We start from the raw sequence: 57,671 nt of genomic DNA on the forward strand, positions 1-57,671 counted from the left end.
GCCCCACGCCCCGCAGCCGGTCCTCGGCGGTGTCCACCTCAGTCATGCGAACTAGACTACGCCCGATTTTGGAATGATTCCAGGGTCAGTCGCCGGGTGTGAGCAGTCCGGCCACGCGGCCGCGCCACTGCCGTTTCCCCAGATGGGGCGTCCCCAGGAAGTCCTCGATCACCGGGGCCAGCTGGTCCGCCCGCGCGACGAGATCGACGTGGCCGCCGTCGTGCGCGTACAGCGTGGCCCGCGGCATCAGCTTCTTGAAGATCTTCCCGTTGATCATGGGGATGATCGGGTCGTCCTCGCCGAACACGAGCAGGGTCTTCTGCCGGATCGCCGGCAGCGCGAAGATCGACGTCCACACCGCGCCCGCCAGCAGCTGGTGCAGGTACCCCATCTTCGAGCCCGCGTGCAGCTGCCGGATGAAGAGGTCCGCCACCTCCTGGCCGTCCTCGCGCACGCTGCCCCCGTACAGTTCGCCCGCGATCTGCGCCCCGTACTCCGGATCCTTGAACCGGCGAGGAGTGACCATCTTGGCCAGGACCAGCGGATTGCCCGGCACCATGATCGCGCCGGTTCCCGTGGACACCAGGATCAGGCGACGGCAGCGCATCGGGTTCTGGAAGGCGAACTGCTGTGCCAGCGCGCCGCCCCAGGACAGGCCCAGGACGTCGACGACGCCGATGTCCAGCTCGTCCAGCACCCGGCCCAGCACCCACGCGAGGTACGGAAAGCCGTACGGCAGGATCGATGTGGGCGATTCACCCGTGCCGGGCACGTCGAAGCGCAGCACCGGGCGCTGCGGATCGAGGGCGTCGACGAACGGGTCCAGCACCTCGAGGCTCGCGCCGATCCCGTTGCACAGCACCAGCGGAACGCCCACTCCGGGCCGGTAGCGCACCCGGATCCGCTGGCCGCCGGTGGCGATCAGCTCGTCGGGCAGCTCGACCTCCGTGGTCGTCGTCTCGTCGCTCATCGGTACAACACCACCGTCTCGGCGATGCACGCCGGGCGGTCGGCACCGTCGACCTCGTAGGTCAGCCGGATGACGGCCTCGATCCCGGCCGGCTTCTCCTGCGCCCCTGCCAGTTCCACGGCGGCACGCACGCGCGCTCCGACGGGGACCGGCGCGGGGAAGCGCACCTTGTTGAGGCCGTAGTTGACGCCGGCCTGGACCTTCTCGATCACCAGCGCCTCGGCGATGAACAGCGGCGCCAGCGAGAGGGTGAGGTAACCGTGGGCGATCGTGCGTCCGTACGGCCCCGCGGCCGCCTTCTCCGGATCGACGTGGATCCACTGGTGATCACCGGTGGCGTCGGCGAAGAGGTTGACCCGCTCCTGATCGATCGTCATCCACTCGGTGGTGCCGAGCGGCTGCCCGACGAGGCCGAGCAGGTCCTGGGGGGTGGAGATCGTGGTGGTCATGGGTGTCCTCACTTCTCGTGCACGAAGGTGCCGGGTGCGGGCGCCAGCGGCTCGTAGCCGGGGGCGCCGAGCTGGGTGGGCGCGTCGATCTCAGCGCCGTTGCGCTCGTTCAGCCAGGCCAGGTGGTGCGGCCACCACGAGCCGGCCTGCTTCTCGGCCGCCTCGAACCACTCCTCGGGGGTCTGGTCCTGCAGCACCGGGCCGGTGCGGAACGACGACTTCGGGTTGCCGGGCGGGTTGACCAGCGCGGCGATGTGGCCGGCGGTGGACAGCACGTAGGTGTTGTTCTTGCTGCCCAGCAGGGCGGCGCTGCGCTCGGTGGCCTGCCACGGGCAGATGTGGTCCGAGATGCCGCCCAGCACATAGGCGTCGCACTCGACCTTCGACAGATCGACGGGGGTCCCCATCATCATCTGCTCGCCGGGCGTCACCAGGGTGTTGTGCAGGCCCATGGTGACCATGTCCTTGTGCAGGTTCGCCGACATCCGGGTGGTGTCGGCGTTCCAGAAGAGCACGTCGAAGGGCGAGGGCGACTTGCCCTGGATGTAGTTGTTCACCCAGTAGCGCCACACCAGGTCCGTCGGGCGGAGCCAGGCGAACATCTCGGCCATCGCGGCACCGTCGAGGTAGCCCTTGCTCGCGGACGAGCGGATGGCCGCCTCGGCGCCGCGCTCGCTGGCCAGGGCCGAGCCGAGGCCGGCGTGGCTCTGATCGAGGACGGTGACGCCGAGGGTGAGCCCGGCGATCCGATCGCCGTGGCCCGTCGCGAACAGGTGGGAGATCATCATCGAGGTGAGGATGCCGCCGGAGCAGGTGGCGAAGATGTTCGCCTTGTCGGCGCCGGTGATCACCTCGAGCGCGTCCAGCGCCTTGACGATGGATTCGCCGTACTCGTCGAAGCCCCAGTCCCGGTGCCGCGCCGACGGATTGCGCCAGGAGATCGCGAAGACCTGCTGGCCGCCCTTGACGTAGTACTCGATCAGGCTGCGACCGGGCGCGATGTCCATGATGTAGAACTTGTTGATCACCGGCGGCACCAGCAGGATCGGCACCTCGCGCACCTGCTTGGTCTGCGGGGCGTAGTGGATCAGCTCGAACATCCGGGTGCGCAGGACGACGGTGCCCTTCGTCGTGGCCAGCGTCTCGCCCACCGTGTACGCGTCGGGGTCGATCATAGACGGGATCCGGGGCGTGCTCGCCATGTCGCGGGCGAAGTTCTTCGCGCCGCGCAGCGCCGACAGGCCGCCGGTGTCGATGAGCGCCTTCCAGCCCAGGGGGTTGAGCAGCGGGCTGTTGGTCGGCGAGAGGCCCTCGATCGCGTTGTCGAGGACGAACCGCATCTTCTCGGCGTCCTTCCAGTCGAGCTCGGCGTCCTCGTACAGCTGGTCGGCGGTGTCGGACGCCGCGAGGTAAGCCTGCTCGACGCGACGCAGAAGCGGGTTCTCCTTCCACGCCGGGTCCGAGAAGCGGAAGTCGCCCTTCTTCGGGGCGCGCTGGCTCTTGCCCGCGGCGATGAGCCCGAGCTCCTTGACCAGACCCGCGCCGCGCTCGGCGACGGTGACGGGCTTGCCGGCCAGGGACTGCGCCATGCGCGCCCACGCGGCGTTGGGCATCATGCGGGAGGCGAAGGACTTCGTCGAGTTGACGAGCAGCATGTCGAGCGGGGCGCCGAACTCGTCCTCAGGTGTGCGATCGGTGTCGGTGGTGGTCATGGCAGTGCCTCGACTCTCTGGAGGTTCGGATTCAGGCGGAGTACTCGGACGGGATGCTGATGTCGCGCTTCTGGACCTTGCCGGTGGCGCCCTTGGGCAGCTCCGTCAGCACCCAGACGTGGCGCGGGTACTTGTAGGAGGCGACGCGCTCCTTGACGAAATCGCGGACGGCCTCGGCGGTGAGGGTGCTGCCGGCCTTGAGCGCGACGGCGGCGCCCACCTCCTCGCCGAGCGAGGAGTGCGGGATGCCGACGACCGCGGCCTCCGCGATCTCGGGGTGGCTGTAGAGCACCTCTTCGAGCTCGCGCGGGTAGACGTTGAGGCCGCCGCGGATGATCATCTCCTTCTTGCGGTCGACGATCGAGAAGTAGCCCTCCTCGTCGACGATGCCGATGTCGCCGGTGGAGAACCAGCCGTCGGCGTCGATCGAGGCGGCGGTGGCCTCGGGGAGGTTCCAGTAGCCCTTCATGATGTTGTGGCCGCGCACCTGCACCTCGCCGCGCTCGCCCTGCGGGACCTCGTTGCCGGCGTCGTCGACGACGCGCATGAAGACGCCCTCGATCGGGGTGCCGATGGTGCCGGGCTTGCGGGGCTTGTCCGGGTGGTTGAAGCAGGCCACGGGCGAGGTCTCGGAGAGGCCGTAGCCCTCCATGATGATCGCGTTGAAGGCCTTCTCGAAGTCGGCGATCACCTGCAGCGGCAGCGCCGCGCCGCCGGAGCCGCAGGCCCGCAGCGAGGAGACGTCGTCGCCCGGCTGCAGCGCGGCGACCAGCGCGGCGTACATGGTGGGCACGCCCAGGAAGACGGTCACGCGATCGCGCCCGATGACCTCGATGGCCTTGCGCGGATCGAAGCGCGGGATCAGTGTGAGCGTCGAGGCGAAGCGCACCGCGGCGTTGAGGCCGCAGGTGAGGCCGAAGACGTGGAACAGGGGCAGGCAGCCCATCACCACGTCGTCGGTGGTCAGGTGCAGCAGCGTACGGCCCGAGATCTCGCAGTTCATGCCGAGCCCCTGATGGGTCAGCTCGGCGCCCTTGGGCTTACCGGTGGTGCCGGAGGTGTGCAGGATGACCGCCGTGTCCGACGGATCGCGGGGCTCGACCGCCGTGGTCGGCTCGTACTTCGCGAGGAGAGTGGCGAGGGCGGCGTCGTCGCCGAAGTGGCACGCCGCGCCGGCGGCCTTCGCGCCGGCCTCAGCGTCGTCCGCGAAGACCGGGGTGGCGAACAGCGCCTTCGCGGAGGTGTTCGCGAGGTAGTACTCGACCTCGGCGGCCTTGAGCAGAGGGTTCATCGGGACCGCGACGGCGCCGCGGCGCATGATGCCGTAGAAGACGATGGCGAACGCCGGGGTGTTCGGGAGCATGATCCCGACGCGGTCGCCGGGCTCGATCCCCTGCTCGGCGAGGTAGGTGGCGAACCGGGCGGACGCGTCGTCGAACTGCGCGTAGGTGAACTGGAGATCGTCGCACTTCAGGGCGACGGTGTCGGCGTGCGAAGCAGCGGCGGCGGTGAGGTTCTCGGCGAGGTTCGTCATCGGAGGTCCTTCGTGGGCGGGTGTCGGATTCGTCCTTTACAGAGTGACCCGGAACACCCTGTCGCGTCGATGGTGACGCAAACACCGTTCCGCCCGCTGGGGTGTCACGAAACACAATCACCACAGCTTGGTATTGCAGTCTTGCGACTACGTGCCTTTGTCAGCCTTTATTCCTGAACGGGCCCGGAGGCGGTGAGCGACGGCCGGCGCCGGTGGAAGTCGGTGACGCCCTGGTAGGCGTGCCCCGCCTGCAGGACCAGCTGCTCGGCGAACTCCCCGCCGACGAACTGGAAGCCGAGCGGGGTGCCCCGATCGGTGAAGCCGCCGGGGAGGGTCAACGACGGCAGCCCGGCGATGTCCAGGGGCGCGGTGGGAACGAGGAGACCGGCGAGGAGGTCCTCGTCACTGCCCAGGTTCGCCATCTGCGCGAGGGTCGGCGAGGCGATGCCCGTGCCGGGGAGCAGCAGCAGATCGACGGTGGCGAACAGCCTGCGGCAGCGACCGATGAAGTCGCGCCGCCACTCCAGCATCCCCTGGTACTCGACGCCGCCGATGCCCTGCCCGAGGGTGATCAGGTCCCGGAGGTCGGGCCCGTACTCGGACTCCCGCCCGGGGAAGGTCGCGCGGTGCTCGTAGGCGGTCTCCACGGCGCACAGCGGCGCCCAGTGCTGCGCCGCCGCGGGGAAGTCCGGGGTCTCGACCTCGACCACGAGGAAACCGAGGTCGCGCACCGTCTCGACGACCCCCTCGAGCATGGCGCGCGTGGGCGCGTCGAAGGTCTCGTTGAGCCGGGGGTCGACGCCGAATCGCGGGGCGCGGCGCAGGGTGATGTCGCGCAGGTAATCGGGGACGGGGAGCAGCGAGGCCGTGGGGTCGTTGACGTCCTGGCCGGCGATGACGCCGAGGATGGCGGCGCAGTCCCGCGCGCTGCGCGCCATCGGACCGACGTGATCCATGCTCGCGGCCAGCGCCGTGCTGCCGTAGCGGCTCACCCGCCCCCAGGTGGGCTTGAGGCCGGTCGTGCCGTTCGCGCTCGACGGCAGCCGGATCGATCCGCCGGTGTCGGTCCCCAGCGCGCCGAAACACAGCCCGGCGACGGGCGCCACGCCCGAGCCGCTGGACGAGGCGCCGGACCAGGTGTCCGCGTCCCAGGGGTTCACCGGCGTCGGCAGGTCGGGATGGTGACTCGTGTAGGCGCCCTCGGTCATCGTGAGCTTGCCCAGGATCACGGCGCCCGCCGCACGCAGGCGCGCGACGACGGTGGCGTCGTGGTCGGAGCGGTGTCCCGCGTGCACCGTGCTGCCCGACGCGGTCGGGGCGTCGGTGGTGTAGAACAGGTCCTTCACCGCGACGGGGACGCCGTGCAGCGGCCCGCGCCACCGGCCCCGCGCGAGTTCGGCGTCCGCCCGCGCGGCGGCCTCGAGCGCCGCCTCCCGACCCACGTGCGCGTAGCTGTGCAGGGCCGGATCGAGGGCGTCGATCCGTGCCAGGAGCGCCTCGGTCACCGCGGTGGAGGTGATACGTCCCGAGCGGAGCAGCTCCGCCACGTCGGTCAGGTCGAGGTGGGCGAGATCGTCCGTGTCGGGCATGGAGGCTCCTCCGGTCGCTGTGGCGCACGTCACCGTGCCGCGATCTCAGGTTGTCACATCGCGCGAAGCCCCCACCTGGAAACGGACACGGGCGTCGACCTCGAACGCGAGGCACAGCTCCGCGACCTCACGGGGCGAGCCCACCGAGCGGCCCGTCAGCTGTTCCACCCGCCGCAGGCGATGCCGGACGGTGTTGGGGTGCACGAACAGTGCGGCCGCGGCGTCCTTGACGTTGCCGTCGTGCGCGACCCACGAGCGGAACGTGGCGAACAGCGGCTCGCGGTCGTCGTCGGGCAGGTCGTAGAGGCCGCGGAGCACGCCCCGCGCCAGGTCGACGGTGGTCTCGGGCGCCGCGATCGCGGCCGTGCCGAGCACGGAACCGTCGAACACCGAGACGCCGATGCCCGGCCCGACCAGCTCGCGGCGTGCGAACGTCAGTCCCTGCGGGGTGTCGCGCAGGTCTCCGAAGGGCGCGCTCACGCCGACACGGGCGACGGCCACGCGGCGCAGCAGGTCGATCACCGCGGTGCGCACCGCGGGCGTCGGGGCGTGGATGATCCCGATCTGCTGGTCCGGCAACAGTCTCCACGCCGAGTAGGCGTCGATCGCGCGCAGCCGATCGGCGATGCCCGGCAGCGGCGCCCGCCCCACCTCGACGGTGGCCGCCGCCACCGCGAGATACGGGCCCGTCGTGGGGATGCGGAGGATCGTCGCGATCTCCCACAGACTCTGATCGCTCGGGATACGCCCCTGCAGAAGGTATTCCGCGAGGGCCGCGCGCTCGGCGGCGTCGTCCAGCGCCTGCTCGGTGGTCCGGTCCCGGTGCGCCCCGGCCATGGCGTCGACGAACTGGTCCTGCGCCTCCCACATGTGCTGCGTCGCGGAGAGCAGGGCCTGCCGGCTCAGCCCGGGCCGCGCCTCCGCGATCGCGTGCACCTCCTGCCAGACGCGGTGCACCCCGATCCGGTAGGCGTGCATGACGGCTGCCAGCGGCACCCCGATCTCGGCGCGGGTGCGGCCGGTCTCCGCGGCCGGGGCGGTGTCGAAGGACGTGGCGGTGAGCGCCCGGACCATGTAGGTCAGGTTGTCCCGCACCGCCTCGGTGACCATCTCCTCCGAGACGGCGCCCGCGTCGGCGTAGAAGGGGATCTGGCGCCGGATCGACGCGACGACGGAGACGGTGATCTCGCCCATCCGCGCGGTCAGGGCGTCCCGGATCTGCGCGATCTCGGCGTCGACGGCATCACTCACGCCTGTCGATTGTGCTGCTTCCCGTCGCGGCGCGGGCGCGATTGGGCTGGCTAGACTCCGGCGCATGGATCTCATCCGGCACCTGCGCTTCTTCGTAGCGGTCGCCGAGGAGCAGCACTTCGGCCGCGCCGCCGACCGGCTCGGGATCACGCAGCCCCCGGTCTCGGCGGGCCTGCGCCGGCTCGAGGAGGCGCTGGGCGTCACCCTCATCGACCGGAGCCGACGGGGCGCCGACCTCACCCCGGCCGGGCGCGAGCTGCTTCCCCGGGCCCGGGTCATGGTCCGCGACGCCGACCGGTTCGTGGCCGAGGCGGCGCGCCTCGGCGCCGGGGCCGGGGAACGCCGGGTCGCCCTCTGCGATGCGCTCGGCGGAGCGGTGGCCGCCGCCTGCGCCGCCGCCCTGGCCCCCGGGGTCGACGGTGCGCCGCTGACCCTCTCGGCCGGCGCGTCGCCCCAGCTCGCGCGGGCCGTTGCCGAGGACCTGCTGGACGTCGCGGTGGTCGAGCACCCCGTGCTGGGGGACGGCGCACCGTCGGGGCCCGTGATCGCTCTGCCGCGGGACTTCCTGGTGCCCGAGGGATTCCGGTCGCCGCGCCTGCGCGACCTGTCCGCGCTGGCGGTGGCGCTGCCGCCGCGCGCGGCGAATCCGCCCGCGGCGGACCTGCTGCTGGACCGGCTCACGGCGCGGGGCATCACGTCGACGGTGCTCATCACCGAGACCGAGGCCGCCGCGCACGCCGCCGTGGCCGCGGGGCTCGCGTTCACGCCCGTCGCCGCCGGGGACGACGTCCCGGCCGGTACCGCGCGCCGCGCTGCGACCGACTTCCCGTTGCGGGTCAAGGTCCTCGGCCGCCGCGACCACCCGGACGCGGCGCGGCTGGAGTCGGTGCTGTGGCGGCTCGCGCGGTGACCCCGGCCGAGCGGATCGACGCCGTCTTCGCCGACGCGGGATGCAACGGCTGGCTGCACGCGCGCGTCGTGGGGTCGCCGTTCGGCCCCGCGGCCGTGCTGTCGCTCGGCGGCGAGCAGCCGGTCGTCCCCGCGTCGGTCTACAAGGTGGTGCTCCTGGTCGCGGCGGCGCGCGCCGTCGACGCCGGGCGGCTCGATCCCCGCGCGCGGGTCGTCGTCGACCCCGCGGCCGCGACGCCCGGGCCGACGGGGATCGCGACGCTGTCGGATCCGGTCGAGCTGACCGTGCGCGACCTGCTGCGCTCGATGGTCGCGGTCTCCGACAACGCGGCGGCGGGCGTGCTGATGGAGCTGGTGGGGCTGGACGCGGTGCAGCGGACGGCCGACGACCTGGGACTGCGCGGCACGCGGATCGTGGGTGGCGACGCCGAGATCCAGGCCGCGATGATGGCCGAGACCGACACGCACACCGTCGCCGAGGCCTTCGCGGCGCTCGCGGACGACGACCTCGCGCGCCCCGTGCGCGCCTACGATCCGACCTTCGGCAGCGCGACCACCGCCGCGGACATGACCGCGCTGCTCGCCGCGATCTGGTCGGACACCGCGGCGTCCGCGGAGCAGTGCGCCTTCGCCCGCTCGGCGCTCGCGGGGCAGGTCTTCCGGCACCGCGTCGCCTCGGGCTTCGGCTCGGCACCGTCGATCGCGGGTAAGACGGGGACCCTCGGCGCGCTCCGCAACGAGGTGGCGGTGGTCGCGTACCCGGGCGAGCACCCCGTCGCGGTGGCGGTGTTCACGCACGCGGCGCGCAACGATCCGAGCCTGCCGCGCGTGGACGCGGCCATCGGCACGGTTGCGGCGATCGCCGTCGACGCGCTTCGCATGCCGCTCGACCTGCACTGATAGCGAATGACTATCGTCGGCGCCGGTTTCGCTCTTTGGCGGGTATCGCCGCTCGCGGGTTGACTGGGCGCATGCGCTCCACCCTGCACCGGCCCGCCCGCCCCGCCCGCGGCGGCGCGGCGATCCTCGCGATAGCCGCCCTCGCGGCCTCGCTCGTCGCCTGTTCCGAGGACGACGTGGTGACCAAGTTCGCGACCGCCCTGTCGGGTCGGGACGCCTCGCAGGCCGCGGGCCTCACCTCCGATCCCGAGTCCGCCACGACCGCGCTGCAGGCCACGTTCGACGGCATGGGTGATGCGAAGCCGACCGTCACCGCCGGCAAGGACGGGGAGGAGCGGACGCTCACCTGGTCGTGGGCGCTCCCCCGCAAGCACGGCGTGCGGTTCACCACCAAGGTCGCCGCCGGGGGCGGCAAGGTCACCTGGAAGCCGACGGTCGTGCATCCCGACGCGACGTCCGAGGGCGCGCGGCTGCTCTACGCCGACGAGAAGCCGTACAGCACACCGGTCGTGGACCGGAAGAACGCGCCGTTCCTGACCTGGCAGACGGTCACCGTCGTGAACCTGGACCCGGCGAAGGCGACCTCCGCGGCGGACGCCCTCGCCACGCGGCTCGCCGCCGCCGACCCGACGGTGACCGCCGCCGGCCTGCGGAAGACGGTGGAGGGCAAGGACTCCCCCACCGCCGTGATCTCGCTGCGCGCCGCCGACGCGAAGAAGGTCGGCAGGCTCACCGGGATCGACGGGGTGACGGTCCGCGAGGAGGGCCGCCTGCTGACCGCCGCGCCGGTGCTGCGGTCGCCCGTCGTCGCGGGCCTGGAGGAGAAGTGGCGCAGCGCCGTCGACGCCGCGGCGGGCTCCTCGGTCACCGTCGTCGACGGGGAGGGCAAGCCCCTGCGCCTCGTCGACTCCTTCCCCGCCGCGCCGGTGCAACCGGTACGCACCACGCTCGACGCCGGACTGCAGCGCGCCGCGAACGCCGCCGTCGCGGGTGAGAAGCGCGCGACGATGCTCGTCGCGATCCGTCCGTCCACGGGCGGCATCCTCGCGGTCGCGCAGAACGCGGCCGCCGACAAGCAGGGCCCCGTCGCCCTGACCGGCCTCTACGCGCCCGGCTCGACCTTCAAGACCATCACCACGGCCGCAGCGCTGGACGCGAAGATCACCACCCCCGACGCGCAGCTGGCCTGCCCGGGGCGCGCCACCTTCGGCGACCGCACGATCCCCAACGAGAACGAGTTCGCGCTCGGCACCGTGCCGTTGCACACCGCCTTCGCGAAGTCCTGCAACACCACGATGGCGGGCCTGGGCACGAAGCTCGGCGACACAGCCCTCACCGACACGGCGAAGCGGTTCGGGCTCGGCGTGGACTTCACGATCCCCGGGATCACGACGGTGACCGGCTCGGTCCCCGCCGCCCGCACCCCCGCCGAGCGCGTCGAGGAGTCGATCGGGCAGGGCAGGGTCACCGCGTCGCCCTTCGGCCTGGCCGTCGTCGAGGCCTCGCTCGCGGCCCGCACCATGGTCCGGCCCTCGCTGTTCGACGGTGAGCCCGCCCCTGCGAACGCGCAGCCCCAGCCGATCGACCCGGGCGTCGCGGACGCGCTCCGCACCGCGATGCGCGAGACCGTGACCTCGGGCACCGCGACGGCGCTGCGCGACATCGAGGGGCTGGGCGGCAAGACCGGGACCGCCGAGTTCGGCGACAACACCCACGCGCACGGCTGGTTCGCCGGGATCGTCGGCGACCTCGCCTTCGCGACCCTCGTGGTCTCCGGCGAGAGCTCGGGCCCCGCCGTCGCCGTGAGCGGCGCCTTCCTCCGCGGCGCGGGCGGCGACCTTCCCTGACCCGGAACAGCGATTGCCTTTTGTCCGTTTCCTAGGGCAGCATCGCCGGGTGACGAATCGATTGAGAGGCCCGGCGAGCGCACTCGCACTCCTCGTGCTCGCCCTGCTCGCCTGGGGAGCGATCGCAGCGGTCGCCCCGCCGGCACCGGCGCCCGCCACCGCGCCGGCGGACACCTTCAGCGCCGAGCGCGCGCGGGTCCACCAGGAGCGGGTCAGCGAGAAGCCCCACCCCACGGGGTCGCCCGCCGCCGCTGACGTCCGTCGGTACATCGTCGATCAACTCGGGTCCGCGGGGATCGACACCCGGATCCAGGACGCGGTCGGCTCGACCACGGCGTTGGGCGGCGCGTCCTCCGCACGAGTGCAGAACGTGATCGCGACTCTCCCGGGCTCCGATTCGTCAGGAACGCTCTTCCTGGTCGCTCACTACGATTCGGCGACGATCTCGCACGGCGCGGGCGACGACGGAGCCGGCGTGGCCACGCTCCTCGAGACCGCGCGCGCCGTCCGCGCGGGGGCCGCGCTGCGCAACGACGTGGTGTTGCTGTTCACCGACGCCGAGGAGGCGTGCCTCTGCGGAGCAGAGGCGTTCGTCACCCAGGACGGCCTGGCCGCGAAGGGCGGCGTCGTGCTGAACTTCGAATCGCGGGGGTCGTCGGGGCCGTCGATCATGTTCGAGACCAACCGGGGCAACTCCGACCTCATGTCGCTGTACGGAGCAGCGGTCCCGAGTCCTGTGGCCACCAGTTTCGCGGTCGAGGTCTACCGCAAGTTGCCGAACGACACGGACTTCTCGCCCTTCCGCGATGCGGGCGGGTTCACCGGGCTCAACTCGGCGTACATCGACGGCTCCGCCACCTACCACCAGCCGCAGGACGACGCCGCGCACCAGTCACCGGCGTCGCTCCAGCACATGGGCGCCAATGCGCTCGCCATGACGCGGGCGTTCGGCGCCGCGGACATCGCGACCCTCAAGGAACCGACGGGCGCGGACGCCACCTACTTCCCGGTTCTGGGCCGGTTGGTCCGGTACCCCGGTGGATTCGTCTGGCCGATCGCGCTGCTCGCCCTCCTCGCCGTCGGCGCCGCCGCCGTGGTCCTCCGCCGCGAGCGCACGACCACGCCGCGCCTGGTCGGCTGCGTCGCGTGGGGCGTCGTGCCCTTCGTCGGAGCCGCCGCGGTCTCCCTGGCGCTCTGGAAGGGGCTGGTCCTCGTGCAGCCGGAGTACGGACGGTTCGCCGACCCGTGGTCGCCGGGATGGTTCCGAGTGGCGGTCGTCGCGCTCGTGCTCACCGTGGTTCTGGCATGGATCATGCTGCTCCGCGGGCGATTCGGCGTAGGGGAATTGACCGTGGGAGCACTCTTCTGGCTCGCCGCCCTCGGTGTGGTCCTGGCCGCACTCGCGCCCGGCGGTTCCTATCTCGCCGCTCTGCCCGCCCTGGCGGGAGCGCTGGCGGTGATCGTCGACGTCCGCACGCGGTGGGGTCTCCCGGCTCATCTGGCCGCGGGCGCCGCGACCGTGGCGGTCCTGGCACCGACGGTCGCGCTGTTCTTCCCCGCGATGGGCCTGCGGATGGCGGCTCCGTCGGCACTGCTCACCGCCGTCATCGCCGTGGTGCTGCTGCCGCTGGTGGACGGCCTGTTCCCGGCGGCGACGGACGGGCCGCGCGCGACGGTTCGCGCGATCCCGGCGCTGTCCGCCGCGCTGGTGGCGGTGGTCGCCGTGAGCGCGGGCGTTGCGGCGAACCACCCGACCGCGGCGCATCCGACACCGGTGAACATGCAGTACGCGCTCGACGCCGACGCGGGGAGGGCGTACTGGGTGCGATCGGGCGACGATCCGACGGGGTGGAGCGACGCTCTCGTCCGCACCCGCGCGGACCTGTCGGCGGAGTTCCCGATGCTCGACGAGGAGACGACGGTCGGTGACGCTCCCGTCGCCGCACTCACCCCCGCGGACGTCCAGGTGGTGTCCGAGCGGGTCGAGAACGGCGACCGGGTGCTGCAGGTGCGCATCCACTCCACCCGTGGAGCGCGGGTACTCCAGCTGACGCAGCAGGAAGGGGTCGTGCGGGCGGCGTCCGTTCGGGGGCGCGACGTCCCGGTCGGCGACCGCTTCTCGCTGCTGTTCCACGGCCTCCCCGAGGAAGGACTGGATCTGTCGCTCACCGTCCGGGGAACGACGAAGCTCCGTCTGCGCGTGGAGGACGCGAGCGACGGGATCGACGCAGTGCCGGGCTTCCTCCGCCGCCCGGACGGGGTCGATGCGCAGGGGGACCACACCGCGGAGATGGCGATCGTCTCGCGCACGGTGACGATCTGAGCTCCGGGCGCGCCGCCCTCGCCTAGGATCGACGGGTGTTCGTCAAGGTGTGTGGACTGCGGACGCCCGAGACCGTGGACGCCGCGGTCGAGGCGGGCGCCGACGCGGTCGGCTTCGTCTTCGCCCCCGGCAGCGTCCGGCTGATCGAGCCCGCGGACGCCGCGGCGCTCGTCGCACGGGTCCCGGACGGAGTCGAGGCGGTCGGCGTGTTCCGCGGCCAGCCGATCGAGGAGGTGCTGCGCCTCGCCCGCGACGCCGGCGTCGAGACGATCCAGCTGCACGGCGACGAACCCGACGATCACTTCGCGCGCGCCGCCGGCGCCGGCTTCCGCACGATCCGCGCGATCTCCGCCTCCCGGTTCACCGAGTCCGGCCACGCGGGCGACGAACGCCTGCTCATCGATGCGACGGTGCCCGGGTCCGGCGCGACCTTCGCCCCCGCGGACCTGCCGGTACCGCCCGCCGTCGACTGGCTGCTCGCCGGCGGCCTGCGCCCGGACAACGTCGCCGCGCTGATCGCCGCCTTCGGGCCGTCGGGCGTGGACGTCTCCAGCGGTGTCGAGTCGGCACCCGGGGTGAAGGATCCCGCGCTGATCCGCGCGTTCGTCGCCGCCACCCGGTCCTGACCTGCGGTTCCCGCTCCGGCACCGTCCCCTACGGGGAGTAGTATTCCGCCTGTGTTCCGACCCGCCCACCCCGAAGCCGCGCTCCGTGGCGCCGCGGTGGGCGCGGTCTCCTTCGCGGCGAGCCTGACCGCGCACGCGTTCGCCATGCGCGGTGCCGGTTCCGCGATGTCGGGCCATTCGATGCCCGGCCACGACATGAGCGCCATGGCGGGACACGACATGTCGACGATGACCGGGCACGCCATGGCCGGGCACGCGATGCACTCGATGCCGGCCATGGACGCCCCCTCCGTTGCTACGGCACCGGCGATCCCGGCGACCTCGGTGCTGCTCCTCGCCGCCGTGTGCACGCTCCTCGGCGTGCTCGCCGCGCGGCCGCGCACGGCCGGGCCGCGGGCCGCCACCGCACTGCTGCTGCTCGGCCAGGGCGCCGGCCACCTCGCACTCGGCCTGACGATGGGCCACCTCGCGCTGAGCCCGACCATGGCCGCCGCGCACCTCGTGGCGGCGGTCGTGGCCGGCGCCGTGATCGCCGGAGCCGAGCACGCGCTGCGCGTCGCACTGGCGACGCTCACCCCGCTGACCCCGACCTGGCGGGCACGGTCGCGCACCGTCGTCACCCCGGTCTGGACCTTCCGCGCCGTCCCGCTCCCCGTGCTCGCGCGGCACGGGGCGCTGCGCGCGCCGCCCGCCTGACACCCCACGCCCCCTTCATCACCCGCCCGGATCGGCCTTCGCCGCCCGGGCTCCCCGCGCGTACGCGCACTACCTCGTGAGGTGTCCCCATGTCAGTGACCGATTCGGCGGCCGAGAACGCGCCGCCGACCGAACCGACTCCACCCGCCGCCCCGCCCGCCCGGGCGCGGCCCGGGTGGCGCGCCGCGATCCTGCGGCTGCACTTCTACGCGGGCCTGCTCGTCGGCCCGTTCCTGCTCATCGCGGCGATCAGCGGCGGCCTGTACGCCGCCGCGCCCACCGTCGAGAAGTTCGTCTACGCCGACCAGCTCGAGGCGCGGACGGACGGCCCCGCCCGGCCGCTGGCCGAGCAGGTCGCCGCGGCGCAGGCCTCCCGTCCCGGCCTGCCGGTCGCGGCGGTGCGGACCGGCGACGGCCCCGGGCTCACCACCCGCGTGCTGTTCGACGATCCGGCGCTCACGGCCGACGGCCGCCAGCTCGCCGTCTACGTCGACCCCGCGTCGGCGCAGGTCCAGGGCGCGCTGCCCGTCTACGGCTCCGTCGAGGCGCTGCCGATCCGGTTCTGGATCGACCGGCTGCACGTCGACCTGCACCTCGGCGACGTGGGTCGCTTCTACAGCGAGCTCGCGGCGTCGTGGCTGTGGGTCGTCGCGCTCGGCGGCTTCTACCTGTGGTGGCGGCACCGTCGGGGGAACCCGCGGCGGATGCTGGCCTACGACCGCAAGGCCAAGGGCCGGGGCGGCCGGATGAGCCGGCACGCCTCCATCGGCACCTGGCTGCTCCTCGGGCTGCTGTTCTTCTCCGCGACGGGCTTGACCTGGTCGAAGTACGCGGGCGAGAACATCGGCCAGTTGCGGACGGAGCTGGGCTGGACCAAGCCCGCCCTGTCCACGTCGCTGACGCCGGGCGGCGAGCACGGTGGCGGCGGTGAACACGCCGATCACCAGATGCCCGCCGCTGCCCCTGCGGTGGCGCCGGAGGTCGCGGAGCAGACCAGGGCCCGCAACATCGCGGTCCTGGACCGGGCCGTCACGGAGGCCGCCGCCCGCGGGGTCGACGGTGCCGTCCAGGTCTCCATCCCGACGGATCCGGCCGTCGCGATCACGGTGGCCCAGACCCGGCAGCCGTGGCGGATGGGGATCGACTCCGCCACCGTCGATCCGAACACGGGGCAGGTGATCACCGTGCTCGCCTTCGCGTCGTGGCCGCTGCTGGCGAAGGCGACGGAGCTGCTCATCAACACCCACATGGGCTGGCAGTTCGGTCTGCTCAACCAGATCGCATTGGTTGCGTTCGCAGCGCTTCTCGTCACCGTGATCGTGCGCGGCTACCTCATGTGGTGGCAGCGACGGCCGAAACGCGGCGGGCTCCCGAAGCCGCCGGCGCGGGGCGCGATCCGGAAGGTCGAACCGTCGCACGCGATTCCGGCGATTCTGGGCATCGCGTTCCTCGGGTGGTTCCTGCCGGTGTTCGGCGTTTCGCTGCTGGCGTTCGTGGTCCTCGATCTTGCGATAGGCGTGGCTAAGAGGGGTAGGGCTAACCTAAGAAACAGCCCCTGACCTGCAGAAAGGGTCGCCTTGCCTGCGTTGCGCGGTGGCTGGAACGGTTCTAGAGTTGCTCTCATGAAGCTCACGGATGCACTCGAAGAGAAGTTCAACGACCAGATCACCCTGGAGTTCGAGGCCTCGCTGGTGTACCGCCAGCTGGCCATCGAGATGGAGATCCGGGACCTCCCGGGCATCGCGGCATGGCTGCGCCACCAGGCCGACGAGGAGATCGTCCACGCCAACAAGTGGATCGATCACCTCTCGGACCGCGACAACCACCCGAAGATCGGCGCCTCGGCAGCCCCGAAGGTGGACGTGCAGACCGTCCTCGACGTCTTCAACGTCGCGCTCGAGCACGAGCGTCGCGTGTCGGACTCGATCCGCGACCTGTACCGGGCCGCGAACGAGGACATCGACTCCAAGAGCCTCATCCAGTGGTTCGTCAACGAGCAGGTCGAGGAGGAGGCCACGGTCAGTGAGATCGTCGGTCGCCTCAAGCTGATCGACGGTGACGGCCCCGGCCTCCTGCGCCTCGACGAGGAGCTGGGTTCGCGCCCGACGCGCACCACCGAGGCCTGATCAAGCCACCTATTGCAGCCCGGGAAACGGGGTCCTCCATCACGGAGGGCCCCGTTTTTCGTTCGCAACCCTTCCCTTCCTGTGGCCGGTCGTGCTAATTTCTGACCATGCGGCCAGAAAATGAATCGAGCGGCCAGAGGTCGTTCATCGAGGAGGCCCGCCGCCGGCAGATCATCGCGGCGGCGGTCGAGGTCCTCGCCGACGAGGGCTACGGCCGCGCCACCCTGGCCCGGATCGCGCGCCAGGCCGGCATCTCGAAGGGCGTGATCTCCTACCACTTCGACGGCAAGGACGACCTCATGCGACAGGTGGTCATCCACCTGTTCGTGGCCGGCGCGGAGTTCATGGGCCCCCGACTCGCCGAACAGCACACGGCGACCGACATTCTGCGCACCTACATCGCGACCAACCTCGAATACATCGAGTCGGAGCGCCGGTTCCTGGGCGCGATGGTCGAGGTGGTCCTGAACCTGCGCAACCCGGACGGCACACCCGTGTTCGGCCCGAGCGACGGCGAGAAGGAGATGCTCGCGCCGCTCGCCGAGATCCTGCAGGGCGGCCAGGAATCCGGCGAGTTCTCCTCCGACTTCGATCCGATGATCATGGCCCGCCTCATCCGCGACGCGATCGACGGTGCCGCGGGCCGCGCCGCACGCGATCCGGACCTCGACCTCGACACCCATGCGGAGCAGATGGTCCGCGTCTTCCTCGCCGCGGTGCAGCCCTCGCCGCACGAGCACTCTCCCCTCGCACCGTCGGAGGACACCGATGACTGAGACCACGCCCGCCCCCGCCGACCGCCTCGACACCGCGCCCGCGCCCGTCGCGTGGGTCGCCCTCGTGCCCATCCTGCTGCTGAGCGGGATCGCCGCCGCGTTCGGCGCGAGCAAGTACCACCTGTTCGGCGACGAGCTGTACTTCATCGCCGCCGGACACCACCTGTCGGTGAGCTACGCCGACCAGGGGCCGATCCTGCCCCTGCTGGCACTCCTCGGCGATGCGATGCCCGGCGACTCCCTGGTGCTGTTCCGACTGCCGTCGGTCCTCATCACGCTCGCGGGGATCCTGGTGTCGGCGTTGATCGCCCGCGAGCTCGGCGGCGGGCGGTTCGCGCAGGCACTGACGGCCGGCGCGTACGCCACGTCGACCTTCCTCCTGCTGCAGTCCTCGCTGCTGGCCACCAACGCGATCGACACCCCGCTGTGGGTGGCGATCACCTGGCTGCTGGTGCGCTGGGTGCGCACCCGGCAGGACTGGCTGCTGTTCGCGGCGGGCGTCGTGACCGCGATCGACATGCAGGTCAAATGGCTGATCCCCGTGTTCTGGGTGTGCGCGATCGTGGCCTCACTCATTTGGGGCCCGAAGGATCTCGTGCGCCGCCCCGCGTTGTGGGCGGGCGGCGTGTTCACCGTGCTCACGATGGTCCCCGCGCTGCTGTGGCAGGCGAACCGAAGCTGGCCGTACCTCCAGCTCACCGATCAGGTCGCCGAGGAGAGCCAGTACGCCGGCGGCCGCATCGGCTTCATCCCGATCATGCTGCTCACCGCGGGCGTGCTCGGAGCGCTGCTCCTGCTCTACGGCCTCTACGCCCTGATGCGCTCGGAAAGCCTGCGGCCCTATCGCTTCCTGGCGCCCGCGTTCGTCCTGCTGGTGATCGTCTTCATCATCACCGCGGGCCGACCGTACTACCCGGGCGGGATGCTGCCGGTGATCATCGCCGCCGGCGCCGTCGCCTTCGAAGCGTTGCCGAAGCCGAAACTGAAGCTGGCACTGACGGCGCCGCTGTCGCTCCTCGCGGTCGCGTCCATCGTCGTGAGCCTGCCCTTCACCCCCGAATCCGAGATCGCGGAGCCGAAGTCGCTGATGGAGGCGGGCATGCAGATCTCCGTCTACGGGCAGTTCGGCTGGCCCGAGCTGACCCTGGCGGTCGAGGAGTCGATCGCGGAGCTTCCGGAAGATGAACGGCCGCAGGCGATCGTCGCCAGTTCCTACTGGCAGGCGTCGGCTCTGCAGTACTACGGGCACAGCCTGCCTCCCGTCTACAGCCCGAACCGCGGCTTCGGATACTTCGGTGCGCCTGCGGATTCGGCGACGACGGTGCTCCGCGTCATCAGCTCGGAGGCCGAGCTGCAGGACGACATGTGCGACCGGGCGCGCACCCTGCGGCGGTTCGACCACCGGATCGGCATGCCGACCGCCTCCACCGGCGTGGACATCCGGCTCTGCCACCCGCGGGCGCCGTGGTCCGCGCTGTGGCCGGAGCTGCGCCGCATGTGAGACGCCGGACCGGGCCCTGGGCCCGGTCCGGTCTCGTCAGACGAGCTGGTCCAGCGCGATCTCGAAGGCTGTGGCCGCCACCAGCGTCGAGCCCGCGGAGCGCGCGCGGCAGCGCTCGATGGCGGTGCCGATCGTGCGCGAGACGTCGCCGAAGATCGCCTCGTCGGACACCTCGACCTCGCCCTCCATGAGCATCGCGAACGCGCGCGCCATGCCGCAGTTGGCGATGAAGTCGGGAATCACGGCGACCTGCCGGTCCGCGTGCTCGTACACCGGGCCGTAGAAGATCTCGGGGTCGGCGAAGGGGACATTGGCCCCCGAGGCGACCACCTCGAGGCCGGCGCCGATCATCGCGTCGACCTGGTCGCGCGTGACGAGGCGCGAGGCGGCGCAGGGCAGGAACACCTCGGCGCCGATGGACCAGATCCGTTCCGCGGCCTCGTCGAAGGGGAGGAGTTCGTCCGCGACCAGCTGATTGCCCCGCTTCGCCAGGAACAGGTCGGTCACCTCGTCGGCGCTGATCCCCTCGCGCCGGACGAGGCCGCCGTCGCGGTCCAGGATCCCGACGACGAGCGCCCCTGCCTGCGCGGCGTAGAAGGCCGCGGCCGCGCCGACGTTGCCCCAGCCCTGCACGATCACCCGCTTGCCCGCGAGCGAGCCGCCGTACACCCGGTAGAAGTGCCGCACCGATTCCGCGACGCCCCAGCCCGTGATGAGGTCGGAGACGCTGTACCGGCGCCCGTGGTCCGGCGTGAACCGCGGGTCCTCGACGATCTTCGCGACGCCCAGCCGGAGCTGGCCGACCCGCTGCACGCGATCGCGGCCGTCCGCGGCGAAGTGGCCGTTCACCACGCCCTCCTGCGGGTGCCACAGGCCGTGGCTCTCCGTGATCGGGACGACCTCGGACTTCTCGTCGACGTTGAGGTCGCCGCCGGTGCCGTAGTAGGCCCTGAGCAGCGGCGAGACCGCCTTGAACCAGCGCCGCAGCACCTCGTCCTTCCGCGGGTCCGTGGGGTCGAAGTCGATGCCCGACTTGGCGCCGCCGATCGCCGGCCCGGCGACGGTGAACTTGACCTCCATCGTCTTGGCGAGCGATTCGACCTCGCGGCGGTCGAGGCCCCGGCGCATGCGGGTACCGCCGCCGGCCGCGCCGCCGCGCAGGGAGTTGATCACGGCCCAGCCGCGGGCGGAGGTCTCGGAATCGTGCCATTCGAAGACCACCTCGGGCGCCTTCGCTTCGAACCGGGTGAGCAGCTGCTTCATGTCGCTCCTGTGGACTGCGGGATGCCGATGTGAACGGCATCACTGTGGAACCCACAGCGCCCCGCGGGCAACGATCCGCCGGGCGATCACACAGAGTGCGCACCGAATGCGCAGCTCCGCGATGTGGAGCTGTGCAATCTGATCAGCCGCGGTACCGCGGCGAGCGGGACACCGGCCGTGCGTCCAGCGTCCGCAGCAGCGGCATCGCCCGGAAGGGAACGATCTCGGACAGCACGACGATGCTGATCGACCGTGCGACCAGCGGGGAACGCCCGATCCGGAGCAGAGTCTCCTGCAGGCCCGCATGCGATTCGGCCGCCACCCGGCACAGCACGTCGCTCCCGCCGGTGGTCGCGAAGGCCTCGAGGACGTTCGGGATGGCGGCGAGCGCCTCGGCGACGGCGCTGAGCTCGCCCTGCGCCGTCTCGAGCTGGACGAAGCACTGCACGCCGAAGCCGGCGGCCGCGACGTCGAGGTGCGGCTGATAGCCCGCGATGACGCCCGCGCCCTCCAGCTTCTTCAGCCGCGCCTGGACCGTCGCGCGGGCGACCCCGACGCGGCGCGAGGTCTCGAGCACCCCGATCTGCGGGTCGCGGTGCAGCGAGTCGAGGAGCGCGAAGTCGACGTCGTCCAGTTTCACGGGTTCCAGCATGGCACGGTCTTCCTAGTCGATCTGCCTACCTCTTCCGCCGCGGAGGCGGCAATTCGGGGCAGTTTGGGCAGCCGGAGCTGTCGCTGTTGTCACCGGCTCCGCACGGGCCGATGGTAGTGATGCACGTTACATCCGGCCCGGAAGGTGAGACGACCATGACGACGAAGACCGCGCCCGAGCAGACCTCCCTCGAGCAGACCCTGACCGACGAGGAGAAGCTCGCCGGCCTCGGCGCCGAGCAGTTGCACCAGCTCGTCGGGCTCGTCTCCTACGACGCCACGCGGGACGCCTTCCCGGTCAACGGCTGGGACGCGATCGTCTTCGTCGTGGGCAACGCGACCCAGACCGCGCACTACTACCAGTCCGTCTGGGGCATGGAGCTGGTCGCCTACCGCGGCCCGGAGCAGGGCGCCCGCGACCACAAGTCGTTCGTGCTTCGGTCGGGGTCGATCCGGTTCGTCGTCCAGGGCGCCGTCAGCCCGGACAGCCCCCTCGTCGGGCATCACGCCCGGCACGGCGACGGCGTCGTCGACATCGCGCTCGAGGTGCCCGATGTGGACCGGTGCATCGCGCACGCCCGGGCCTCCGGCGCGACCGTGCTCGCGGAGCCCCACGACGTGACCGACGAGCACGGCACCGTGCGTATCGGCGCCATCGCGACGTACGGCGAGACCCGGCACACCCTGGTGCAACGCGTCGTCGACGGTGCCCGGTACGACGGGCCCTACCTCCCGGGCTACGTGCCCGCCACCAGCACCTTCCGAAAGCGCGACGGTGCGCCCAAGCGCATCTTCCAGGCCCTCGACCACATCGTCGGCAACGTCGAGCTCGGCCGGATGGACGAGTGGGTCGGCTTCTACAACCGCGTCATGGGCTTCACCAACATGGCGGAGTTCATCGGCGACGACATCGCCACCGACTACTCCGCCCTCATGTCCAAGGTCGTCGCGAACGGCAACCACCGCGTGAAGTTCCCGCTCAACGAGCCGGCGATCGCCGCGAAGCGCTCGCAGATCGACGAGTACCTCGAGTACTACGGCGGCCCCGGCGCGCAGCACCTCGCCGTCGCGACGAACGACATCCTCGCCGCCGTGGACGCGCTGCGCGCCGAGGGCGTGGAGTTCCTGAACACCCCCGACGCCTACTACGACGATCCGGAGCTGCGGGCGCGGATCGGTCAGGTCCGCGTCCCCGTCGAGGAGCTGCGCTCGCGGGGCATCCTGGTCGACCGCGACGAGGACGGCTACCTGCTGCAGATCTTCACCAAGCCGCTGGGCGACCGGCCCACCGTGTTCTTCGAGATCATCGAGCGCCACGGCTCGCTCGGCTTCGGCAAGGGGAACTTCAAGGCCCTGTTCGAGGCCATCGAGCGCGAGCAGGACCGGCGCGGCAACCTCTGACGAGACCGGATCCAGGAGGACTCCCATGGCCTACTACCGCAGCGTCGGGACGATCCCGCCCAAGCGCCACACCCAGTTCCGGCGCGACAGTGGGGAGCTCCACTACGAGGAGCTGGTCGGCGAGGAGGGCTTCTCGTCCGACTCGTCCCTGCTCTACCACCGCGGAATCCCGTCGGCGATCACCTCTGCCGAGCCGTGGGAGCCCGGCGACCTCAGCCTGACACCCAACGCGCCGCTGCTGCCGCGGCACCTGCGCCTGCACGACCTGTTCGACGGCGCAGCCTCAGCGGACCCGGTCACCGGGCGGCGCCTGGTGCTGGGCAACGCGGACGTGCGGATCTCCTACGTGGTCGCCTCGAATCCGTCGCCGCTGTACCGCAACGCGATCGGCGACGAGTGCGTGTACGTCGAGGAGGGTTCCGGCGTCGTCGAGACCGTGTTCGGCGCCCTCGAATTCCGCACCGGCGACTACGTCCTGATGCCCCGCGCGACCACCCACCGCTGGGTTCCCGCCGCGGGGACGACGTTGCGCGCCTACGTGATCGAGGCGTGCGGCGGGGGCGGCGGGCACATCGCCCCGCCGAAGCGGTACCTCTCGCGATACGGCCAGCTGCTGGAGCACGCACCGTACTGCGAGCGGGACCTGCACGGCCCTTCGGAGCCCCTGCTGCGCGAGGGTGTCGACGTGGAGCTTCTGGTCAAGCACCGCGGCGCCGCCGGCGCGACGGGAACGCGCTACGTGCTGCCGACGCACCCCTTCGACGTCGTCGGATGGGACGGCTGCCTGTACCCCTACACCTTCAACGTCGCGGACTTCGAGCCGATCACGGGCAGGGTGCACCAGCCGCCTCCCGTGCACCAGGTGTTCGAGGGGCCGGGCTTCGTTGTCTGCAACTTCGTCCCGCGCAAGGTCGACTACCACCCCCTGTCGATCCCGGTGCCGTACTACCACTCGAACGTGGATTCCGACGAGGTGATGTTCTACGTCGCGGGCGACTACGAGGCGCGCAAGGGCACCGGCATCGGCCCGGGCTCGATCTCGCTGCATCCCGGCGGCCACGCGCACGGCCCGCAGCCGGGCGCGATGGAGGGCAGCATCGGCATGGAGCGGTTCGACGAGCTCGCCGTCATGGTCGACACCTTCGCCCCGCTGCAGCTGGGCGAGGGCGCGCGGGCCGTGGACGACGGTGTGTACTACCGCAGTTGGTCACGATGAGCCCGCTCCAGGCGGCGCTCGTGGACGACGCGGGCCTGTTCCCGCCGACGGCGCTGCCGATGCGCGAGGCGCTCGTCCGACACCGACACGACCTCGCCGGCGGCGACCCGATGCTCACCCACCGGTTCCTCTGCCCCGTCGATCGGATCGACGAGCTGCGCACCGGGCTCGCCGACGACGATCGGATCGCGCTGGGCCTCATCGCCTCCGCAGGCATTTCCGATACAGCACTCGCGGCCGCTGCGGCGAGGGTCGACGCCGACCCGCGCCTGCGGCTCGCCCTCGTGGAGATCGCGTGCGAGCCCTCTGATCTGGACGCGGCGCTCCCGGCCGCGATGGCCCTGGGCACGCCGGTCTTCGTCGAGTCGCCCGACCGCGCGGACACCCCGCGCCTCGCCACAGTCCTCGCGGGACGCGGCGCGGGGCTGAAGATCCGGTGCGGCGGAGTCCGCGCCGCCCTGTTCCCCCACCCCGACGAGGTCGCAGCCGCGCTCGTCACGGCGGCCGCAGGCGACGTGCCGGTCAAGGCGACGGCCGGCCTGCATCACGCTGTCCGGCAACGTGATTCGGCGACCGGTTTCGCCCACCACGGATTCCTCAACCTGGTGCTGGCCGCCGCGCGCGCCGCGGCCGGCGGCGGGCCCGGAGCCGTGACCGCCGCTCTCGCGAGCACGGACGGCCCGGCGCTCGCGGCCGAGGCCCTGCGCCTCCCGCCCGACGGGGCCGCGCGGACCCGCCGGCTCCTGCGCGCCTACGGCTCGTGCAGCACCGCGACCCCGCCCGCCGAGGCCGCCGCGTTCGGCCTCGCCCCCGCATACCCGACCGAAGGACAGAGATCGTGACCACCACCTGGGCGCCCGTGCCCGCCGGCTCCGGGTTCGGCGTCGAGAACCTTCCCTACGGCGTCTTCCGTCCCGCAGGCGGCGCACCCCGCGTGGGCGTACGCATCGGCGACCACGTTCTCGATCTCGCCGCGGCGCTCGCCGATCCGGTCTTCGCGGCGCCGTCGTTGAACGGCTTCCTGGGCCGCGGCCGCGCCGACTGGCGCCGGGTGCGCGCCGAGATCGTCGCGCTGCTCACCGATCCCGCACGGGCGGCCGAGGGCACCGTCGCCCTGCACCCGCTCACGGAGGTGACGCTGCAGCTGCCCTTCGAGGTCGCCGACTACGTGGACTTCTACGCCAGCGAGCACCACGCCACCAACCTGGGCCGCTTGTTCCGCCCGGACTCCGCTGCGCTGCTGCCGAACTGGAAGCACCTCCCGGTCGGCTACCACGGGCGCGCGGGCACCGTCGTCGCCTCGGGAACGCCGATCGTGCGGCCCGCCGGACAGCGGAAGGCACCGTCGGACGAGGCCCCCGTCTTCGGCCCGTCCGTGCGCCTGGACATCGAGGCGGAGCTCGGCTTCGTCGTCGGCACGGGCAGCGACGCCGGGAAGCCCGTCGGCACCGGGGGTTTCGCCGAGCACGTCTTCGGCGTCTGCATCGTCAACGACTGGTCGGCCCGCGACATCCAGGCCTGGGAGTACGTGCCCCTCGGCCCCTTCCTCGGCAAGAGCTTCGCGACCTCGATCTCGCCGTGGATCGTGCCGCTGGAGGCTTTGGCGGCCGCGCGCATCGCGACGCCCCCGCAGTCGCCCGAGCCGCTCCCCCACCTCCGCGACGCCGAGGACTGGGGCCTGGACATCGATCTCGTGGTCGAGCTCAACGGCGAGATCGTCTCACGCCCGCCCTACGCGCCGATGTACTGGTCGCCCGCGCAGATGCTGGCGCACATGACGTCGAACGGCGCGCGGCTGCGCACCGGCGACCTGTTCGCCTCCGGCACCGTCTCCGGCCCCGAGCGCGACCAGCGCGGCTCGCTCATCGAGCTCACGTGGAACGGCGCCGAGCCGCTGCGCCTGGCCGACGGCTCCGAGCGCACCTTCCTGGCGGACGGCGACGTCGTCACCCTCCGCGCCACCGCGCCGGCACCGGGCGGCGGCCGCATCGACCTCGGCGAGGTGACGGGGCGGATCGCCCCGACGCCCGCCTGACCCGGGGGAACGACGAACGGCCCACGGATTCCTCCGTGGGCCGTTCGGTCCGTTCCGTCGAGAAGAGCTGCTAGACCAGCAGCTCCGCGATCTGCACCGTGTTCAGCGCGGCGCCCTTGCGCAGGTTGTCGCCGCTGATGAACAGCGCCAGGCCGCGGCCCTCGGGCACGCCCGGATCCTGGCGGATGCGGCCGACGAGCGAGTCATCGGCGCCCGCGGCGGCGAGTGGCGTCGGCACGTCGACCAGCCGGACCCCAGCAGCAGAACCGAGCAGCTCCTGCGCCCGCGCCACCGACAGCGGCTTCGCGAACTCGGCGTTGATCGACAGCGAGTGGCCGGTGAGCACCGGCACGCGCACGCACGTGCCGCTCACCAGCAGCTCGGGCAGGCCGAGGATCTTGCGCGACTCGTTGCGCAGCTTCTGATCCTCGTCCGTCTCACCCGAGCCGTCGTCCACGAGCGCGCCGGCGAGCGGCAGCACGTTGAAGGCGATCGGCGCGACGTACTTGTTCGGCGCGGGGAACTCCACGGCCGAGCCGTCGTGCACCAGCTTCTCGGCCTCGGGCTCCACGGCGCGGACCTGGGAGACGAGCTCCTCCACGCCGGCCAGGCCGGAGCCGGAGACGGCCTGGTACGACGAGACGATCAGCCGCTGCAGGCCCGCCTCGTCGTGCAGCACCTTGAGCACCGGCATCGCGGCCATCGTGGTGCAGTTGGGGTTGGCGATGATGCCCTTCTTCAGGTCGCGGACCTGCTCCGGGTTGACCTCCGAGACCACCAGCGGCACGTCCGGGTCCTTGCGGAAGGCGCTCGAGTTGTCGATCACCGTGACGCCGGCGGCGGCGAATCGCGGCGCCTGCACGCGCGACATCGTCGCGCCCGCGCTGAACAGCGCGATGTCGAGCCCCGTCGGATCAGCGGTCTCGGCGTCCTCGACGACGATCTCGCGGTCCCCGAAGGGCAGCTTCTTGCCCGCGGACCGCGAGGACGCGAAGAAGCGCACCTCGTCGGCCGGGAAGTTCCGGTCCAGCAGCAGCTGCCGCATGACGGCGCCCACCTGGCCGGTGGCGCCGACGACTCCTACGCGTACGCCCATGACTATCGCCCCGTCCCGCCGTAGACGACGGCGTCCTCGTCGGCACCCAGGCCGAAGGCCTCGTGCAGGGCCTTGACGGCCTCGTCGAGCTCGGTGTCGCGGATGAGAACCGAGATGCGGATCTCCGAGGTGGAGATCAGCTCGATGTTGATCCCGGCCGTGGACAGCGCCTCGCAGAAGGTGGCGGTGACGCCGGGGTGGCTCTTCATGCCGGCGCCGACGAGCGAGACCTTGCCGACGTGGTCGTCGTAGACCACCGAGTCGAAGCCGATCTCCTTGCGCAGGATCTCGAGCTTCTCGACGCCCAGCGGGCCGAGCTCGCGTGGCAGCGTGAAGGTGATGTCGGTGCGGCCCGTGTCCACCTTGGACACGTTCTGCAGCACCATGTCGATGTTGATCTCGGCATCGGCGATCGCGCGGAAGACGCGGGCGGCGTAGCCCGGCTTGTCCTCGAGGCCGACGACGGTGATCTTCGCCTCGCTGCGGTCGTGGGCGACGCCGGTGAGAATTGCCTCTTCCACGGGGATGTCCTCCATAGATCCGTTGACGATGGTGCCGGGCTTGGTCGAGTACGACGAGCGCACGTGGACCGGGACGTTGTAGCGGCGCGCGTACTCCACGCACCGGAGCATGAGCACCTTCGCGCCGCACGCCGCCATCTCGAGCATCTCCTCGAAGGAGACGGTCTTGAGGTGCTTGGCGTTGGGCACGATGCGCGGGTCGGCGGTGTAGATGCCGTCGACGTCGGTGTAGATCTCGCAGACGTCGGCGTTGAGCGCGGCGGCGAGGGCGACGGCGGTCGTGTCGGAGCCGCCGCGGCCGAGCGTGGTGACGTCCTTGGTGTCCTGCGAGACGCCCTGGAAGCCGGCGACGAGGACGATCTTGCCGTCGTCGATGGCGGCCTGGACGCGCCCGGGCGTGACGTCGATGATCTTCGCCGCGCCGTGCTTGCTGGTGGTGATCACGCCGGCCTGCGAGCCCGTGAAGGACTGCGCCTCGGCACCGAGCGAGTGGATGGCCATCGCGACGAGCGCGTTGGAGATGCGCTCGCCCGAGGTGAGCAGCATGTCCATCTCGCGGGCGGGCGGCGCGGGGCACACCTGGTTGGCGAGATCGAGCAGCTCATCGGTGGTGTCACCCATCGCGGAGACGACGACGACGACGTCGTTGCCCGCGCGCTTGGTCTCCACGATCCGTTCGGCCACGCGCCGGATGCGCTCGGCGGAGGAGACGGAGCTGCCTCCGTACTTCTGGACGACGAGTGCCACGTGGAACCTCTCCGTTGCGGGCTTCGATGTGCGCCTCGATCCTACCGACCTGGGTTCTTGGGCCCGGAGGGCACCGCTCCAAGCGGTGCGCAACCCACCGTTCAGCCGGATCGCGGATAATCGGTGGGAACGCGAACACAGGAGATCCCCATGAATCCCTACGGCGGCCAGAACCCCGGCCAGAACGCCGGCGGCGCCCCCGCCGGGCAGCCGGGCGGTCAGCCCGGCGCCCAGCCCGGACAGTGGCAGGGCGGCTACCCGCAGCCGGGCCGTCCGCAGGCCCCCCAGCAGGGCGGCTACTCCGTCCCCCAGGGCGGTCCCGCGGGCCCGCAGGGCACGCAGCGCTTCGGCCAGCCGGGGCAGCCCGGCCAGCCGCAGGGCGGTTTCCCCGCCGGCCCCCCGCCGTACGGGGGCGGCCCCGTCGGCGGCAACGGCGGGAACAACGGCGGCGGGGGCAACAAGGGTCTGATCATCGCGCTGGTCTCGATCGTCGCCGTGGTCCTCGTCGCCGGCGCGGTGGCCCTGGGGGTGAGCCTGCGCAGTGACGACACCTCGACGACGTCGCCCGTCACCTTCTCGGCGGGCGCCACCACGACGACGGCGGGCGCCCCGACGTCGGGCGCGGTCGTCCCGCCGAGCGAACCCGCCACCCAGTCCGACGGCTTCCTCACCACCGCCCCGAAGACCACCACCGGCACGTCCACAGGACAGACGGTGCGCCTCAAGCTGTCGGCGACCGGCACGGGCGCGGGCGCGGTGCTCGTCGTCGGCGTGCAGGGCAACACCATCCCGAAGGCGTCGACGCTGCCGTGGGAGTGGCAGGGCACCGCGACGATCGGCGACCGGATGTCGCTGCTCGTCACCGGCACCGGCCCGGTGACCTGCACCATCGTCGTCAACGAGCAGGAGTTCACCCAGTCCGGGACGAACACCGTCGACTGCACGATCACCCGGGTCGCCGCGCCGTGACGGCGGTCGGCGCGCGCGGGGGCGCCGTGCCCGACACCGTCGGTACGATGCAAGCCGTGCCGACCGCCCCCGACCTCGCCGACTCCGGAGCCGCGACGGCACCGTCGTCCCTGCTCGACCGCACCCGCGACGTGTGGCTGCCGGTCGTCCTCTACCTCGCGATCCGCGGCATCGGCCTCGCGGTGCTCGCCCGGTTCGCGCAGCTCCGCAACCAGAACCTCGCCGATCTCCTGACGGCCTGGGACGGCAAGTGGATGATCGGCCTGGCCACCTACGGCTACAACGACATGCCGTGGCGGTTCGTGGACGCGCGGGGCGAGCACACTGCGGACACCGCCTACGCCTTCTTCCCCGGCTTCCCCATGCTGGTGCGGGCCGTGGCGCAGCTGCCCGGCTTCGACGCCTACCGCGCCGCCCTCACCGTCAACGTGATCCTGGGCTGCGTGGCCGCCGTCGCGGCCTACCGGCTGGGCCGGCTGTGCGTCGAGCACATGCCGAAGGTGCCCGTCCACCTCGCCGACCGGGCAGGACTCCTCACCACGGTGCTGTTCGCCGCGGCCCCGATGTCCATCGTGCTCACGATGGCGTACACGGAGGCGCTGTACTGCGCGCTGGCCGGCTGGGCCCTGGTGGGCGTGATGGAGCGCAAGTGGATCCTCGCCGGGATCTGCACGGCCCTGGCCGGCTTCTGCCGCCCCACGTCGGTGGTCCTGATCGGGGTGGTGGCGCTCGCGGCGCTCCTCGCGGTCCTCTCGTCCGGCGGTGCCGAACGCGTCAAGGCGGCGATCTGCGTGCTGCTCACGCCGCTGGGCTGGCTGACGTACCTGCTGGTCGTGGCGCACCACACCGGCAGCCTGACCGGCTGGTTCCGGATCCAGACGGAGGGCTGGGGCACCACCTTCGACCTGGGCGTGCAGACGTGGCAGTTCGTCAACTACACGCTGATCAACGGCTCGGACATCGCGGACCTGTCGGTCGTCGCGCTGCTCGCGGCGTCGATCGTGCTGATCGCGCTCGCGGTCCGCTCGAAGATGCCGTGGCCGATCACCCTGTACGGCGCCCTCGTCGTGATCTCGCTGCTCGGCTCGGGCGGCCTCATGATGTCGCGCCCGCGCCTGCTGCTGCCCGCCTTCGTGCTGCTGATCCCGATCGCCATCGCTCTGGCGAAGGCCTCGAAGCCGGCGCAGGTGTGGACCTGCGTCGGCGTCATCACCGTCACCTGCTGGTACGGCGCGCACATGGTGAGCGTGTACCCGCACGCCATGTAGGACGACGGGGCGGACGGCGCACCGTCGAACGCGACGGGGCCGGCCTCACGGCCGGGCGTACACCGCGGGCCGGCAGGGCCGAGCCCTGCCGGCGGCGGTGGAGGAAGAGGTCAGGCGCGCAGGCTGAGCGGACGGATGTCCGACCACGCCGACTCGATGTACTCGAGGCACTCCGCCCGGGAACGGCCGCCCTCGCCGAAGGCGACGGTCCAGCCGCGCGGGGCGTCGCGGAACGTGGGCCACAGCGAATGCTGGCCCTCGTCGTTCACCAGCACGAGGAACTCGCCGGACTCGTTGTCGAAGGGGTTGTTCATATTCGTTTCTCCTTGTTGGAGGGATGGTGGGTCGGTCGGTCTGTGGGCCGTCAGTGCTTCATGTACGCACGGGCGGCGAGGGGCACGATGATCACGATCATCGCGAGGGAGACGAGGGCCGAGTACGCGGTCGCGTGCTGCGCGGCCCAGTTGATGGGCTCGTCGACGACGGGCTTCGGGCTCAGGGGATTTCCGAAGGCCTCGCGCAGCGAGCGCGCCATCGAGGTCACGGGGTTCCAGGAGGCGATCGTGCGGAGCGGGCCCGGCAGGTCGCCGGAGGCGATGAACGCCGACGAGATGAAGGCCATCGGGAACATGACGATCATGCACAGCGCCTGCGCGGACTCCGGCGTCGAGACGGACAGGCCGATGAGGGCGCCCAGCCAGGACATCGCGAAACCGAAGAGGAACAGCACGGCCAGGGACACCACCGCGTCGACCCAGCTGCCCCGCATGCGCCAGCCGACCGCGAGGCCGACCAGCAGCATCACGGCCACGCTGATCACGTTGACCACGAGGTCGGACGTGGTGCGCCCCACCATGACCGCGAGGCGCGACATGGGCAGCGAGCTGAACCTGTCGATGATGCCGTTCTTCATGTCCGAGGCCACGCCGATCGCGGTGGGGCCCGAGCTGAACGCGACCGTCTGCACCAGGATGCCGGCGAGCAGGAACTCGCGGTACCGGTCGCCGCCCACCTCGCCGCCGAGCGCGGAGCCGAAGACGTAGCTGAACAGCAGCACGAACATGATCGGCTGCACCGTCGCGCCCAGCAGCAGCTGCGGGATCCGGACCAGCGTCGTCAGGTTGCGGCGGGTCATCACCGCGCAGTCGCTGAGGAATCCGCCCAGCGACGGCTCCCGCTCCCGCGGGAAGATGATCGCGGTCATGCGTTGTTCTCCTCGGTCTTGTTCGCGTCCTCGCCGGTGAGGGCGAAGAAGACGTCGTCCAGGGTGGCCTCGCGCAGCATCGCCGATTCGACGTAGACGCCGGCCTCCCGCAGGTCGTTGAGCACGGCGACGAGCTTGTGCTGGCCGTCGGCCACGCGGATCGCGCTGAGCCCGGAGGCCTCTCGGATCGCGGTGCCGTCGATGGCGTGCCGGGCCAGGATCGGCCAGGCGGTCACGCGGTCGCGCTCGCGCAGGCCGATCTGGATCAGGTCCGCCGCGGCGGCCGACTTCAGCTCCGGCACCGTGCCGGACCGGATGATCCGGCCCTGGTCGATGATCGTGACCAGGTCGGCCAGGATCTCGGCCTCGTCCAGGTACTGCGTGGTGAGCAGCACCGAGATGCCGTCCTCCTTGCTGAGCCGGGCGATCACGTCCCACACGTCCTTGCGGCTGCGCGGGTCGAGGCCGGTGGTCGGCTCGTCGAGCACCACCAGGCGCGGCCGGGCGATGATCGCCCCGGCCAGGTCGAGGCGCCGGCGCATGCCGCCCGAGTACGTGCCCGAGGCGCGATCGGCCGCGGCGGTGAGCCGGAACTGCTTGAGCAGCTCGTTCGCCCGGGCTTTCGCCGAGATCTTGTCGAAACCGTAGAGGCGGGCGAACATCTCGAGGTTCTCGCGACCGGTCAGGTTCTCGTCGACCGCCGAGTACTGACCCGAGAGGCCGATGATCGACCGGGCGCGGCGCGGATCGGCGAGGGCGTCGACACCGTCGATGGTCACGGAGCCCTCGGATGGCTTCATGAGCGTCGAGATGATCTTCACCGTGGTCGTCTTGCCGGCGCCGTTCGGGCCGAGCAGCGCGTGCACGCTGCCGGGCGCGATGTCGAGGTCGACGCCGTTGAGCGCGTACACCGCCTTCTTGCCGCGGCCGTACTTGCGGGCCAGGCCCCGGACGCTGACCAGCGGCTTCGTGTCGTCGAGGGTCTTGCTCTTCGACGTGACCACCGCGGTGTAGTTGCCGGTGAGGAAGACGTTCATGGTGCGGGCGACCTCGTCGATCGCCGGCGACGAGCCGAGCTGGTTGTGCGTCGCCTCGATGTCGTGCACCTGCACCAGGCCGGTCACGTACGGCCGCCACAGCTGCGGCACGAGGCCGCCCGTGGTCTGCTCCGTCGCGCGGAAGACCAGCATGTTGCCGTCGTACTCGCGGGGGCGGTGCGAGTAGCCCAGCGTCGTGTTGTGCCGGTAGTTCGCCAGCAACCGCTCCATCTGGCCGCGCGAGAGCTCGCGCGCCGGGCCGCCGGCCGACGCCAGCAGGTCCAGGGCGGCGTCGGTGCTCAGCTCCGCGTCGTCGTCCACGTCGAGGCCCACGAACTCGCGCAGCAGCGCCGCGATCGACATCTCTTCGCGCGGGCCGCGGTAGTCGCCCAGCGGGTAGGCGTCCATGAGGGCCAGGTTGACCTTCTCACCCAGTTCCCGCAGTTCGACGGCCATCTCGTGCGCGATGAGGCCGCCGAGGGACCAGCCGAGCAGGCTGTACGGCCCGTGCGGCCGGCTCGCGCGGATGTTGCGGACGTAGGTGCGCGCGAGCTCCCGGATCGAGTCGGCGGGCGGCATCGGGTACGAGATGCCGGGCGCCTGCAGGCCGATGATCGGGATGCTCGGGTCGAGCTCGCCCGACAGCCCGAGGTAGTTCCACGCGAGCCCGACGGCCGGGTGCACGCAGTACAGCGGCTCGACGCCCGGCGTGCCCGCGCGCAGCGGCAGGATCGGGTCGGTGATGGCGGTATCGGAATCCGCAGCCACGCCGGTGATCACGGCGGTGGTGGAGACCGGCGCCGGGGCGCCGGCGATCCGGGCCGCGATCGTGCCGACCTTGGCGTCCTCGAAGAACCAGCGGATGCTGGCGTCCTCGGCGTTGAACCGCTCGCGCAGCCGGTCGACGGCGATCGCGGCCTGCAGCGAGGTGCCGCCGACGGCGAAGAAGTCGTCGTCCATGCCGAGGGAGGCGACGCCGAGGACGTCGGAGAGGATCTCCGCGACGGCGCCCTCGAGGCTGGCCGCCGAGACCGCGCGCTGCTTGGCCGACGCGGCCCGCCCGACGGCCGCGAGCGGCGAGACCGGGGCCTCGTCGGCCTTCCCGCCGGACGCCGGGGCGCCGACGGGCGGCAGGGCCTTGACGTCGGTCTTCCCGTGCGCAGTGACCGGCACGCTGTCGATCTCCTGGAAGACCGCCGGGACCATGTGCCGCGGCAGGCGATCCCCGACCCACGATCGGAGGTCGCCCACGGTGACGGCACGCTCGGTCACGTAGTACGCGACCAGGCGGGCCGCGGCCTGCGCCTCGAGCGAGCCGTCGCCGCGGTCGACGACCACGACGGCCTGCCGCACGTCCGGGTGGCTCTCGATGGCCGTGGCCACCTCGCCCGGCTCCACTCGGAAGCCGCGGACCTTGAGCTGATCGTCGCTGCGGCCGACGAACTCGAGCACCGGCTCCCCGGAGTCGGAGGCGCGCCAGCGCACCAGATCGCCCGTGCGGTACATGCGCTTGTAGCCCTGCGCGTCGTTGTACGGGTTCGCGACGAACCGCGACGCGGTGAGCTCCGGTCGGTCCAGGTAGCCGAGCGCCACACCGGGTCCCGCGACGTAGAGCTCGCCGACGGTGCCGGGCGCCACCAGGTTGAGGCGCTCGTCGCAGATCATCAGCTGGGCGTCGGTGACGGCGCTGCCGATGCCCACGTTGTCGGGGTCGACGGCGCCCATGGTCGCGGCGATCGTCACCTCGGTCGGGCCGTAGGCGTTGATCAGGATGCGGCCGTTGGACCAGCGGCGCGCCAGCTCGGTCTGCAGCACGTCGCCGCCCACGCTGAGCGCCTCCAGCAGCGGCAGGTCACGATCGGGGATCGTGGCGAGCGCCGCCGGGGTGATGAAGGCGTGCGTGACCTCGTTCTCGGCGAGGAAGTCGCCGAGCGGCGAGCCGCCGTACAGCGTGACCGGCGCGATCACGAGCTCCGCGCGCGACCAGGTCGCGAGCAGCAGTTCGAGGATCGACGCGTCGAAGCTGGGCGAGGCGAAGTGGAGCACCCGGGCGCCGGCGCCGACGGCGTGCTGGCGGACCAGGGTGTCCGCCATGGCGGCGAGGCCGCGGTGCGGCACGACGACGCCCTTGGGCCTCCCCGTGGAGCCGGACGTGTAGATGACGTACGCGGGGTCGTCGACGCCCACCGGCGCGACCTCGGCCGGCGGGTGCTGGACCCGCGAGGACGTGAGGTCGACCGTGACCCAGTCGACCGTCTTCGGCAGACCGTCCACGACGTCACGGACCGCCAGGCCCACAGCGGGTTCGGCGTCCTCGAGGATGTAGCCGATCCGCTCCGTCGGGTAGTTCGGGTCGACGGGCAGGTACACGGCGCCGAGGCGGGCGACGGCCCAGAAGGCGACGACCGAGGCGGCGGACCGCGGGATCGACACCGCCACCCGGGTCGCGGTGCCCACGCCGAGCCCGGCGAGCCGGTTGGCGAGCGCCGACACGGCCGAGTCCAGCTCCGAGTAGGTGTAGTGGAGGTCGCCGTCGCGCAGCGCGGGGGCGCCCGGACGCTGCCGCACGGCCCGCGCCAGGATCTCCGCCATCGTGTGCGGCTCGATCGTGGTGGAAGCGCGCTGGAACAGCTCCTGCTCCTCCGGCAGCAGCACCGGGAGGTCGGCCACCGGGGTGTCCGGCGACGCGACGCCGGCGGTCACCAGCCGGGCGAGGCGGCCGACGATGCCCTCGGCCGTCCCCGGCCGGTACAGGTCGGTGCGGTAGCGCAGGTTGAACCGGAGCCCCTCCTCGACCTCCCGCACCTCGAAGGTGGCGTCGAAGGTCGTGGTGGCCGCGGCGAGCGGCAGCGGCTCCAGCTCGAACATGCCGCCGCCGTCGGAGGTGATGACGCTGAGCGGGTCGCCCAGGTTCTGGTGGCTCAGCACCACCTGGAAGACGGGGTGGCGGTCGCGGCTGCGCGGGGGCTGCAGCGCCTCGATGACCCGCTCGAACGGCGCGGTCGCGTGGACCAGGTCGTCGAGGTCGCCGCTGCGGATCCGGTCGACGAGGGCGTTGAAGCTCTCGGTGCCGGTCACGGCGGTGCGCAGCGCCACGGTGTTGACGAACATGCCGACCACGTCGCGCAGACGGCGGTCGGTGCGGCCGATCACCGGCGTGCCCACGACCACGTCGTCGGCGCCGTTGACGCGGTGCAGTAGGGCCGCGAGGCCCGCGTGCAGCACCATGAACATGGAGACGCCGCGCTTGCCGGCGAAGTCCGCCAGGGCGTCCCGCTCGGCCTTCGGCAGCACGATGGCGACCTCGCCGGCGTCGGTCGAGCCGATCGTCGGGCGCGGGCCGTCGGCCGGGAAGGAGCTCTCCTCGGGCACCCCCGCCAGGCGCTCCGCGAAGTAGTCCACCGCGCCGGCGTCCTTCTCCGCCTGGCCGCGCTGCCACACCGCGTAGTCCGCGTACTGCAGCGGCAGCTCGGTCCACTGCGGCTCGGCGCCGGTGCTGCGGGCCAGGTACGCGGCCATGAGGTCGCGGGTCAGCGGCACCACGGAGGCGCCGTCGGCGGCGATGTGGTGCACCGCGATCGCGAGGATCGAGCCCTTGCCGGTGGGCGCCGTCATGACGCGCAGCGGCACGTCGCGGTTGAGCGCGAAGGGCCGCGCCACGAACTCGGCGATCGCCGATTCCTGGCCGGCGACGTTGGAGGTGGCGGTGCCGAACTCGGCGGCGAAGTCGCGGACCTCGCGCGCATCGGCGGGCAGGATCTCCTGGTACGGGCCCTCACCGGAGGACGGGTACCGGGTGCGCAGGCTCTCGTGCCGCGCGAGCAGATCGCGCAGGGCGGCGTCGAGGACGGCCTTGTCGACGGGACGGCTCGCGAGGAAGGCCGCGCCGATGTTGTAGGTCGGGCCCGGATCGATCTTGTTCTGCAGCCACATCCGCTCCTGCGCGGACGACAGCGGCATGCGGTCGCCGCGCTGCACACGACGCAGGCCCTGGTCCTCGAGCGCGGACTCGTTGGCGATCCGGTCCGGATCGCCGGTGAGGGCGGTCGCGATGGCGGCGGGGGTGCGCAGGTCGAAGACGGTGCGCGCCTCGATCCCGTTGCCCAGCAGGCCCACCAGCTCGTTCGCGGACAGCGAGTTGCCGCCGAGGTCGAAGAAGTCGTCCTCGACGCCGATGGCATCGCTGCCGAGCACCTTGCGGAAGGCCTCGACGACGCGGCTCTCGCCCGGCGTGGTGGGCTTGGCCGCGGCGTTGCCGGTGCCGCCGAAGTAGGGCTCCGGGAGGGCGGCGTTGTCGAGCTTGCCGGTGCTGCCCATCGGCACCGAGGCGATGATCATCACCGCGGCGGGGACCATGAAGCCGGGCAGACGGGTCCGGACGTGGGCGCGGACCGCCGACGGGTCCACGTCGCCCTTGACGTACGCGACGAGGGCCGGCGCGCCGTCGGGACCGGGGCGCACCTGGGTGGAGACGAAGTCGACGCCGGGCATCGTGTCGATGGTCGCGTCGATCTCGCCGAGCTCGATGCGGATGCCGCGGATCTTCACCTGGAAGTCGTTGCGGCCCACGAAGTCGACGATCAACTGGCCGTTGTCGCTGCGGGTCCAGCGCACCACGTCGCCGGTGCGGTACATGCGGGCGCCGGGCTCGCCGTACGGGTTCGCGACGAACCGGGACGCGGTGAGCTGCGGGCGCCGGTGGTACCCGCGGGCCAGCTGCGGACCGGCCACGTAGAGCTCACCGGGCATGCCGACGGGCACGGGGCGCAGCTCGTCGTCGAGCACCATGAGTCCCTGGCCGCGGACGGGCGGGCCGATCGGCACGCGGCCGTCGCCGGACAGCGCGTCGGAGATCGCGGTCATGATGGTGGTCTCGGTGGGGCCGTAGCCGTTGTGCAGGCGGCGGCCGACGCTCCACTTCTTCGCCAGGCCGGGACCCAGCGCCTCGCCGCCGGCGAGGACGTGCGTCCACGACGGCACCGCGTCCTGGTTGACGGTGGCGAGCGTGGACGGCGTCAGGAAGCCGTGCGTCACGCCGTGATCGGCCACGATCTTCTCCAGCTCGCGGCCGCCGGTGGTGCCCGGGGGCACCACGACGAGCGGCGCGCCCACGCGGATCGCCATGAGGTGCTCGAGCACCGTCGCGTCGAAGGCCGTGGACGCGAAGGCCAGCACGCGGGTGTCGGCACCGGTCTGCAGGCGCACGTGCAGCTCCTCGGCGAAGTTGCCGAGGCCGCGGTGGGTGACCACGGTGCCCTTGGGCTGGCCGGTGGAACCGGAGGTGTAGATGACGTACGCCGCGTCGTCCAGGTTCGGGACGATCTGCGGGTCGTACCCGTCGCCGTCCAGGTTGTCCATCGCGACCCAGTTGACGCCCTCCACACCGGATCCGGAGGCGGTCACGCCCACGCGGGCGCGCACGTCGTTCGCGATGTAGTCGCGGCGGTCCTGCGGATACTTCGGGTCCACGGGTGCGACCGCGGCGCCGGCCAGGGTGATGCCCCAGAAGGCGGTGATGGACTCCGCCGAGCGCGGCAGGTCGGTGAGCACGGCCTCGCCCGGCCGCGAGCCCGCGGCGAGCACGGCCGCGGCCACCTTGCGGGCGTCGGCGTAGAGCTCGCGGTAGGTGAGCGTGCGCGGCCCGTCGACCACGGCGGGACGGTTCGCGTACGTGCGGGCGGCCTCGCGCATGAGCTGGCCGAGCGGGGTGTGGAAGTCAGCCTCCACGCCGCGCACCGGGGTGAGCTCGGCGAGCCGGTCCGCCGACATGATGGGGAGCTCGCCGATGGTGGTCTGCGGGTTCGGGCCCACCGCGGTGAGCACAGCGACGAGCGCGTCGAGGATCGACTCGGCCTGCTCGGCGCGGTACAGCTCCGAGGCGTAGCGCAACTCGATGGTGCCGTCGGCGCCGAGGGTGAACTCGAGGTCGAAGCGGGCGATCGGCACGTCGACGGGGACGACCTCGACGTCGACGCCGGCCATCGGGAAGTGCTGGGTGTCGAAGGGCCGCTGGTTGAGCATCACCTGGAAGATCGGGTGCCGGCCGGCGGCGCGCGGCGGATCGACGAGCTCGAGCACCGACTCGAAGGGCAGGTCCGAGTGGTCCAACGCGTCGAGGTCGCCGTGGCTGACGGCGGCCAGGTGCTGCGCGAAGGTGCGGTCGTTCGTGGTCCGGGTGCGCAGGGCGATCGAGTTCACGAACATGCCGACGAGGCCGTCGAGTTCGGCCTCGCCGCGTCCGGCGACTGCGGTACCGACCACCAGGTCGCTCTGCCCTGACAGGCGCGAGATCGCCGCCGCCAGGGCCGCGTGCACCACGATGAACGGCGTGGTGGTGTGGGCCCGGGCGAGGCCGGCCACACCGGCCCACACCTCGGGCGCGACGCGGGTGTCGATCGAGCGGGCCGCGGAGACGACGCCGCCGGAGCGCGGCACCGCGGCGGGCGGCACCGACTCGGCCGGCGGGTCCGCCAGCACGTCGGACCAGAACCGGTCGAGCGCCTGGCGCGGCGCCCCGGTGAGGCGGTGCTTGTAGGAGCGGGCGTGCTCGGTGTACGTGCGCGGCAGCGGCGGGAACTTCGGCGCCTTACCGCTGGTCCGCGACGCGTAGGCGGTGGCGAGATCGCCGGCCAGCGGCATCATCGACCAGCCGTCGGCGGCGATGTGGTGGATCACCAGCACCAGCACCTGGTGCCGGCCGTCGATGCGGTAGAGCCGCGCGCGGATCGGCACGTCGGCGGCCAGGTCGAAGGGCTCGCCGGCGTAGTCCGACGCGGCCGTCATCAGCTCGTCGAGCGCCACGGAGCGCTCGGTGAAGGGCACGAGGTTCGGGCCGGCGGGCAGCACCTGGACCTCGGGCTCGCCGGCGGTGGGGCCGTTGCGGTACACGGTGCGCAGCGGGGTGTGGCGCGCCACGACGTCGCCGAGGGCGACGCGCATGGCCGAGACGTCCACGTCGCCGCGCAGGTGCAGCGCGACCGGGATGTGGTACGAGCCATCGGGACTCACGCGGTTGCGGACCCACATCTGGTGCTGCGCGGGGAGCAGCTCGGCCGCCTCCTCGGGGTCCGACGGTGCCGCGAACTCGGGCTCCGGCTCGACGGTGGCGGCGGCCGCGCTCTCCGCTGCGGCGGCGATCGCCGCGGCGGGCACGGGGGCGCCGCCGATGGCGGCGGCGAGTCCCTCGACCGTGGGGTTGGCGAAGACCGTCGCCACGCTGACGCGGGTGCCGGTGGCGGAGCCGAGGCGCGCCGCGATGCGGGTGGCGGAGAGGGAGTTGCCGCCCAGGTCGAAGAGCGTGGTGGCGACGTTGAGGTCGATGCCCACACCCGGGATCACCTCGGCGAAGGCCGCCGCGACGAGCTTCTCGGCATCCGTCTGCGGTCCGCGGCCGGCGGACGCGTCCACGGCGGCGCGCTCGGGCTGCGGCAGCTGCTTGTGGTCGACCTTGCCGTTGACGGTGAGCGGGAACTCACCGAGGGCGATGATGTGCGCCGGGACCATGTAGGCCGGCAGCTCCGCGGAGATGCTCGCGGTGATCGCGTCCACGTCGGCGGTGCCGGTGACGTAGGTGACCAGCTCCGCGGTGGCGGTGTCGTCGCCGTGGACGACGGTGACGGCGCGCTCGGCGCCCGGTACCCGCATGACGGCGGCGTCGATCTCGCCGAGCTCGATGCGGAAGCCGCGCAGCTTCACCTGCGAGTCGACCCGGCCGAGGAACTCGAGCTCACCGTCGGAGTCCCACCGGACGAGGTCGCCGGAGCGGTACATGCGCGCACCGTCGGCCTCGAAGGGGTTGGCCACGAACCGCTCCGCGGTCAGGAGCGGGTTGCCGTGGTAGCCCCGGGCGATGCCCGGACCGGAGATGTACAGCTCGCCGGGGATGCCCGCGGGCGCCGGGCGGAGGTACGGGTCGAGGACGTACAGCCGGGTGCCCGGGATGGGGCCGCCCAGGCGGACGGGCTCGTCGCCCTGGAGCGCGCCCAGGGTGACGGCGATGGTGGTCTCGGTCGGTCCGTAGACGTTGACCAGGGTGCGCCCCTTGGCGGCCCACTTCTCGACGAGGGCCTGCGGCACGGTGTCGCCGCCCACGCCGAGCGAGGACAGCGCGGGCAGCTTCGCCGGGTCGAGCGTGGCGACGGCTGCGGGGGTGATGAAGCCGCCGTTCACCTCGCCCTGCGCGAGAACGTCTTCCAGCTCCTCGCCGCCGTAGACGTCCGGCGGCACCACGACGAGCGCCGAGGCGCTCTCGACGGCCATGAGCAGCTCGAGGACCGAGGCGTCGAAGCCGGGAGAGACGAAGTGCATCACGCGCGAGCCGTCGGCGAGGCCGTGCGAGCGGACCAACTCGGCGGCGAGGCTCGACAGGCCGGCGTGGGTCACGCTGACGCCCTTCGGCCGCCCCGTGGAGCCGGAGGTGAAGATCAGGTAGGCGGGGTTCGCGAGGTCGATCGCGGGCCAATCGGCCTCGCTGGCACCGGCGTTCGCTCCCGGTCCCCACACGCGCGCGAGGTCCGCGGGCGTGAGGGTCGCGACGGGGGCAGCGGCGGAGGCGATGTGCGAGGCGCGCTCGGCGGGCAGCTTGGGGTCGATCGGCACGAAGGCGGCGCCGGTCTTGGCGACGGCCCAGACGGCGATCACGGACTCGAGCGAGCGCGGGATGCGCAGCGCCACGCGCTCTTCGGGGGCGGCGCCGACGGTCATCAGGTAGCGCGCGAGGCGGTCGCTGTACTGGTCCAACTCGCCGTAGGTGATGCTGCGGTCACCGTCGACCACGGCGATCCGGTCGGGGTGCGCGGCGGCGGAGCGGCGCAGCAGCGCGGGCATCGGGACGGACGGCCCGGCGGCAGCGGGTGCGCCCGCGGCGGCGCCGGCGAAGCGGGTCCACTCGGCGGCCTCGGCATCGGTGACGACGTCGAGCGCGGAGAGGGGCGTCCCGCCCGGCGCGGCGGCGAAGCGCTCGAGGTACTCCATGAAGCGCTCGAAGTGCGCGTCCAGGTCCGCCACGGAGTGGGCGGCCGGGTTGGCCTCCATGTCGATCCGCAGGGCGCCCTGCTCGGACTCGTAGACGGTGACGGCCACGTCCTCGGCCGGGCCGGAGGTGAGCAGGTTCAGGGTGCCGGCGGCCTCGCCCAGCGTGATCGCCGAGGAGAACATCATGATGTTGATCGTGTCGCCGAACGTGGAGCCGACCACGCCCTCGCGCAGCGTGGGCGCCTCCATCCGGGCCGCGGGGTAGAGCTGGTGCCGCAGGCCGTTGCGCAGGTCCAGGCCGGTGCCGTCGATGATGTCGGAGACGGTGGCGCCGACGCCCGCGCGGACGGGCACGGGCAGCACGTTGGCCGTCATGCCGGTCGAGCCCCGGAGCGCGGCGGTGGTGCGGGCGGCCACGGGCACCGAGACCGAGATCTCCTCGCGGCCCGAGACGGCGGCCACGTAGGCGCCGAAGGCGGCGATCACCAGGCCGGTGCGGTTGGTGCCCAGCCGCTCCGCCGCGGCCTCGAGGCGGGCGCCCGCCTCGGCGCTGGGGACGCCGTTGCGGCGTCGGTTCAGGCTCGACGGTGCCGCCACGACGCGGCTCAGGCCCGCCGCCTCGGGAAGAGTCGTGACGACCCCTGCCCAATACTCGGCGTCGCCGTCCGCGCGCGCAGAGGCGAAGTACTTCTCCTCCGCGGTGACGAAGCCCTCGGGGGCGAGCGGAGCGGGCTTGAGGGGCGGGACGTCGGCGCCGGTGGCGCGGGCCGTGTACAGCTCGGCGACGCGGCGCTGGAGGATCGAGGCGCCGTAGCCGTCGATGACCGCGTGGTGCGCGCGGGCGTACCAGAGCCAGCGGCCCTCGGAGACGCTGATCAGGCGGTTGATGATCAGCTCGTCGGTCGCGAGATCGATGGGGCGCGAGTACTCCGCGCGCATCCACGCGACGGCGGCGTCGATCCGCTGGTCCTCGGGCAGGTCCGCCAGGCCGAGGTCGATGACCTGCGCGGCGCTGTCGATGCTGCGATCGATCCACTGCACCGGGGCGCCGGACTCGTCGACCTCGATGCGGACGTACGGGGAGAGGAACTCGTCGCTGGCCTCGCGGGTCGCGGCGCGCATGGTCTCGACGTCGAACGGACCGCTGATGTCGACGTACTGCGCGACCGTGTAGGCGACGTCCGGAGACATCTGCTGGCCGAGCCACATTCCGTACTGGGCTCCGGTCAGGGAGTGCACCGCGTGGTCCACCAAGCTCTCCTCTACATCACGAGCGCAACGCAGAACGGTTGCAATCGCAGAATTGTAGGGACGCTGTGCTTGAAATTGCAACATCTTCAACCAGGATTCCCGTGAGCGAAGGTCACAGAAACACCGCAGGTGGCGATGGTCGTGCTCAACAAGATTCACCGACAGGCCGCCATCCAGCGGATTTGCGACCCGCAAGGCCGGGTTGCTCAGCTTCGAATGTGCTATATCGAATTCTGAGGGCCACTTCTTCATCGGGATTTCATGGAAACGTGTTCTAGATCACAGCGAAATGCCCGATTTCAGGGCGGGGTTTCCTGACACCGTTCCCGGACCGTCCCCCACGGCGGGTACCCGAGCCGCACGACGGTGCGCTACATTCGAGACGTGCAGTGGCGCGCTCTTCTCCTCGGTTGCCGCGGCGGGGTCTGATCCAGACCGGCTCCCCGTCGCGGGTTGAGCCGTGCAGTCGCGGCAGCGCCGGTCGAGTCCTCCCGGCCCCCTCGCGGCCGAACCGTCCCTGCCCTTCGCAGGGGTGAACCCGAGAAAGTAACCTCGACCCATGAGTCCTGCAGCCGATTCCTACACCTCCGGCGTTTCGAAGATCACCGCTCCCGCCGGCCCCCGCAACCCGGGCCAGCCCGCGTGGAACCAGCAGCGCGGAAGCGCCATGCCCGCCCACCGCTACCGCTCCTTCGGCGACGAGGTCGAGCACGTCGAGCTCCCCGATCGCACCTGGCCCGACAAGGTCGCCACCACCGCCCCGCTGTGGTGCGCCGTGGACCTGCGCGACGGCAACCAGGCCCTCATCGATCCCATGAGCCCGGCCCGTAAGCGCCGCATGTTCGACCTGCTCGTCCGCATGGGCTACAAGGAGATCGAGGTCGGCTTCCCGTCCGCCAGCCAGACCGATTTCGACTTCGTCCGCGAGATCATCGAGGACGGCGCCATCCCGGACGACGTCACGATCCAGGTGCTGGTGCAGTGCCGTGACGAGCTGATCGAGCGCACCTTCGAGGCGTGCCAGGGTGCGAAGAACGTGATCGTGCACTTCTACAACTCGACCTCGGTGCTGCAGCGCCGCGTGGTCTTCCGCGCCGACAAGGCCGCGATCAAGAAGATCGCCACCGACGCCGCACACAAGGTGCTCGAGGAGGAGAAGAAGTACCCGGACACCGCCTGGCGCTACGAGTACTCCCCCGAGTCCTACACGGGCACCGAGCTCTCTTTCGCGAAGGAGGTGTGCGACGCGGTCACCGAGATCATCGCGCCCACGCCCGAGAAGCCGATCATCCTGAACCTGCCCGCCACCGTCGAGATGGCCACGCCGAACGTCTACGCCGACTCGATCGAGTGGATGAGCCGCAACCTGGCGCGTCGCGAGAGCGTCATCCTGTCGCTGCACCCGCACAACGACCGCGGTGAGGGCGTGGCCGCCGCCGAGCTGGGCTACCTGGCGGGCGCGGACCGGATCGAGGGCTGCCTGTTCGGCAACGGCGAGCGCACCGGCAACGTCTGCCTGGTCACGCTGGGCCTGAACCTGTACAGCCGCGGCATCGACCCGCAGATCACGTTCTCGGACATCGACGAGATCCGGCGCACCGTCGAGTACTGCAACCAGCTGCCGGTGCCCGAGCGGCACCCCTACGGCGGCGACCTGGTGTACACCGCGTTCTCCGGCAGCCACCAGGACGCGATCAACAAGGGCCTCGATCAGATGAAGATCGACGCCGACGACGCCGACAAGGACGTCGACGACATCCTGTGGCAGGTGCCCTACCTGCCGATCGACCCCAAGGACGTGGGCCGCAACTATGAGGCCGTGATCCGCGTCAACAGCCAGTCGGGCAAGGGCGGCGTCGCGTACATCATGAAGGCCGACCACGGCCTGCAGCTGCCGCGGCGCCTGCAGATCGAGTTCAGCCAGTCGGTGCAGAAGATCACCGACGGCGAGGGCGGCGAGGTCACGCCCAAGGAGATGTGGGACGTCTTCGCCGGCGAGTACATCGATCCGATCCTGCCGCTGGAGCGCATGCGCCAGAAGGTGACCGCCTCCGAGGTCGACGGCGGCGTCGACCGCATCGACGCCGTGGTCAAGGTCGACGGCAAGGAGCAGGAGATCTCGGGCGAGGGCAACGGCCCGCTCGCGGCCTTCGTCGACGCGATCGGCACCGTCGGCTTCGAGGTCCGGGTCCTGGATTACAGCGAGCACGCGCTCTCCGCGGGCGACGACGCGCAGGCCGCCGCCTACGTCGAGGCGATCGTCCGCGTCGGCGACGAGGACCGCACCGTCTGGGGCGTGGGCATCGCCCCGTCGATCACCACCGCCTCGCTGCGCGCCGTCGTCTCCGCGGTCAACCGCGCGAACGGCAGCCGCCGCACCGCACAGGAGGCCAGCGGCGAGGCCTCGACGCGGACCTGGGCGCCGTAACCTCCCGGTGCGGACCGTCCGCAAACGCCTGATCATCACGGCGGCCGTGCTCCTGTGCACGGCCGCCGTGCTGTACGGCCTACTGCAGGTGAGCAAGTCGCGTTCGTTCCAGTTCTTCGGCGACCTCGTCGACCGCGTGGACACCACGGAGCCCGTCGTGGCGCTGACCTTCGACGACGCGCCGACGAACGCCACCGCGGAGGTGCTCGAGACGCTCGGACGCTATGACGTGAAGGGAACGTTCTACGCGCTGGGGTCCGAGCTCGAGCGCCACCCGGACCTCGGACGCCGCATCGTGGCGGAGGGCCACGAGCTGGGCAACCACACTTTCAGTCACCGGCGGATGGTGGGGACCAACGAGACGCCCGGCTTCGTGCGGGCCGAACTCGACCGCACGGACGCGGCGATCCGGGCCACCGGGTACGACGGTCCGATCACGTTCCGCCCTCCGTACGGCAAGAAGCTGTTCGTCCTCCCGTGGGAGCTGTCCCGGCGCGGCGTAACGACGGTCACCTGGGACGTGGAGCCCGATACCCTCCATGCCGGGGACGCCGACGGCATCGAGCGCTACACCGTCGAGCGGACACGGCCCGGCTCGATCGTGCTGCTGCACCCCTTCTGCGCGGACGAATGCCGAGCCGACCGCGAGGCACTGCCCCGGATCATCGAGCGACTGCGCGCGGACGGCTTCCGCTTCGTCACCGTCCGCGAACTGCTCGCCCTGCGCTGATCACCGGGTTCGCGCGCGGGTGCGGACCGCCAGGGCCGCGGCGGCGATGACGGCCAGGCCGCCGAGCACCGTCGACCAGCCGATCGGCTCGCCGAGCAGGAGCGCCGCCCAGGCGATCCCGAAGACGGGCTGTACCAGCTGGACCTGGCTCACGGTGGCCATCGGGCCGATCGCGAGCCCGCGGTACCAGGCGAAGAAGCCGACGAACATGCTGACCAGGCCGAGGTACGCGAAGGACCACCACGCGGGCGCCGTGCCGCTCACGCCATCGCGGGCGCCGAAGGCGGTGAGCGCCAGCATGACCGGCGCCGCCACGACGAGGGCCCACGAGATCGTCTGCCATGCGCCGAGTTCGCGGGCGAGCAGGCCGCCCTCCGCGTAGCCGATCGCGGCCGCGATCACCGCGCCGAACAGCAGCAGATCGGACAGGCGCAGCGTGCCGATCCCGCCTCCCTGCACCACGGCGAAGGCCACGGCGCACGCCGCCCCCACGGCCGCCGCCAGCCAGAAGGCCGACGGCGGCCGCTCCCCCGTACGCCACACGGCGGCGACCGCGGTCGCAGCCGGCAGCACGGCGATGACGACGGCGCCGTGCGACGCCGACGAGGTCGTGAGAGCGAACGAGGTGAGCACCGGGAAGCCGATCACCACGCCGAGCGCGACGACCCCCACGCGGACCCACTGCCGCCCGCGCGGGAGCGCCTGGCGCGTCACGCCCAGCGCGATCGCGGCCAGTAGGGCGGCGATCACGGCGCGCCCCGCGCCGACGAACAGGGGCGGGAGGCCACCGTCAGACACCGCGACGCGGGTGAACGGCACCGTGAAGGAGAAGGCCAGAACCCCGAGCAAGCCCCACAGCAGCCCGGACCGGGCCGGGCCCGACGGCGGTATCACTGCCGCGCGCTCGAGAGTAGCGCTATCATAGCATTTCATGTCCAACGATAGCAGTGCCGTGCGGCTGACGACAGCGCTGCGGGCCTGGATCGCCGCCGCCCCGCCCGGGGCCAAGCTGCCGTCGACCCGCGCACTGGTCGCCGAGCACGGAGTCAGCCCCGTCACCGTCCAGCAGGCGCTGCGCACCCTCGCGGCCTCGGGAGCGATCGAAACACGGCCCGGGATAGGCACGTTCGCGCGGGTGGAGCGCGCCGCCCGCCCCGTCGACCTCGGCTGGCAGACGGCGGCGCTCGGAGCCGCGGGCCGCCGAACCCCCGCTGCGCCCACGGCCCTGCAACCCTCGGACGGCGACGCCATCGGCCTGCACTCGGGATATCCCGCACGCGAACTGCTACCCGAGCGGCTCGTGCGCCCGGCGCTTGCCCGCGCCTCGCGGAGCGAGGCGCTGTTGGGGCGTCCGCCGGTCGCCGGGCTCCCTGAACTGCGATCCTGGTTCGCCGCGGAGCTCGCCGCGCTCACGTCCGCCGGGGTCGGCCCCGTCGGTGCGCGCGACGTGGTGGTGACCCCGGGGAGCCAGGGCGCGCTACTCACCGCGTTCCGCGCCCTCGTGGGCGCGGGCCGACCCCTCGTCATGGAATCGCCGACCTACTGGGGCGCGATCCTGGCGGCGGAGCAGGCCGGCGTCGACGTCGTGCCGGTGCCGAGCGGACCGTCGGGCCCGGATCCCGACGTCGTGCGGCGCGTCCTCGCCGAGACCGGGGCGCGGGCCTTCTACGCGCAGCCGCGATTCGCGAGCCCGACGGGGGCCGTCTGGGACACCGAGCGGGCCACCGCGATCCTCGACGCCGTCCGCGACGCCGACGCCTTCCTCATCGAGGACGACTACGCGCGGGACTTCGGGATCGATGTCGAGCCGGTCCCGATCGCGACCCGGGACGATGCCGGTCACGTGGTCTACATCCGCTCGCTGAGCAAGAGCGTGGCCCCCGCGGTGCGGGTCGCCGCCGTCATCGCGCGCGGTCCGGCGCGGGACCGGATCCTCGCCGACACGCAGGCGGACGCGATGTACGTGAGCGGAGTGCTGCAGGCCGTCGCGCTCGACGTGGTGACCGCACCGGCCTGGCGCACCCACCTGCGCCGGCTCGGCCGCCAGCTGGGCGAGCGGCGCGATCTGCTCCTGCGCTCGCTGCACGAACACGCTCCCGCGGTGGCCGTGGACGCGGTGCCGCGCGGCGGCCTCGCCCTGTGGGCGCGGCTGCCCGGCGACGTGGATCTCGGCGCGGTGGTCGACCGCTGCCGACGGGGCGGCCTCGTCGTCGGGCCCGGCGACGAGTGGTTCCCCGCGGAACCGACGGGCAATCACCTGCGCCTCGCCTACGCCGGGCCGCAGCCGGAACGATTCCCGGAGGCGGCGCGGATCCTTCAGGCCGCGATCACACGGTAGGCGTGAAGGCCTCGAACCACACCCGCTCGCGTGGGACGCCGGCGCCCTCGAGTTGCGCGGCCGCGCCGGTCATGAACGGCAGCGGGCCGCAGAGGTAGGCATGGGCGTCGGGCGGGATGGGGAGGCCACTCAGATCGATCCGGCCGCGGGACTCCGCTTCGCCCAATGGGTACCCGTCGGGCAGCGCGTCGTACCAGGTGTGCAGCGCGGCGCCCGGAATGCGGCCGACGAGCTCCTTCAGCTCGGTCCGGTGCGCGTGGGTCGCCCGGGTGCGATCGGCATGTGCCACGATCACCCGGCGCGCGCCGCCCTCCTCCGCGAGGTGGTGGAGCATGCCGAGGACCGGGGTGATCCCGATGCCCGCCGAGGCGAGCACCAGCGGGGTGGCGGGGTCGCTGTCGAGCACGATGTCGCCGAAGGGCGGCGAGACCTGCAGGCGTGCCCCTTCGAACGCGTAGTCGTGGAGGTACGACGAGACCGCGCCGTCGCGCCGCACGCCGATCCGCCACCGGCCTTCGCCCGCGCCGGACAGGCTGTACTGCCGGATCTGGCGCGCGCCGTCGGGCAGCCGGGTAGCGACCGAGATGTACTGCCCGGGAAGGAAGTCCGGCAGCGCATCGCCGGACGGGTCGGCGAGCACGAAGGCGACGGTGTGCGGGGTCTCCTGGCGACGCTCGTCCACCACCACCGTGCGCCACACCGTCTCGGGGCTCACCCCGGCCGCACCGTAGAGCCCCTTCTCGAGGGTGATCAGCTCGTCGGCGAGCTGCCAGTAGAGCGCGCTCCACGCCTCCGCCACCGCGGGCGTGACGGCGTCCCCGAGCACCTGCGCGATCGCCGCGAACAGGTGCTCGTGGACGACCGGGTACTGCGCCGGGGCCACTCCCAGCGAGGCGTGCTTGTTCGCGACCCGCTCGAGCATCGACCGCGCGGAGAGCTCGTCGTCGATGACGGCGGTGGCGTACATCGCGATCGACGCGGCCAGCGAGCGTTGCTGGGCACCCACCGCCTGGTTGCCGCGGTTGAACAGGTCGCGCTCCAGGTCGGGGTGCGCCTCGAACAGGCGGCGGTAGAAGATCGGCGTGATCTCGTCGATCGCGGCGCCCACGGCGGGCAGGGAGTCGCGGACGACGGCGATCTGGGCTTCGGTGAGCATGGGCATCGATCCTCGGGCAGCAGGAGTGTTCTACTACGACGTTATGTAGTAGTTCCTTGTCGCCGCCAGGGACGGATGTCCCGAGGATCCGGGACGTCTACCGCTTGAGGCCGTGCCTGCGGGCGACGATGCTGGAGACCACCTCGACCGGGACCAGACGCTTGAGCAGGAAGACGAGGGGCGCGTTGCTGCCCACCGCGTAGAACTCGCGCGGCTTGTCGGACTCGATCGCCTTCACGATCACCTCCGCGACCTGCGCCGGCGTGATGCCCGCCCGCTCGTTGGCGTCGAGGTTCTCGATCATGGTGTCGAAGTCGGCGCGGTACACGGAGTCGTCGGCGACGTACTTGGTGCGCCGCTCGCCGATCCCCGTGGCGATGGAGCCCGGCTCCACGGTCGAGACCCGCACGCCGAAGGGCGAGAGCTCCTGCCGTGCCGCCGAGGCGAAGCCCTTGAGCGCGGCCTTGGCCGCGACGTAGGACCCGCGGTAGGCGAGCGGGAAGCTGGCGAGCATCGAGCCCACCATGATCACGCGGCCGTATCCGCGCTCGCGCATCGCGGGCAGCAGCCGCTGGGTGAGCTGCACGGCGCCGAAGACGTTCGTCTGGAAGAGCCGGTCGACCGCGTCCGCGGGGAGCTCCTCGAGCGGCCCGGACTGGCTCTCGCCCGCATTGTTCACGACGATGTCGACGGTGCCCGCGGCCGCGGCACACGCGGCCACCGAGTCGCGGTCGGCGAGGTCGAGAGCCAGGTACTCGACGCCGGGGATCCGCTTGTCGGCGGGAATCGCCTCCGGGTTGCGGCTGGTACCGAGGACCCGGTAGCCCTTCTGCGCCAGCAGCTTCGCCGTCTCGTAGCCGATGCCGGAGGTGGCTCCGGTCACCAGTGCCGTACGTCCGCTCATGCCCGTGTACCTCCGGTTCGATCGCTCGTCGCGAGGGCCGCGGCGCGGCCCGCCGTCATGCCCGAGAAGATGCATCCGCCGAGGAATGTACCCTCCAGCGCGTTGTAGCCGTGCACACCGCCGCCGCCGAACCCGGCGACCTCACCGGCGGCGTACAGGCCCGGGACGGGCGCACCGTCGGACCCGAGGACGCGCGCGGAGAGGTCCGTCTCGAGCCCGCCGAGGGTCTTGCGGGACAGGATGTTCAGGCGGACGGCGATGAGCGGCCCGTGCGCCGGGTCGAGGATCCGGTGCGGCTTGGCGACGCGCACCACCTTGTCGCCCAGGTAGTTCCGGGCGTTGTGCATCGCCTGGAGCTGGGCGTCCTTGCTGAAGGCGTTGGCCGTCTCGCGGTCGCGCGCCTCGATCTGGGTGCGCAGGTGCTCGATGTCGACGTGCCCGCCGCGGCCGATCCGGTTCATGCCCGCGACCAACTCCTCGAGGGTGTCCGCGACGATGAAGTCCTCGCCGTGCTGCTTGAAGGCCTCGACGGGGCCGGGGGCGCCCTTCGACTTCACCCGCCCCAGTGCGAGTTTGATGTCCTTCTCGGTGATGTCCGGGTTCTGCTCGGAGCCGGAGAGGGCGAACTCCTTCTCGATGATCGTCTGGGTGAGCACGAACCACGAGTAGTCGTAGCCGGTCCCGAGGATCGCCTTCATCGTCGAGTTGGTGTCGAAGCCGGGGAAGTCCGGGGCCCCGAAGCGGTTGCCGTTCGCGTCGAACCACAAGGACGACGGTCCGGGGATGATGCGGATCGCGTGGTCGGGCCAGATCGGGTCCCAGTTGTGGATGCCCTCGGTGTAGGCCCACACGCGGTCGCGGTTGACGATGTTCCCGCCCGCCGCCTCGGAGATCGCGAGCATGCGGCCGTCGACGTGCGCGGGCACGCCGGCGATCATGTGCTGCGGGAACGGGCCGAGTCGCTCGGTGGGCCAGTACTTCTCCATGAGCTCGAAATTGTGGCCGATTCCGCCGGAGGTCACGAGCACCGTCGGTGCGCGGAACTCGAACTCGCCAAAGGTCTCCCGGCCGCTCGCGACGCCGCGGTCCAGGTCGGTGGGCTCGAGCACCGCGCCGCGGACGCCGACGACGGCACCGTCGGCGGTGAGGAGCTCGTCGACGCGGTGCCGGAAGGCGAAGCGCACCAGTCCCTGCGCCTCCGCGCGCTCGACGGGCTCGCGGAAGACGCGGACCACCTCGGGGCCCGTTCCCCACGTGAGGTGGAAGCGGGGGACCGAGTTGCCGTGGCCGTCGGCGGCGCCGCCGCCCCGCTCGGCCCAGCCGACGACGGGCGTGAAGCCGAGGCCGAGGCGTCGGAGGTAGTCGCGCTTGCGGTGCGTCGCGAACTCGACGTAGGCGCGGGCCCACTGCCGGGGCCAATGATCCTCATCCTCGCGGTCGAAGCCGGCCGAACCCGTCCAGTCCTGCCACGCCAGCTCGAAGGAGTCCTTGATGCCGAGGCGCCGCTGCTCGGGCGAGTCCACCAGGAACAGGCCGCCCAGGCTCCAGAACGCCTGGCCGCCCAGGTTGTTGCGGTTCTCCTGGTCGAGCACCAGCACGCGGCGCCCGGCCCGGCTCAGCTCGTACGCGGCCACCAGGCCCGCAAGTCCGGCGCCGACGACGATCGCATCCGGCTCGAACCCTGCGACCTGCGATCGTTCCTCGCTCACGCCGCCTCCTCGTCCATAAATAGACTGATTGTTCTAGTTATCGCTATCCTTGCACGGAGCATCGGCGCGGTCAACGGATTCGAGGTGGAACATGGCGAAGGGCGAGCGCACGCGCGCGCGGACCGTCGAGAGGTTCCTCGACGCCGGGCTGGAGGTGTTCGCGGAGCGCGGGTTCCACGCCGCTTCGATGGACGAGATCTGCGCCCGCGCGGAACTCTCCCGCGGCGCCTTCTACTCGAACTTCTCCGGCAAGGAAGCGCTGTTCTACGCCCTGTTCGACCGGCACGCCGAGGATCAGGTCGGCCGGATCACCGCAGTGATCGACGGAGCGGACTCGCTGGACGGAGCCATTGCCGGCGCCGCGCGCGCGGCCGCGCCCGACGATCCCGACGAACGCCGTTGGGCCCTGCTCTCGACGGAGTTCACCATCTACGCGGCGCGCGACCCCGAGGCCGCGCGCCGGCTCACCGTCCGCGACGTCGTTCTCCGCGAGCGCCTGTCCGCCGCACTCGCCCGCTTCGTCGGGCCGGACGACGCCACGACGCTCGCCCGGTACGCGATCGCGCTCTACGAGGGCGTCCAGCTCACCCACCTCGTCGACCGCGACTCCTCCGCCGCCCGCGACCTGCTCCTACGGTTCCTGCCGGCCGGTCTGCACACCGTCGAGAGCTGACGGCGCGACCGCCGCGGACGCGGAAACGTCAGCGGTCCCGCAGGACTCCCATCCACGCGGCGGCGATGGCGACCGCCGCGCGATCAGGATCGAACTGCTCGCGCCGGAGGCGCCTCCGGAGCAGGTAGTACATCGGCGCGTGCATCACGGCGGCCCGCATCGCCGTGTCCTCCGCGTCGACGCCGATGCCGGCCGCGCCGAGCGCCTCCGCGAGGTTCGCGCTACCGGGCAGGTCGTCTGGGAACAGGCGCCCGAACAGCTCCGGGTCGGCGTCCGCCGCCTCGTAGACGGGACGCATGTCGTCCTCGATCTCCGGCCACCGTCGGATCGACTCCCGCACCCATCCCTCGAGCGCCGCACGATCGGGCGGATCGATCAGGGGCCCCAGGTCGAGATACCTCCCCAGGAGCCGGTGCCCCGACCGCGCGACCAACTCCGGTAGCACGTCCGCCTTCGTCCGGAAGTGCAGGTAGAACGTGGCCCGACTGGCGCCGGCCTCGGCGCTGATCGCGTTCACCGTCGCCCCCGCGTAACCGTCCCGGGCGAAGACACGGACCGCGGCCTCGATCAGCAGCGCCCGCGTGGTCTCGCGCTGCACGTCGCGCAGGTTGGACCGCGGCACTCCGGAGGATTCGGCTTCGGTCACGGTCCGTGACTCTACCGAGGTGATACCGCCCGCTTTCGAACGACGGTTGTGGCGCAAGACACATTCCTGCTACCTTCGATTTCGCCAGACACTGTGTCTAGTGACACGACTCGACGTCACCGAAGGCGTCCCGTCAGAGAGAGGACGACGATGTCTCACCCCTACGACCGCGAGGTCGCCCCGGTCATCCCCTATCTGCCCCGGGTGGACGTCGCCGACGTCGACGGGACCCGCGCCGGCCTCGCCGCCGCCGCGTCGGCCGCACCGTCGTTCGAGCCCGGCCCGGGCGTCCGCATCGAGGCGCGCACGGCCCCCGGGCTCGACGGTGCGCCGCCCGTCGACGTCTACGTCGTCACCCCCACGGCGCCGGCCGACGGTCCGCGCCCGGCCCTGGTGTGGCTGCACGGCGGCGGCTTCGTCATCGGCGACGCCGCCGAATCGCTGCCGTTCCTGTGCCGGGCGGCGCAGGAGGCGGGCACCGTCGGCGTCTCGGTGCAGTACCGGCTCGCCCCCGAGACCGCCTTCCCCGGCGCCTTCGACGACGCCCGCGCGGCGCTCGCCTGGGTCGCCACCGAAGCGGGCGAGCTCGGCGTCGACGCCGGCCGGATCGCCGTCGGCGGCCAGAGCGCGGGTGGTGCGCTCGCCGCCGGCCTCGCCCTGCACGACCGCGACACCGGTGCCCGGCGGGTCGCGTTCCAGCTGCTCGACATCCCCGTCGTCGACGACCGGATCGACACGGAGTCGATGCGCGACTACCCCGATGCCCTGCTGTGGCACCGACGCAACGCGGAGCTGAGCTGGGCGGGCTACCTCGCCGGCGCCCCCGCCACGCCGTACGCCGCCCCCGGCCGCGCGACCGACCTGCGCGGCCTGCCCCCGGCGTTCATCACCGTGAACCAGTTCGATCCGCTGCGCGACGAGGGCCTCGAGTACGCCCGCCGGCTCGCCCACGCCGACGTCCCCACCGAGGTGCACATGTACGCCGGCACGTTCCACGGCTCGTCGGGGGTGGCCGTGTCCGCCGCCGTCTCGCAGCGCCAGAACTCCGACCTCTGCGCGGCACTCGCCCGCGCCGTCACCGCCATCGCCGAGGAGGCACACGCATGAACCGGGACGTCGACGTCATCGTCATCGGGGCCGGGTTCGCCGGCCTCTACGCCCTGCACGCCCTGCGGGAGCAGGGTTTCACCGTCGCCACGTTCGAGGCCGGCACCAGCGTCGGCGGAACGTGGTTCTGGAACCGCTACCCCGGCGCCCGCTGCGACGTCGAGAGCCTCGACTACCAGTACTCGTTCAGCGAGGAGCTCGCCACCGAGTGGACCTGGACCGAGCGCTACGCGACCCAGCCCGAGATCCTCGCGTACGCGGAGTGGGTCGCCGACCGCCTGGACCTGCGGCGGCACATCACCTTCGAGACCAGGGTCGACGGTGCGCGGTTCGACGAGGAGTCCTCCACCTGGCGGGTCTCCACGTCCGACGGTGCCGTCACCACCGCCCGGTTCGTGGTGACCGCCGCCGGGTCGATCTCGGCGACCAGCGTCCCGCCGTTCGCGGGCGCCGAGTCCTTCCGGGGCGAGACCTACCACCCCGGCCGCTGGCCGGCGGAGGGCGTCGACTTCACGGGCAAGCGCGTTGCGGTCATCGGCGTCGGATCGTCCGGCGTGCAGCTGATTCCGCACCTGGCCGACGCGGCCGGGCACCTCACGGTCTTCCAGCGCACCCCGGCGTACACGGTCCCCGCGCGCAACCGCGCGCTGTGCGCCGACGAGATCACCCTCGCGAAGAAGAATCACGCGGTGCTCGCGGAGCAGAAGCGCCGGACCTTCTCCGGCATCAATCTCCCGATGACCGGCGACGCCATCCTCGCGACGCCGGAGCCCAAGCGCACCACCGTCCTCGAGCAGGCGTGGAAGCTGGGCGGGAACCTGTTCCTCACCGCCTTCTCCGACGTCCAGCTGGACTTGGACGCGAACGAACTGATGGCCGCGTTCGTCCGCGACAAGATCGCCGCCGTGGTCGACGATCCCGCGACCGCGCGCGCCCTGACGCCGACCGACTATCCGATCGGCGGCAAACGGATCGTGACCGATACCGACTTCTACGCCACGTTCAACCGCCCGAACACCGACGTCGTGAGCCTCCGCGAGGACCCGATCGTCGAGATCGTCCCGACCGGTGTGCGTACCGAGTCCGGCCTCCACGAGGTGGACGTGATCGTCTACGCCACCGGCTACGACAACCTGACCGGCGCCCTGACCCGGATCGACTTCCGGGGCCGGGACGGCTTCTCGCTCAAGGACTCCTGGGCCGACGGCGCCCACACCTACCTCGGCCTGGCGACGTCCGGGTTCCCGAACCTGTTCACCATCACGGGGCCGCAGAGCCCGTCGGTCCTGGTCAACATGTTCGCCGCGATCGAGCAGCACGTCGAGTGGATCGTGCGCTGTCTGACCGACCTGCGCGAATCCGGTGTCGTCGAGATCGAGGCACTGCCCGAATCCGAGCGACAGTGGGGCGAGCAGGTCGAGGCCGCGATGGCGATGACGCTCTACAGCAAGACCAATTCCTGGTACCGCGGTGCCAACATCGCGGGTAAGACACAGCAAGCACTCATGTACTGCGGCGGACTGGTCGACTACCGCGACCGGTGCGATGACGTGGCGGCCGACGGCTACCGCGGCTTCGTCCTCACCGACGCAGCGGCTCTCACGGAAGAGGAAGTGGCGTGACGGATCGTCTGGCCGGGAAGGTCGCCCTGATCACGGGCGGCGCAATGGGAATGGGTGCGGCTCACGTCCGCGCGTTCGTCGCGGAGGGCGCGAAGGTGGTTGTCGCGGACATCGCCGACGACACGGGTCGCGCGCTCGTCGCGGAGCTCGGAGACGCCGCGTCGTACGTCCACCTGGACGTCACCGATGCCGCCGGCTGGGAGGCCGCGGTGAACCACACCGTCGAGACCTACGGCCTGCTGAACGTCCTCGTGAACAATGCGGGCATCTACAGCATCGGCCCGCTCGAGGACTACACGCCGGAGCAGTGGAACCGGACGATCGCGATCAACCTGACCGGGCCGTACCTGGGCATGCGGTCCGCCCTGGCTGCGCTGACCGCCGCGGCGCCCGCGTCGGTGATCAACGTGTCCTCCACGGCCGGAATCCAGGGCTACACGGGCTATCACGCCTACAGCGCCTCGAAGTGGGGCCTGCGCGGCCTCACCCGATCGACGGCGATCGAGTTGGCGGAGCGCGGGATCCGGGTCAACTCCGTGCACCCCGGAGCGATCAAGACGCCGCTCATCACGTCCATCATGGAGGTGAGCGACGAGGACACCACGGGCAACACGCTGCACCGCTTCGCCCAGCCCGAGGAGGTGTCGGGGCTCATGGTGTACCTCGCCTCCGACGAGGCGTCGTTCGTCAACGGCGGCGAGTACGTCATCGACGGCGGCCACAGCGCCGGCCGCGAGATCTGATCCGCCCCTGACACGCCGTCGCCGGATCACGATCCGGCGGCGGCGCCGTCCTGTCACTCCGCGATCGGCCGTTCCCGTGCGCCGCAGCTGCGCGCGCGCTCGCAGTGGCTCCGCGATCAGTCGACATCCACGCCGAACGAGGTGGCCAAGTCGGCGAGACCCCACTCGTAACCCTGGCCGACAGACCTCAACCGCCACACGTCGTTGCGGAGATACACCTCGACCAGACGCAAAGATCGTTCCGTGGTGGCGGCGTCGAGAGTGCCTCTCATGACGGTCGCGCCGTCATCGCCCGAAGAGACTTCGACCTCAATGGCTCCTACGTCACCGAAGTGGACGTCGTCGCCGTCGACGACGGCGGCGATCACGACCCGCCGCGCCTGGTCGGGTAGTTCGGACAGGCACACGGCGACACCGTGATCGCTGGCACTGTTCACCTGGAGCCGCACACCCGGCGTAATCGGCTGGTTGAAGAAGACCATGTCCTCGTCGCCCGAGACCAGCTCCTCGTCGTCGAGGACGAACGCGACGACGTCGACTGCGTACCCAGTGGTCTCCGCCCAGGTGACTCGGAACGTCCACTCCGCCCCTCGATCTCCCACCGGCAGATCCACCACTTGTCCGCGGGAGAGCTCCCTTGGGACGACGAAATCGCCCACTGCGTGCGTATCGGGCACGGCTGCCATCTCAGGCGCAGTTGTCGTCGCTTCTCCTCGAACCAGTTCCGGTCCGTGAATCGGCAAACCGAGGACTACGATCTTCGCGAAGCGCGGG

43 protein-coding genes (2 of these 43 only partly in view) are annotated in these 57,671 nt (G+C 71.7%); 23 read left to right on the plus strand and 20 right to left on the minus strand.

The features are described 5' to 3' along the window. The 7 genes from ACLQ3K_RS15540 to ACLQ3K_RS15570 all read right to left on the minus strand — a co-directional run. Positions 1-46: the start of a Fur family transcriptional regulator gene (locus ACLQ3K_RS15540; RefSeq protein WP_336670818.1), read on the minus strand. Its footprint begins 374 nt before the window's first position; only the first 46 of its 420 coding nucleotides appear in the window; its start codon is at positions 44-46; the stop codon falls past the left edge of the window. Positions 47-85: 39 nt separating this feature from the next. Continuing rightward, the gene (phaZ, locus tag ACLQ3K_RS15545; RefSeq protein WP_426000544.1) at positions 86-970 is read right to left on the minus strand and encodes a poly(3-hydroxyalkanoate) depolymerase; all 885 of its coding nucleotides are present in this window, start codon (positions 968-970) and stop codon (positions 86-88) included. Further along, the gene (locus ACLQ3K_RS15550; RefSeq protein WP_068525956.1) at positions 967-1,419 is read right to left on the minus strand and encodes a MaoC family dehydratase; all 453 of its coding nucleotides are present in this window, start codon (positions 1,417-1,419) and stop codon (positions 967-969) included. The genes phaZ and ACLQ3K_RS15550 overlap by 4 nt, the downstream gene beginning before the upstream one ends. Positions 1,420-1,427: 8 nt before the next feature. Continuing rightward, positions 1,428-3,131 carry a PHA/PHB synthase family protein gene (locus tag ACLQ3K_RS15555; protein WP_426000547.1) on the minus strand — a complete coding sequence of 568 codons (1,704 nt, stop codon included), beginning with the start codon at positions 3,129-3,131 and terminating at the stop codon, positions 1,428-1,430. A gap of 31 nt (positions 3,132-3,162) precedes the next feature. Next, a complete protein-coding gene (locus ACLQ3K_RS15560; RefSeq protein WP_426000549.1) occupies positions 3,163-4,665 on the minus strand; it encodes a long-chain-fatty-acid--CoA ligase in 1,503 nt (500 codons plus the stop codon). A gap of 167 nt (positions 4,666-4,832) precedes the next feature. Beyond that, positions 4,833-6,254 (minus strand): amidase, encoded by a 1,422-nt coding sequence (locus ACLQ3K_RS15565; protein ID WP_426000551.1) that lies wholly within the window; start codon positions 6,252-6,254, stop codon positions 4,833-4,835. Between the two features lie 45 nt (positions 6,255-6,299). After that, positions 6,300-7,505 (minus strand): PucR family transcriptional regulator, encoded by a 1,206-nt coding sequence (locus tag ACLQ3K_RS15570; protein WP_426000553.1) that lies wholly within the window; start codon positions 7,503-7,505, stop codon positions 6,300-6,302. A gap of 64 nt (positions 7,506-7,569) precedes the next feature. On the opposite strand from ACLQ3K_RS15570, the gene ACLQ3K_RS15575 reads away from it, so the two are divergent. The 10 genes from ACLQ3K_RS15575 to ACLQ3K_RS15620 all read left to right on the plus strand — a co-directional run bounded on the left by ACLQ3K_RS15575 (position 7,570) and on the right by ACLQ3K_RS15620 (position 19,209). After that, the gene (locus ACLQ3K_RS15575; RefSeq protein ID WP_426000555.1) at positions 7,570-8,415 is read left to right on the plus strand and encodes a LysR family transcriptional regulator; all 846 of its coding nucleotides are present in this window, start codon (positions 7,570-7,572) and stop codon (positions 8,413-8,415) included. Beyond that, positions 8,397-9,314 carry a serine hydrolase gene (locus tag ACLQ3K_RS15580; RefSeq protein WP_426000557.1) on the plus strand — a complete coding sequence of 306 codons (918 nt, stop codon included), beginning with the start codon at positions 8,397-8,399 and terminating at the stop codon, positions 9,312-9,314. The genes ACLQ3K_RS15575 and ACLQ3K_RS15580 overlap by 19 nt, the downstream gene beginning before the upstream one ends. 71 nt (positions 9,315-9,385) lie before the next feature. Then, positions 9,386-11,161, plus strand: a complete 1,776-nt coding sequence (locus tag ACLQ3K_RS15585; protein WP_426000559.1) for a penicillin-binding transpeptidase domain-containing protein — start codon at positions 9,386-9,388, stop codon at positions 11,159-11,161. 49 nt (positions 11,162-11,210) lie between these two features. Further along, on the plus strand, positions 11,211-13,484 hold the full coding sequence (locus tag ACLQ3K_RS15590) for a M28 family peptidase (RefSeq protein WP_426000561.1): 2,274 nt from the start codon (positions 11,211-11,213) through the stop codon (positions 13,482-13,484). 35 nt (positions 13,485-13,519) lie between these two features. Continuing rightward, on the plus strand, positions 13,520-14,110 hold the full coding sequence (locus tag ACLQ3K_RS15595) for a phosphoribosylanthranilate isomerase (protein ID WP_426000563.1): 591 nt from the start codon (positions 13,520-13,522) through the stop codon (positions 14,108-14,110). 51 nt (positions 14,111-14,161) lie between these two features. Then, complete coding sequence (locus tag ACLQ3K_RS15600) at positions 14,162-14,806, plus strand: hypothetical protein (protein WP_426000565.1); 645 nt, start codon at positions 14,162-14,164, stop codon at positions 14,804-14,806. Positions 14,807-14,895: 89 nt separating this feature from the next. After that, the gene (locus ACLQ3K_RS15605) at positions 14,896-16,365 is read left to right on the plus strand and encodes a PepSY-associated TM helix domain-containing protein (protein ID WP_426000567.1); all 1,470 of its coding nucleotides are present in this window, start codon (positions 14,896-14,898) and stop codon (positions 16,363-16,365) included. Positions 16,366-16,428: 63 nt separating this feature from the next. Continuing rightward, complete coding sequence (locus ACLQ3K_RS15610) at positions 16,429-16,932, plus strand: ferritin (protein WP_224648201.1); 504 nt, start codon at positions 16,429-16,431, stop codon at positions 16,930-16,932. 107 nt (positions 16,933-17,039) lie between these two features. Further along, on the plus strand, positions 17,040-17,708 hold the full coding sequence (locus ACLQ3K_RS15615) for a TetR/AcrR family transcriptional regulator (protein WP_426000569.1): 669 nt from the start codon (positions 17,040-17,042) through the stop codon (positions 17,706-17,708). Further along, positions 17,701-19,209, plus strand: coding sequence for an ArnT family glycosyltransferase (locus ACLQ3K_RS15620; protein ID WP_426000571.1), 1,509 nt, complete (start codon positions 17,701-17,703; stop codon positions 19,207-19,209). The genes ACLQ3K_RS15615 and ACLQ3K_RS15620 overlap by 8 nt, the downstream gene beginning before the upstream one ends. A gap of 36 nt (positions 19,210-19,245) precedes the next feature. On the opposite strand, the gene ACLQ3K_RS15625 is transcribed toward ACLQ3K_RS15620, so the two are convergent. Both ACLQ3K_RS15625 and ACLQ3K_RS15630 read right to left on the minus strand, forming a co-directional pair. Next, a complete protein-coding gene (locus tag ACLQ3K_RS15625; protein WP_426000573.1) occupies positions 19,246-20,472 on the minus strand; it encodes a Glu/Leu/Phe/Val dehydrogenase dimerization domain-containing protein in 1,227 nt (408 codons plus the stop codon). A gap of 142 nt (positions 20,473-20,614) precedes the next feature. Next, complete coding sequence (locus tag ACLQ3K_RS15630; RefSeq protein ID WP_224648194.1) at positions 20,615-21,124, minus strand: Lrp/AsnC family transcriptional regulator; 510 nt, start codon at positions 21,122-21,124, stop codon at positions 20,615-20,617. Positions 21,125-21,279: 155 nt separating this feature from the next. Here ACLQ3K_RS15630 and hppD point away from each other — a divergent pair, with 155 nt between their 5' ends. Genes hppD through fahA form a run of 4 tightly spaced genes read left to right on the plus strand, consistent with a single transcriptional unit; the run spans position 21,280 to position 25,775 of the window. After that, positions 21,280-22,524, plus strand: coding sequence for a 4-hydroxyphenylpyruvate dioxygenase (hppD, locus tag ACLQ3K_RS15635; RefSeq protein ID WP_336670802.1), 1,245 nt, complete (start codon positions 21,280-21,282; stop codon positions 22,522-22,524). Positions 22,525-22,549: 25 nt separating this feature from the next. Continuing rightward, the gene (locus ACLQ3K_RS15640) at positions 22,550-23,740 is read left to right on the plus strand and encodes a homogentisate 1,2-dioxygenase (RefSeq protein WP_426000576.1); all 1,191 of its coding nucleotides are present in this window, start codon (positions 22,550-22,552) and stop codon (positions 23,738-23,740) included. Beyond that, positions 23,737-24,582 (plus strand): hypothetical protein, encoded by an 846-nt coding sequence (locus tag ACLQ3K_RS15645; RefSeq protein WP_426000578.1) that lies wholly within the window; start codon positions 23,737-23,739, stop codon positions 24,580-24,582. The genes ACLQ3K_RS15640 and ACLQ3K_RS15645 overlap by 4 nt, the downstream gene beginning before the upstream one ends. After that, complete coding sequence (gene fahA / locus ACLQ3K_RS15650) at positions 24,579-25,775, plus strand: fumarylacetoacetase (protein WP_426000580.1); 1,197 nt, start codon at positions 24,579-24,581, stop codon at positions 25,773-25,775. The genes ACLQ3K_RS15645 and fahA overlap by 4 nt, the downstream gene beginning before the upstream one ends. 70 nt (positions 25,776-25,845) lie before the next feature. Here the strand turns inward: fahA and ACLQ3K_RS15655 are convergent, their stop codons facing one another. Together ACLQ3K_RS15655 and ACLQ3K_RS15660 are read right to left on the minus strand one after the other, a co-directional pair. Continuing rightward, complete coding sequence (locus tag ACLQ3K_RS15655) at positions 25,846-26,871, minus strand: aspartate-semialdehyde dehydrogenase (protein WP_224648183.1); 1,026 nt, start codon at positions 26,869-26,871, stop codon at positions 25,846-25,848. 2 nt (positions 26,872-26,873) lie between these two features. Further along, positions 26,874-28,139 carry an aspartate kinase gene (locus ACLQ3K_RS15660; protein ID WP_336670799.1) on the minus strand — a complete coding sequence of 422 codons (1,266 nt, stop codon included), beginning with the start codon at positions 28,137-28,139 and terminating at the stop codon, positions 26,874-26,876. A 150-nt stretch (positions 28,140-28,289) separates the two neighbouring features. Here ACLQ3K_RS15660 and ACLQ3K_RS15665 point away from each other — a divergent pair, with 150 nt between their 5' ends. Together ACLQ3K_RS15665 and ACLQ3K_RS15670 are read left to right on the plus strand one after the other, a co-directional pair. Further along, positions 28,290-29,108 (plus strand): hypothetical protein, encoded by an 819-nt coding sequence (locus ACLQ3K_RS15665; protein WP_426000583.1) that lies wholly within the window; start codon positions 28,290-28,292, stop codon positions 29,106-29,108. A 47-nt stretch (positions 29,109-29,155) separates the two neighbouring features. Continuing rightward, the gene (locus ACLQ3K_RS15670; protein WP_426000585.1) at positions 29,156-30,376 is read left to right on the plus strand and encodes a mannosyltransferase family protein; all 1,221 of its coding nucleotides are present in this window, start codon (positions 29,156-29,158) and stop codon (positions 30,374-30,376) included. 110 nt (positions 30,377-30,486) lie between these two features. On the opposite strand, the gene ACLQ3K_RS15675 is transcribed toward ACLQ3K_RS15670, so the two are convergent. Genes ACLQ3K_RS15675 through ACLQ3K_RS15685 form a run of 3 tightly spaced genes read right to left on the minus strand, consistent with a single transcriptional unit; the run spans position 30,487 to position 42,841 of the window. Then, positions 30,487-30,690 carry an MbtH family protein gene (locus ACLQ3K_RS15675; protein WP_224648152.1) on the minus strand — a complete coding sequence of 68 codons (204 nt, stop codon included), beginning with the start codon at positions 30,688-30,690 and terminating at the stop codon, positions 30,487-30,489. Between the two features lie 50 nt (positions 30,691-30,740). Further along, positions 30,741-31,580 carry an ABC transporter permease gene (locus ACLQ3K_RS15680; RefSeq protein ID WP_336670796.1) on the minus strand — a complete coding sequence of 280 codons (840 nt, stop codon included), beginning with the start codon at positions 31,578-31,580 and terminating at the stop codon, positions 30,741-30,743. Further along, positions 31,577-42,841, minus strand: coding sequence for an amino acid adenylation domain-containing protein (locus ACLQ3K_RS15685; RefSeq protein WP_426000588.1), 11,265 nt, complete (start codon positions 42,839-42,841; stop codon positions 31,577-31,579). The genes ACLQ3K_RS15680 and ACLQ3K_RS15685 overlap by 4 nt, the downstream gene beginning before the upstream one ends. A gap of 559 nt (positions 42,842-43,400) precedes the next feature. Between ACLQ3K_RS15685 and leuA the strand changes: the two genes are divergently transcribed. Together leuA and ACLQ3K_RS15695 are read left to right on the plus strand one after the other, a co-directional pair. After that, positions 43,401-45,269: a 2-isopropylmalate synthase gene (gene leuA, locus ACLQ3K_RS15690; RefSeq protein ID WP_224650693.1), complete on the plus strand. Its 1,869-nt coding sequence runs from the start codon at positions 43,401-43,403 to the stop codon at positions 45,267-45,269. A 7-nt stretch (positions 45,270-45,276) separates the two neighbouring features. Further along, positions 45,277-45,999, plus strand: a complete 723-nt coding sequence (locus ACLQ3K_RS15695) for a polysaccharide deacetylase family protein (protein WP_224650695.1) — start codon at positions 45,277-45,279, stop codon at positions 45,997-45,999. Here ACLQ3K_RS15695 and ACLQ3K_RS15700 read toward each other — a convergent pair whose 3' ends face one another. After that, positions 46,000-46,890, minus strand: a complete 891-nt coding sequence (locus ACLQ3K_RS15700; protein WP_426000882.1) for a DMT family transporter — start codon at positions 46,888-46,890, stop codon at positions 46,000-46,002. A gap of 40 nt (positions 46,891-46,930) precedes the next feature. Between ACLQ3K_RS15700 and ACLQ3K_RS15705 the strand changes: the two genes are divergently transcribed. After that, positions 46,931-48,337, plus strand: coding sequence for a PLP-dependent aminotransferase family protein (locus tag ACLQ3K_RS15705; protein ID WP_426000591.1), 1,407 nt, complete (start codon positions 46,931-46,933; stop codon positions 48,335-48,337). Here the strand turns inward: ACLQ3K_RS15705 and ACLQ3K_RS15710 are convergent. The 3 genes from ACLQ3K_RS15710 to ACLQ3K_RS15720 all read right to left on the minus strand — a co-directional run bounded on the left by ACLQ3K_RS15710 (position 48,327) and on the right by ACLQ3K_RS15720 (position 52,106). Next, complete coding sequence (locus ACLQ3K_RS15710) at positions 48,327-49,493, minus strand: globin domain-containing protein (protein WP_426000593.1); 1,167 nt, start codon at positions 49,491-49,493, stop codon at positions 48,327-48,329. The genes ACLQ3K_RS15705 and ACLQ3K_RS15710 overlap by 11 nt on opposite strands. A gap of 97 nt (positions 49,494-49,590) precedes the next feature. Next, positions 49,591-50,397, minus strand: coding sequence for an SDR family oxidoreductase (locus tag ACLQ3K_RS15715; RefSeq protein WP_224650704.1), 807 nt, complete (start codon positions 50,395-50,397; stop codon positions 49,591-49,593). Continuing rightward, positions 50,394-52,106, minus strand: coding sequence for an FAD-binding dehydrogenase (locus ACLQ3K_RS15720; RefSeq protein ID WP_426000596.1), 1,713 nt, complete (start codon positions 52,104-52,106; stop codon positions 50,394-50,396). The genes ACLQ3K_RS15715 and ACLQ3K_RS15720 overlap by 4 nt, the downstream gene beginning before the upstream one ends. Positions 52,107-52,197: 91 nt before the next feature. Between ACLQ3K_RS15720 and ACLQ3K_RS15725 the strand changes: the two genes are divergently transcribed. Continuing rightward, a complete protein-coding gene (locus ACLQ3K_RS15725; RefSeq protein WP_426000598.1) occupies positions 52,198-52,779 on the plus strand; it encodes a TetR/AcrR family transcriptional regulator in 582 nt (193 codons plus the stop codon). Positions 52,780-52,807: 28 nt separating this feature from the next. Here ACLQ3K_RS15725 and ACLQ3K_RS15730 read toward each other — a convergent pair whose 3' ends face one another. After that, positions 52,808-53,425 carry a TetR/AcrR family transcriptional regulator gene (locus ACLQ3K_RS15730; protein ID WP_426000600.1) on the minus strand — a complete coding sequence of 206 codons (618 nt, stop codon included), beginning with the start codon at positions 53,423-53,425 and terminating at the stop codon, positions 52,808-52,810. 150 nt (positions 53,426-53,575) lie between these two features. On the opposite strand from ACLQ3K_RS15730, the gene ACLQ3K_RS15735 reads away from it, so the two are divergent. From ACLQ3K_RS15735 to ACLQ3K_RS15745, 3 genes are read left to right on the plus strand one after another with little or no spacing between them, the layout of a single operon-like run. Next, the gene (locus tag ACLQ3K_RS15735) at positions 53,576-54,532 is read left to right on the plus strand and encodes an alpha/beta hydrolase (RefSeq protein ID WP_426000602.1); all 957 of its coding nucleotides are present in this window, start codon (positions 53,576-53,578) and stop codon (positions 54,530-54,532) included. After that, a complete protein-coding gene (locus ACLQ3K_RS15740; protein WP_426000604.1) occupies positions 54,529-56,154 on the plus strand; it encodes a flavin-containing monooxygenase in 1,626 nt (541 codons plus the stop codon). The genes ACLQ3K_RS15735 and ACLQ3K_RS15740 overlap by 4 nt, the downstream gene beginning before the upstream one ends. After that, a complete protein-coding gene (locus ACLQ3K_RS15745; protein ID WP_426000606.1) occupies positions 56,151-56,897 on the plus strand; it encodes a glucose 1-dehydrogenase in 747 nt (248 codons plus the stop codon). The genes ACLQ3K_RS15740 and ACLQ3K_RS15745 overlap by 4 nt, the downstream gene beginning before the upstream one ends. A gap of 116 nt (positions 56,898-57,013) precedes the next feature. Here ACLQ3K_RS15745 and ACLQ3K_RS15750 read toward each other — a convergent pair whose 3' ends face one another. Continuing rightward, positions 57,014-57,671 carry the final stretch of an exonuclease domain-containing protein gene (locus ACLQ3K_RS15750; RefSeq protein WP_426000608.1) on the minus strand. Its footprint extends 1,142 nt past the window's final position, so the window shows 658 of its 1,800 coding nt (coding positions 1,143-1,800); the start codon falls outside the window, past its right edge — the gene reads right to left on this strand; its stop codon occupies positions 57,014-57,016.

The organism is Tsukamurella sp. DT100, assembly GCF_049844855.1.
Classification (GTDB): Bacteria; Actinomycetota; Actinomycetes; order Mycobacteriales; family Mycobacteriaceae; genus Tsukamurella.

Coding starts and splice junctions, on each gene's coding strand:
- phaZ (WP_426000544.1), bottom strand. CDS start 970: ATGAGCGACGAGACGACGACCACGGAGGTCGAGCTGCCCGACGAGCTG.
- ACLQ3K_RS15550 (WP_068525956.1), bottom strand. CDS start 1,419: ATGACCACCACGATCTCCACCCCCCAGGACCTGCTCGGCCTCGTCGGG.
- ACLQ3K_RS15555 (WP_426000547.1), bottom strand. CDS start 3,131: ATGACCACCACCGACACCGATCGCACACCTGAGGACGAGTTCGGCGCC.
- ACLQ3K_RS15560 (WP_426000549.1), bottom strand. CDS start 4,665: ATGACGAACCTCGCCGAGAACCTCACCGCCGCCGCTGCTTCGCACGCC.
- ACLQ3K_RS15565 (WP_426000551.1), bottom strand. CDS start 6,254: ATGCCCGACACGGACGATCTCGCCCACCTCGACCTGACCGACGTGGCG.
- ACLQ3K_RS15575 (WP_426000555.1), top strand. CDS start 7,570: ATGGATCTCATCCGGCACCTGCGCTTCTTCGTAGCGGTCGCCGAGGAG.
- ACLQ3K_RS15585 (WP_426000559.1), top strand. CDS start 9,386: ATGCGCTCCACCCTGCACCGGCCCGCCCGCCCCGCCCGCGGCGGCGCG.
- ACLQ3K_RS15605 (WP_426000567.1), top strand. CDS start 14,896: ATGTCAGTGACCGATTCGGCGGCCGAGAACGCGCCGCCGACCGAACCG.
- ACLQ3K_RS15610 (WP_224648201.1), top strand. CDS start 16,429: ATGAAGCTCACGGATGCACTCGAAGAGAAGTTCAACGACCAGATCACC.
- ACLQ3K_RS15615 (WP_426000569.1), top strand. CDS start 17,040: ATGCGGCCAGAAAATGAATCGAGCGGCCAGAGGTCGTTCATCGAGGAG.
- ACLQ3K_RS15620 (WP_426000571.1), top strand. CDS start 17,701: ATGACTGAGACCACGCCCGCCCCCGCCGACCGCCTCGACACCGCGCCC.
- ACLQ3K_RS15625 (WP_426000573.1), bottom strand. CDS start 20,472: ATGAAGCAGCTGCTCACCCGGTTCGAAGCGAAGGCGCCCGAGGTGGTC.
- ACLQ3K_RS15630 (WP_224648194.1), bottom strand. CDS start 21,124: ATGCTGGAACCCGTGAAACTGGACGACGTCGACTTCGCGCTCCTCGAC.
- hppD (WP_336670802.1), top strand. CDS start 21,280: ATGACGACGAAGACCGCGCCCGAGCAGACCTCCCTCGAGCAGACCCTG.
- ACLQ3K_RS15640 (WP_426000576.1), top strand. CDS start 22,550: ATGGCCTACTACCGCAGCGTCGGGACGATCCCGCCCAAGCGCCACACC.
- ACLQ3K_RS15645 (WP_426000578.1), top strand. CDS start 23,737: ATGAGCCCGCTCCAGGCGGCGCTCGTGGACGACGCGGGCCTGTTCCCG.
- ACLQ3K_RS15655 (WP_224648183.1), bottom strand. CDS start 26,871: ATGGGCGTACGCGTAGGAGTCGTCGGCGCCACCGGCCAGGTGGGCGCC.
- ACLQ3K_RS15665 (WP_426000583.1), top strand. CDS start 28,290: ATGAATCCCTACGGCGGCCAGAACCCCGGCCAGAACGCCGGCGGCGCC.
- ACLQ3K_RS15670 (WP_426000585.1), top strand. CDS start 29,156: ATGCAAGCCGTGCCGACCGCCCCCGACCTCGCCGACTCCGGAGCCGCG.
- ACLQ3K_RS15675 (WP_224648152.1), bottom strand. CDS start 30,690: ATGAACAACCCCTTCGACAACGAGTCCGGCGAGTTCCTCGTGCTGGTG.
- ACLQ3K_RS15680 (WP_336670796.1), bottom strand. CDS start 31,580: ATGACCGCGATCATCTTCCCGCGGGAGCGGGAGCCGTCGCTGGGCGGA.
- leuA (WP_224650693.1), top strand. CDS start 43,401: ATGAGTCCTGCAGCCGATTCCTACACCTCCGGCGTTTCGAAGATCACC.
- ACLQ3K_RS15705 (WP_426000591.1), top strand. CDS start 46,931: ATGTCCAACGATAGCAGTGCCGTGCGGCTGACGACAGCGCTGCGGGCC.
- ACLQ3K_RS15710 (WP_426000593.1), bottom strand. CDS start 49,493: ATGCTCACCGAAGCCCAGATCGCCGTCGTCCGCGACTCCCTGCCCGCC.
- ACLQ3K_RS15715 (WP_224650704.1), bottom strand. CDS start 50,397: ATGAGCGGACGTACGGCACTGGTGACCGGAGCCACCTCCGGCATCGGC.
- ACLQ3K_RS15725 (WP_426000598.1), top strand. CDS start 52,198: ATGGCGAAGGGCGAGCGCACGCGCGCGCGGACCGTCGAGAGGTTCCTC.
- ACLQ3K_RS15735 (WP_426000602.1), top strand. CDS start 53,576: ATGTCTCACCCCTACGACCGCGAGGTCGCCCCGGTCATCCCCTATCTG.
- ACLQ3K_RS15740 (WP_426000604.1), top strand. CDS start 54,529: ATGAACCGGGACGTCGACGTCATCGTCATCGGGGCCGGGTTCGCCGGC.